The 55,456-nt window shown below is 60.6% G+C and carries 58 protein-coding genes, 1 tRNA gene and 1 riboswitch (1 of these 60 cut by a window edge); of the genes, 43 read left to right on the forward strand and 16 right to left on the reverse strand.

The features are described from left to right. On the forward strand, positions 1 to 233 hold a 233-nt coding region (locus DIC66_RS23055), incomplete at its 5' end, for a phosphatase PAP2 family protein (RefSeq protein ID WP_199534660.1). A gap of 32 nt (positions 234 to 265) precedes the next feature. Beyond that, positions 266 to 1,114 carry an SIS domain-containing protein gene (locus DIC66_RS03580; RefSeq protein ID WP_117174170.1) on the forward strand — a complete coding sequence of 283 codons (849 nt, stop codon included), beginning with the start codon at positions 266 to 268 and terminating at the stop codon, positions 1,112 to 1,114. 26 nt (positions 1,115 to 1,140) lie between these two features. On the opposite strand, the gene iolE is transcribed toward DIC66_RS03580, so the two are convergent. Further along, the gene (iolE, locus tag DIC66_RS03585; protein WP_117174172.1) at positions 1,141 to 2,040 is read right to left on the reverse strand and encodes a myo-inosose-2 dehydratase; all 900 of its coding nucleotides are present in this window, start codon (positions 2,038 to 2,040) and stop codon (positions 1,141 to 1,143) included. A gap of 135 nt (positions 2,041 to 2,175) precedes the next feature. Between iolE and DIC66_RS03590 the strand changes: the two genes are divergently transcribed. Beyond that, positions 2,176 to 3,303, forward strand: a complete 1,128-nt coding sequence (locus DIC66_RS03590; protein ID WP_117174174.1) for a Gfo/Idh/MocA family protein — start codon at positions 2,176 to 2,178, stop codon at positions 3,301 to 3,303. Positions 3,304 to 3,435: 132 nt separating this feature from the next. Next, entirely contained in the window at positions 3,436 to 4,314 is an 879-nt protein-coding gene (locus DIC66_RS03595) for a MurR/RpiR family transcriptional regulator (protein WP_117174176.1), read from the forward strand. Between the two features lie 33 nt (positions 4,315 to 4,347). On the opposite strand, the gene DIC66_RS03600 is transcribed toward DIC66_RS03595, so the two are convergent. Continuing rightward, a complete protein-coding gene (locus tag DIC66_RS03600) occupies positions 4,348 to 5,235 on the reverse strand; it encodes an MASE4 domain-containing protein (RefSeq protein WP_117174178.1) in 888 nt (295 codons plus the stop codon). A 132-nt stretch (positions 5,236 to 5,367) separates the two neighbouring features. Here DIC66_RS03600 and DIC66_RS03605 point away from each other — a divergent pair, with 132 nt between their 5' ends. From DIC66_RS03605 to DIC66_RS03625, 5 genes are all read left to right on the forward strand, one after another. Beyond that, positions 5,368 to 7,272 (forward strand): CHASE3 domain-containing protein, encoded by a 1,905-nt coding sequence (locus DIC66_RS03605; protein WP_147321225.1) that lies wholly within the window; start codon positions 5,368 to 5,370, stop codon positions 7,270 to 7,272. Continuing rightward, a complete protein-coding gene (locus tag DIC66_RS03610) occupies positions 7,238 to 7,681 on the forward strand; it encodes a sensor histidine kinase (protein ID WP_117174182.1) in 444 nt (147 codons plus the stop codon). Before DIC66_RS03605 ends, DIC66_RS03610 begins: the two co-directional genes overlap by 35 nt. Continuing rightward, on the forward strand, positions 7,678 to 8,316 hold the full coding sequence (locus DIC66_RS03615; protein WP_117174184.1) for a response regulator: 639 nt from the start codon (positions 7,678 to 7,680) through the stop codon (positions 8,314 to 8,316). The genes DIC66_RS03610 and DIC66_RS03615 overlap by 4 nt, the downstream gene beginning before the upstream one ends. A gap of 144 nt (positions 8,317 to 8,460) precedes the next feature. Continuing rightward, a complete protein-coding gene (locus tag DIC66_RS03620) occupies positions 8,461 to 11,034 on the forward strand; it encodes an EAL domain-containing protein (protein WP_117174186.1) in 2,574 nt (857 codons plus the stop codon). A gap of 22 nt (positions 11,035 to 11,056) precedes the next feature. After that, positions 11,057 to 14,050: an ATP-binding protein gene (locus tag DIC66_RS03625; protein ID WP_117174188.1), complete on the forward strand. Its 2,994-nt coding sequence runs from the start codon at positions 11,057 to 11,059 to the stop codon at positions 14,048 to 14,050. Here the strand turns inward: DIC66_RS03625 and DIC66_RS03630 are convergent. From DIC66_RS03630 to DIC66_RS03640, 3 genes are all read right to left on the reverse strand, one after another. Then, a complete protein-coding gene (locus tag DIC66_RS03630; RefSeq protein ID WP_117174189.1) occupies positions 13,981 to 14,943 on the reverse strand; it encodes a chemotaxis protein in 963 nt (320 codons plus the stop codon). The genes DIC66_RS03625 and DIC66_RS03630 overlap by 70 nt on opposite strands. Before the next feature lie 120 nt (positions 14,944 to 15,063). Beyond that, positions 15,064 to 15,693: a helix-turn-helix domain-containing protein gene (locus tag DIC66_RS23560; RefSeq protein ID WP_117174191.1), complete on the reverse strand. Its 630-nt coding sequence runs from the start codon at positions 15,691 to 15,693 to the stop codon at positions 15,064 to 15,066. Positions 15,694 to 15,722: 29 nt separating this feature from the next. Beyond that, the gene (locus DIC66_RS03640; RefSeq protein ID WP_117174193.1) at positions 15,723 to 18,173 is read right to left on the reverse strand and encodes a GcvT family protein; all 2,451 of its coding nucleotides are present in this window, start codon (positions 18,171 to 18,173) and stop codon (positions 15,723 to 15,725) included. A 158-nt stretch (positions 18,174 to 18,331) separates the two neighbouring features. On the opposite strand from DIC66_RS03640, the gene DIC66_RS03645 reads away from it, so the two are divergent. Both DIC66_RS03645 and DIC66_RS03650 read left to right on the forward strand, forming a co-directional pair. Further along, positions 18,332 to 20,761 carry a GcvT family protein gene (locus DIC66_RS03645; protein ID WP_117174195.1) on the forward strand — a complete coding sequence of 810 codons (2,430 nt, stop codon included), beginning with the start codon at positions 18,332 to 18,334 and terminating at the stop codon, positions 20,759 to 20,761. A gap of 54 nt (positions 20,762 to 20,815) precedes the next feature. Next, entirely contained in the window at positions 20,816 to 22,381 is a 1,566-nt protein-coding gene (locus DIC66_RS03650) for a trimethylamine methyltransferase family protein (RefSeq protein ID WP_117174197.1), read from the forward strand. An 8-nt stretch (positions 22,382 to 22,389) separates the two neighbouring features. Here the strand turns inward: DIC66_RS03650 and DIC66_RS03655 are convergent, their stop codons facing one another. Continuing rightward, the gene (locus DIC66_RS03655; RefSeq protein WP_147321226.1) at positions 22,390 to 22,581 is read right to left on the reverse strand and encodes a hypothetical protein; all 192 of its coding nucleotides are present in this window, start codon (positions 22,579 to 22,581) and stop codon (positions 22,390 to 22,392) included. A gap of 119 nt (positions 22,582 to 22,700) precedes the next feature. Between DIC66_RS03655 and DIC66_RS03660 the strand changes: the two genes are divergently transcribed. Beyond that, positions 22,701 to 22,775, forward strand: a tRNA-Arg gene (locus DIC66_RS03660). Positions 22,776 to 22,952: 177 nt separating this feature from the next. Then, a complete protein-coding gene (locus DIC66_RS03665) occupies positions 22,953 to 24,173 on the forward strand; it encodes a tyrosine-type recombinase/integrase (protein WP_117174200.1) in 1,221 nt (406 codons plus the stop codon). 161 nt (positions 24,174 to 24,334) lie between these two features. Here the strand turns inward: DIC66_RS03665 and DIC66_RS03670 are convergent, their stop codons facing one another. Then, positions 24,335 to 24,577, reverse strand: a complete 243-nt coding sequence (locus DIC66_RS03670) for a hypothetical protein (RefSeq protein WP_147321227.1) — start codon at positions 24,575 to 24,577, stop codon at positions 24,335 to 24,337. Positions 24,578 to 25,371: 794 nt separating this feature from the next. Between DIC66_RS03670 and DIC66_RS03680 the strand changes: the two genes are divergently transcribed. The 14 genes from DIC66_RS03680 (at position 25,372) to DIC66_RS03750 (ending at position 36,572) form a co-directional block, all read left to right on the forward strand. Continuing rightward, complete coding sequence (locus tag DIC66_RS03680; protein WP_117175064.1) at positions 25,372 to 26,223, forward strand: restriction endonuclease; 852 nt, start codon at positions 25,372 to 25,374, stop codon at positions 26,221 to 26,223. A gap of 446 nt (positions 26,224 to 26,669) precedes the next feature. Then, positions 26,670 to 26,942 (forward strand): helix-turn-helix transcriptional regulator, encoded by a 273-nt coding sequence (locus DIC66_RS03685; RefSeq protein ID WP_117175066.1) that lies wholly within the window; start codon positions 26,670 to 26,672, stop codon positions 26,940 to 26,942. After that, positions 26,942 to 27,271, forward strand: a complete 330-nt coding sequence (locus DIC66_RS03690) for a helix-turn-helix domain-containing protein (protein ID WP_117174206.1) — start codon at positions 26,942 to 26,944, stop codon at positions 27,269 to 27,271. The genes DIC66_RS03685 and DIC66_RS03690 overlap by 1 nt, the downstream gene beginning before the upstream one ends. A gap of 17 nt (positions 27,272 to 27,288) precedes the next feature. After that, a complete protein-coding gene (locus tag DIC66_RS03695) occupies positions 27,289 to 28,071 on the forward strand; it encodes a hypothetical protein (protein WP_117174208.1) in 783 nt (260 codons plus the stop codon). 11 nt (positions 28,072 to 28,082) lie between these two features. Further along, positions 28,083 to 28,490, forward strand: a complete 408-nt coding sequence (locus DIC66_RS03700; protein ID WP_117174210.1) for a hypothetical protein — start codon at positions 28,083 to 28,085, stop codon at positions 28,488 to 28,490. A 155-nt stretch (positions 28,491 to 28,645) separates the two neighbouring features. Next, positions 28,646 to 29,206, forward strand: coding sequence for a hypothetical protein (locus DIC66_RS03705; RefSeq protein ID WP_147321228.1), 561 nt, complete (start codon positions 28,646 to 28,648; stop codon positions 29,204 to 29,206). A gap of 11 nt (positions 29,207 to 29,217) precedes the next feature. Continuing rightward, positions 29,218 to 29,421: an HGGxSTG domain-containing protein gene (locus tag DIC66_RS23565; RefSeq protein WP_275405210.1), complete on the forward strand. Its 204-nt coding sequence runs from the start codon at positions 29,218 to 29,220 to the stop codon at positions 29,419 to 29,421. A gap of 299 nt (positions 29,422 to 29,720) precedes the next feature. Continuing rightward, positions 29,721 to 30,695: an SHOCT domain-containing protein gene (locus DIC66_RS22840; protein ID WP_147321229.1), complete on the forward strand. Its 975-nt coding sequence runs from the start codon at positions 29,721 to 29,723 to the stop codon at positions 30,693 to 30,695. Between the two features lie 671 nt (positions 30,696 to 31,366). After that, positions 31,367 to 31,469: riboswitch (SAM-I-IV-variant riboswitch) on the forward strand. 132 nt (positions 31,470 to 31,601) lie between these two features. Continuing rightward, a complete protein-coding gene (locus tag DIC66_RS22845) occupies positions 31,602 to 31,904 on the forward strand; it encodes a hypothetical protein (RefSeq protein ID WP_147321230.1) in 303 nt (100 codons plus the stop codon). Then, positions 31,901 to 32,785 (forward strand): arginase family protein, encoded by an 885-nt coding sequence (locus DIC66_RS03725; protein WP_117174219.1) that lies wholly within the window; start codon positions 31,901 to 31,903, stop codon positions 32,783 to 32,785. Before DIC66_RS22845 ends, DIC66_RS03725 begins: the two co-directional genes overlap by 4 nt. Further along, positions 32,782 to 33,687: a DUF3293 domain-containing protein gene (locus DIC66_RS03730; protein ID WP_117174221.1), complete on the forward strand. Its 906-nt coding sequence runs from the start codon at positions 32,782 to 32,784 to the stop codon at positions 33,685 to 33,687. The genes DIC66_RS03725 and DIC66_RS03730 overlap by 4 nt, the downstream gene beginning before the upstream one ends. Next, positions 33,681 to 34,205, forward strand: a complete 525-nt coding sequence (locus tag DIC66_RS03735; RefSeq protein ID WP_233505773.1) for a putative molybdenum carrier protein — start codon at positions 33,681 to 33,683, stop codon at positions 34,203 to 34,205. The genes DIC66_RS03730 and DIC66_RS03735 overlap by 7 nt, the downstream gene beginning before the upstream one ends. A gap of 40 nt (positions 34,206 to 34,245) precedes the next feature. Next, positions 34,246 to 35,727, forward strand: a complete 1,482-nt coding sequence (locus tag DIC66_RS03740) for a DUF723 domain-containing protein (RefSeq protein ID WP_147321231.1) — start codon at positions 34,246 to 34,248, stop codon at positions 35,725 to 35,727. Between the two features lie 557 nt (positions 35,728 to 36,284). Further along, complete coding sequence (locus DIC66_RS03750) at positions 36,285 to 36,572, forward strand: SemiSWEET transporter (RefSeq protein ID WP_117174229.1); 288 nt, start codon at positions 36,285 to 36,287, stop codon at positions 36,570 to 36,572. A gap of 9 nt (positions 36,573 to 36,581) precedes the next feature. Here the strand turns inward: DIC66_RS03750 and DIC66_RS03755 are convergent, their stop codons facing one another. The 4 genes from DIC66_RS03755 to DIC66_RS03770 are packed head-to-tail and all read right to left on the reverse strand — an operon-like array spanning position 36,582 to position 39,530. After that, positions 36,582 to 37,796 carry a vWA domain-containing protein gene (locus tag DIC66_RS03755; RefSeq protein ID WP_117174231.1) on the reverse strand — a complete coding sequence of 405 codons (1,215 nt, stop codon included), beginning with the start codon at positions 37,794 to 37,796 and terminating at the stop codon, positions 36,582 to 36,584. 30 nt (positions 37,797 to 37,826) lie between these two features. Continuing rightward, entirely contained in the window at positions 37,827 to 38,423 is a 597-nt protein-coding gene (locus DIC66_RS03760) for a GNAT family N-acetyltransferase (protein WP_117174233.1), read from the reverse strand. 8 nt (positions 38,424 to 38,431) lie between these two features. After that, positions 38,432 to 38,662, reverse strand: a complete 231-nt coding sequence (locus DIC66_RS03765) for a hypothetical protein (RefSeq protein ID WP_117174235.1) — start codon at positions 38,660 to 38,662, stop codon at positions 38,432 to 38,434. A 13-nt stretch (positions 38,663 to 38,675) separates the two neighbouring features. Beyond that, positions 38,676 to 39,530 (reverse strand): AAA family ATPase, encoded by an 855-nt coding sequence (locus DIC66_RS03770; protein ID WP_117174237.1) that lies wholly within the window; start codon positions 39,528 to 39,530, stop codon positions 38,676 to 38,678. 116 nt (positions 39,531 to 39,646) lie between these two features. Between DIC66_RS03770 and DIC66_RS03775 the strand changes: the two genes are divergently transcribed. Further along, complete coding sequence (locus tag DIC66_RS03775) at positions 39,647 to 40,312, forward strand: c-type cytochrome (protein WP_117174239.1); 666 nt, start codon at positions 39,647 to 39,649, stop codon at positions 40,310 to 40,312. Between the two features lie 76 nt (positions 40,313 to 40,388). Here the strand turns inward: DIC66_RS03775 and DIC66_RS03780 are convergent, their stop codons facing one another. After that, positions 40,389 to 40,823, reverse strand: coding sequence for a DUF1841 family protein (locus tag DIC66_RS03780; RefSeq protein ID WP_117174241.1), 435 nt, complete (start codon positions 40,821 to 40,823; stop codon positions 40,389 to 40,391). A gap of 69 nt (positions 40,824 to 40,892) precedes the next feature. Here DIC66_RS03780 and DIC66_RS03785 point away from each other — a divergent pair, with 69 nt between their 5' ends. Together DIC66_RS03785 and DIC66_RS03790 are read left to right on the forward strand one after the other, a co-directional pair. After that, the gene (locus DIC66_RS03785; protein WP_117174243.1) at positions 40,893 to 41,651 is read left to right on the forward strand and encodes a sulfite exporter TauE/SafE family protein; all 759 of its coding nucleotides are present in this window, start codon (positions 40,893 to 40,895) and stop codon (positions 41,649 to 41,651) included. A gap of 85 nt (positions 41,652 to 41,736) precedes the next feature. Beyond that, complete coding sequence (locus DIC66_RS03790) at positions 41,737 to 42,357, forward strand: ParA family protein (protein ID WP_117174245.1); 621 nt, start codon at positions 41,737 to 41,739, stop codon at positions 42,355 to 42,357. A 48-nt stretch (positions 42,358 to 42,405) separates the two neighbouring features. Here DIC66_RS03790 and trmL read toward each other — a convergent pair whose 3' ends face one another. Continuing rightward, positions 42,406 to 42,867, reverse strand: a complete 462-nt coding sequence (gene trmL / locus DIC66_RS03795; protein WP_117174247.1) for a tRNA (uridine(34)/cytosine(34)/5-carboxymethylaminomethyluridine(34)-2'-O)-methyltransferase TrmL — start codon at positions 42,865 to 42,867, stop codon at positions 42,406 to 42,408. Between the two features lie 6 nt (positions 42,868 to 42,873). Further along, on the reverse strand, positions 42,874 to 43,569 hold the full coding sequence (locus DIC66_RS03800; RefSeq protein WP_117175068.1) for a ComF family protein: 696 nt from the start codon (positions 43,567 to 43,569) through the stop codon (positions 42,874 to 42,876). Between the two features lie 37 nt (positions 43,570 to 43,606). Between DIC66_RS03800 and DIC66_RS03805 the strand changes: the two genes are divergently transcribed. The 7 genes from DIC66_RS03805 (at position 43,607) to DIC66_RS03830 (ending at position 49,425) form a co-directional block, all read left to right on the forward strand. Next, positions 43,607 to 44,494, forward strand: coding sequence for a methyltransferase domain-containing protein (locus DIC66_RS03805; RefSeq protein ID WP_117174249.1), 888 nt, complete (start codon positions 43,607 to 43,609; stop codon positions 44,492 to 44,494). A gap of 179 nt (positions 44,495 to 44,673) precedes the next feature. Continuing rightward, positions 44,674 to 45,858, forward strand: a complete 1,185-nt coding sequence (coxB, locus tag DIC66_RS03810; RefSeq protein WP_117174251.1) for a cytochrome c oxidase subunit II — start codon at positions 44,674 to 44,676, stop codon at positions 45,856 to 45,858. A 56-nt stretch (positions 45,859 to 45,914) separates the two neighbouring features. Continuing rightward, entirely contained in the window at positions 45,915 to 47,549 is a 1,635-nt protein-coding gene (ctaD, locus tag DIC66_RS03815; RefSeq protein WP_117174253.1) for a cytochrome c oxidase subunit I, read from the forward strand. A 10-nt stretch (positions 47,550 to 47,559) separates the two neighbouring features. Further along, the gene (locus DIC66_RS23345; RefSeq protein ID WP_233505799.1) at positions 47,560 to 47,670 is read left to right on the forward strand and encodes a cytochrome oxidase small assembly protein; all 111 of its coding nucleotides are present in this window, start codon (positions 47,560 to 47,562) and stop codon (positions 47,668 to 47,670) included. Between the two features lie 3 nt (positions 47,671 to 47,673). Continuing rightward, complete coding sequence (locus DIC66_RS03820; RefSeq protein ID WP_117174255.1) at positions 47,674 to 48,273, forward strand: cytochrome c oxidase assembly protein; 600 nt, start codon at positions 47,674 to 47,676, stop codon at positions 48,271 to 48,273. Beyond that, complete coding sequence (locus tag DIC66_RS03825) at positions 48,273 to 48,491, forward strand: DUF2970 domain-containing protein (RefSeq protein ID WP_117174257.1); 219 nt, start codon at positions 48,273 to 48,275, stop codon at positions 48,489 to 48,491. Before DIC66_RS03820 ends, DIC66_RS03825 begins: the two co-directional genes overlap by 1 nt. 52 nt (positions 48,492 to 48,543) lie before the next feature. Beyond that, a complete protein-coding gene (locus DIC66_RS03830) occupies positions 48,544 to 49,425 on the forward strand; it encodes a cytochrome c oxidase subunit 3 (RefSeq protein ID WP_117174259.1) in 882 nt (293 codons plus the stop codon). 72 nt (positions 49,426 to 49,497) lie between these two features. Here DIC66_RS03830 and DIC66_RS03835 read toward each other — a convergent pair whose 3' ends face one another. Further along, positions 49,498 to 49,722, reverse strand: a complete 225-nt coding sequence (locus DIC66_RS03835; protein ID WP_199534661.1) for a twin transmembrane helix small protein — start codon at positions 49,720 to 49,722, stop codon at positions 49,498 to 49,500. A gap of 15 nt (positions 49,723 to 49,737) precedes the next feature. On the opposite strand from DIC66_RS03835, the gene DIC66_RS03840 reads away from it, so the two are divergent. Genes DIC66_RS03840 through DIC66_RS03860 form a run of 5 tightly spaced genes read left to right on the forward strand, consistent with a single transcriptional unit; the run spans position 49,738 to position 53,855 of the window. Next, entirely contained in the window at positions 49,738 to 50,475 is a 738-nt protein-coding gene (locus DIC66_RS03840; protein WP_233505774.1) for an SURF1 family protein, read from the forward strand. After that, entirely contained in the window at positions 50,468 to 51,160 is a 693-nt protein-coding gene (locus DIC66_RS03845; protein ID WP_117174261.1) for a hypothetical protein, read from the forward strand. Before DIC66_RS03840 ends, DIC66_RS03845 begins: the two co-directional genes overlap by 8 nt. Before the next feature lie 5 nt (positions 51,161 to 51,165). Beyond that, positions 51,166 to 52,335, forward strand: a complete 1,170-nt coding sequence (locus DIC66_RS03850) for a COX15/CtaA family protein (protein ID WP_117174263.1) — start codon at positions 51,166 to 51,168, stop codon at positions 52,333 to 52,335. Then, a complete protein-coding gene (gene cyoE, locus DIC66_RS03855) occupies positions 52,332 to 53,228 on the forward strand; it encodes a heme o synthase (protein WP_117174265.1) in 897 nt (298 codons plus the stop codon). The genes DIC66_RS03850 and cyoE overlap by 4 nt, the downstream gene beginning before the upstream one ends. 18 nt (positions 53,229 to 53,246) lie before the next feature. Next, positions 53,247 to 53,855 (forward strand): SCO family protein, encoded by a 609-nt coding sequence (locus tag DIC66_RS03860; RefSeq protein WP_117174267.1) that lies wholly within the window; start codon positions 53,247 to 53,249, stop codon positions 53,853 to 53,855. Between the two features lie 79 nt (positions 53,856 to 53,934). Here DIC66_RS03860 and rpoH read toward each other — a convergent pair whose 3' ends face one another. Then, positions 53,935 to 54,876, reverse strand: a complete 942-nt coding sequence (gene rpoH / locus DIC66_RS03865; RefSeq protein ID WP_117174269.1) for an RNA polymerase sigma factor RpoH — start codon at positions 54,874 to 54,876, stop codon at positions 53,935 to 53,937. 122 nt (positions 54,877 to 54,998) lie between these two features. On the opposite strand from rpoH, the gene DIC66_RS03870 reads away from it, so the two are divergent. Next, positions 54,999 to 55,456, forward strand: the 5' portion of a protein-coding gene (locus DIC66_RS03870; protein ID WP_117174271.1) for a YceH family protein. The gene runs 229 nt beyond the window's last position; 458 of the gene's 687 nt are visible here — the first part of the coding sequence; its start codon is at positions 54,999 to 55,001; its stop codon lies off the right edge, out of view.

Consider the following 55,456-nt stretch of genomic DNA (forward strand, 5'->3'; position numbering starts at 1 on the left):
CAGCCGCTGCCGTCCTGGAGCGTGAGTTTGGTACCAACACGGCCTTCGTGGACAACACCCACAACGACAGGGGCTGGGGCCCGCGCACCTTCAAAAACTTCAAGGCCGCAGCCGATGAGGCAGCCGCTTCACGCCTGTATGCCGGCATCCACTACCGCTTCGCCATTGAAGGCGGCAAGCCGCAGGGGCAGTGCGCGGCCCAGGCGGTGCTGGCACTCAGGTTCAAGCGCTGAGCCGACGCATCGCGCAGGACTTTTGCACCAACATGCTTGAAAGAATCAGTGCCGCACTTGTTTCGTTGTCACCGGCGGAGCAACGCGTCGCCCAGCTCGTGTTGTCAGATCCACTGACCTTTTCCAGATTGCCCGTGTCCGAGCTGGCGGCACTGGCTGATGTCAGTGCGCCCACGATCGTGCGGTTTTGCCGCAGCCTGGGTTATGACGGATTGAAGGTCTTCAAATCCAGGCTTCAAGGCAGCATGAAGGAGGGCGTTGCCCACGTGCATCGCAGCCTCCATTCGGACGACAAGGTCAATGACATCTTGGTCAAAGTCATAGACGACACCATGGCAGCGCTGTCCACCTACCGTTGCAATGCCAATCGGAAGAAAATTGAATCGGCAGTCGCTGCGCTGGTCTTTGCACACCACAACAACAAGCGCATTGAGATCTTTGGCCTGGGAAACTCCGGCATCGTGGCCCAGGATGCGCAACACAAGTTCTTTCGCCTGGGTGTACCCAGCACCGCCTACGTTGATGTGCACATGCAGGTCATGAGCGCGTCTGTGCTGCGGCCGGGTGACTGCGCAATCGTGATCTCCAATTCGGGCAGAACCAGGGACTTGATGGAGAGCTGCGCGATTGCCAACCAGAATGGCGCGACCACCATCGTCATCACCTCCAGCTTTTCGCCATTGGCATTGGCGGGCCGCATTCACCTGGAGGCCGATCACCTCGAAGGCTTTGAGCGCTATTGCCCCATGGTGTCGCGCCTGCTGCATCTGGCCATCATTGATGTGGTGGCCACCAGTGTGGCCTTGCGCATCGGCATGCAAGACCTGGCTCCAAGCCTGAAGCAAATGCAGTCAAGCCTAATGGACAAGCGGATGTATTGAGGGTCGCGGCTACGCGACCCCTACCGCTAGGCCGCGACTTCGTAGCCAGCGGCCTTCATCACCCGCAGCAATTCCTTGTGTCCGATCTGGGCCATCTTCAAAGGCGGGTTCGGCTTGGGGTCCTGCTCGGCTTCCACCACAAACCAGCCTTCATACCCGTTTGATGCCAAACGCTTGGCAATGGCTTCAAAGTCCAGCGAACCGTCGCCGGGTACGGTGAAGGCGCCCTTGAGCACCGCATCCAAAAAGCTCTCCTTGCTGCGGTCCAGTCCGTCCACCACGCTGCGGCGGATGTCCTTGGCATGCACGTGGCTGATACGCTTGGCATGCTTGTCAATCACCCGCAGTACATCGCCACCGGCGAACGCCATGTGGCCCGCGTCAAACAGCAAGGGCAGGGTGGAGCCCGAGTGCTTCATCATCAAGTCCAGGTCTTCTTCGGTCTCTATAGGTGCGGCCATGTGGTGGTGAAAGGCAATGGGCATGCCCTGCTCAGTGCACCACTCGGCAAACTCTGTCATCTTGCGCGCGTAGACCTTGATCTGGTCTTCCGAGAGTTTGCGTCGGGTGTTCAACGGTGCCATGCGGTTGCCCTGAATGGTGCCTGCCGTTTCGCCGTAGACGATGCAAGGGGCACCCAGCGCCTTGAAGGTGGCAATTTGCTGGGCAATGCGATCTTTTTCACGCGCCACTTCCGAGTCCAGCAGCAGGCCGGAATACCAGCCGCCGCACAGGCTGATGTCGTGTGCCTTCAGGATGGGGCCGAGCACGGCCGCATCCTGCGGGAACTTGCCACCGGTTTCAATGCCGGTGAAGCCAGCCATGCGGGCCTCGCTCAGACAGGTCTCCAGGCTGACATCACCACCGAGCTCCGGCAGATCATCGTTGGACCAGGCGATGGGTGCGATTCCGAGTTTTGCTTTCATTTGGCTTTCCAAGTAGGTGCATGGCTTGCAATGCATCGATTGCAAATGCGTTAAAAATAGCAATGATAATTGCAATCAGGAAGATGTTGCAATAACATATCAGGCAATTACGAATCTGCAACATTGGAGACGGTTATGAAAAGCAAACCCAAACTTGGTATCGGACTCATAGGCACTGGCTTTATGGGCAAGGCCCACGTCTTCGGCTTTACGTCGGCGCCCCGCGTGTTCGATCTGCCCTATGACATCGAACTCCGGATGGTGGCGGATGTAACGCCTGAACTGGCCGAGAAAGCGCGCGGTGCCCTGGGCTTTGCCAGCGCAACCCATGATTGGCGCGACCTGCTCAAGGACCCCGCCATCGACATCATCGACATCACTTCCCCCAATGCCCTGCACAAGGAAATGGCCCTGGCCGCCATTGCCGCAGGCAAGCACGTCTATTGCGAGAAGCCGCTGGCTACCCTGTCCAGTGACGCGATGGAGATGACCCTTGCAGCAGAAGCGGCAGGCGTGAAAACGCAGGTGGGCTTTAACTACCTGTGCAATCCCATGCTGGCCTACGCCAAAGCCATGATTGCAGCGGGTGAGCTCGGTGAGATCCGCAGCTACCGGGGTGTGCATGCGGAAGACTTCATGGTCGACAAGGCGGCGGTCTATGGCTTTAGGCATGACATTGCAGGCGGCGGTGCGCTGGCTGATATCGGCAGCCACGCGTTGGCAACTGCCGAGTACCTGCTGGGGCCTATAGACCGGGTGATGGGGCATAGCGTCACCGTGATTGGTGAGCGTCCCGACGGCAAGGGCGGTATGAAGAAGGTGGAGATTGACGACCTGAGCCGTTCCTTTGTGCGCTTTGCCAGCGGAGCCACGGGCAGCATAGAAGCCAACTGGCTTGCAACGGGCCGCAAGATGCAGCACGACTTCGAGGTCTATGGCTCGCGCGGCGCCCTGTGCTTTTCCCAGGAGCGCTTCAACGAGCTGCATTTTTATTCCGTGGATGACAAGGCTGGCCAGAGAGGGTTTCGCCGCATCGAAGCCGCACCCGACCACGCGCCCTATGGCCGCTTCTGTGTCGCACCCGGGCACCAACTGGGCTTCAATGACCTGAAGGCCATTGAAGTGGCGGGCTTCCTGGACGCGATTGCGGGCCTGAGGCCGGAGCCCTTCAACTTCCGCGCGGGCTTTGGCATTCAGCGCCTGGTAGAGCTTGTGCACCGGTCTTCACGCGAAGAAAAATGGCTGGACGTGGCTGGCCACTAGATAGCCACGCTGGGGATTGGGAAGCTTGCGCACCGGTGCAGACCGCGCAATCTTCCCCCGGAAGCCGAAAATTACCCAAAAACACAGGGGGTGCTGTTCACATATTGCAACAAACGTTGTAAATTCAAATGTATGCAACAAGCCGAAATTCCAAAAGACTACGAAGAACTCATCCGTGTAATCCATGATCGCTATGAAAAGATGAGCAAGTCTTATCAGGCGATTGCGGTCTACCTCACGCAGAACCCGAATGAGGTCGCCATCAAGCCGGTGAACTCGATTGCAGAGACCTGTGGAATCCACGCCTCCAGCTTTGTGCGTTTTGCACAGGCTCTGGGCTACAAGGGCTTCAAGGAACTGCAGCAGGTTTACCAACAACGCCTGTCTACCGCAGCACCCGGCTTCAATGCCCGGGTCAAGGCGCTGCAATCGGAACTGGCGGACCACCGTGGCTCGTCAACCTTTTTGCAGGACCTGGTGCACAGGGACATTGCATCCCTGCAGGAACTGATAGAGCTGACATCCAAGGCGGATATCGCCAAAGCCACCAAGATGATGGAGGTGGCCGACACGATCTACCTCATTGGTCAACTCCGCTCGGCACCTGTTGTGGACCTGATGCGCTACGTGCTCACTATGCTGGGCAAACGCGCGGTGCTGCTGGATGCCAGTGGTGGCCTGACGACGCACATGGCCAATCTCATCCGCCCCCGCGACATGCTGATTGCCGTGTCGTTCCGTTTCTATGCGAACGAAGTGGTGAATGTGGTCGAGAGCTGTGGCAACCGCAATGTGCCCATTCTGGCGATTTCGGATTCCACGCTGTCTCCCTTGGCGAAGAATGCGTCCGTGCTGTTTACCGTACCCGAACATGAGTACTCGTTCTCACGTTCGCTGGCAGCACCCATGTGCCTGGCGCAGGCACTGCTGGTAAACCTTGCTGCCAAGCTGCAAAAACAGGTGGAGCCACGCATACCCACCGTCACCCAGCAAAAGCAGAAAGCTTCCTGAACAGCGCCGCGTGCCTGCAGGCGCGCCAGGCCGTCACCGGTCTGCCAGGGCTGTCTCCTGCGTTGGGGCGGGGTCATGTGCCAGCCGCACCTCCTGCAGGTAGACCAGCGGCACCACAAAGGACGACAGCAACGCGCCCATGCGCCCGGCGTACCACCCCAATGAAAGCCGCGAGCCACCCAGCATGGTGATGGCGTTGTCGCACAGCAGGGCCACCAGGGCCAAAGCCAGCCACACATGCAGTTGCGCACCCAGACCCTTTAGCCGCCACACCTGAACCAGGGCCAGTAACAGCAGCAGCTGCAGGGCTGGCGCCAACCCTGAGCGCGTGATGCGGCTGTAGTCCCCACCCAGGTCCATCACCGGCAGGCTGCTCTCGAAAACCGTCACCCAGAGCGCAACGGCGACAAACACAGCACAGGCCATGGCTGCTGTGTTGTGCAGGGATTGCCCGGCGGGGATGCGGGCACCGGGCTGGCTGCGCTCGCTCATGGCATAGAACAGGATGCCGACAGCGGGTGCGCCATGCCAGAAGAACCACAGCCAGGTCAGGGTTTGCGGCCCGCCCAGCAGCTGGCCCTGCTCCAGGAAGGCGCCCGGATAGGCCAGCAGTTGCAGGATCAGTGTGCCCGCCGTGAAGTACGCCGCAGCTGACAGGTAGGACAGCGAACGCAGGCGTGTGCTTTTGAACTGCCCGCCCAACAGATAGCCGCCCACCATATAGGACAGGATGACCGACGTCTGGTAGGACGGAAAGAAGGCCTTGAAGCCCGGCAGCTTGAGGTCTGCGAAGGGAGCCAGCACAAGGGTCAGCAGCACCGAGCCTGCCATCAGAAGGTAGGCACAGCGGCGTTGCGCTGCGGTGCTGTGGCGCAGGACTGGCGGGGTGTCATGTGTGTTGAATTGAAGTGACGTGGTCATTTCGGGATTCCCTCTGGGTGCAAGTTCAACACCTGCATCCTAACGCACGGAGTGATCGCATGGACGCCGGTGGGGGCAGGCACAGTTACCATAGAGGCCAACACGAGGAGCGGAATGTCGGTCAAGCAGCGCATGAATCCAGTCCGTTGGTGGGTCTTCCTGGCTGCGACCTTTGCGGCTTTGCCTTTCCTGATTTTTGCGGCCAGTTCCTTCGGCGAGATGGCCCGCACCAGGCGTGTTGACATTGAGCGTGAAATGGTGGAGCGGGCCTACGCGTCTGCGGCACTGGTGGAGCAGCGCCTGTCGGTTAGCGCCGCTACGCTCAAGGTGCTGGCCGAGTCCGAGGCCGCGCAGGCGGGCGACATTCCCAGGCTCTACGCACTGGCCAAGCGGGTGGCTTCCGGTCTGCCCGAAGTCAGCGCCATCAGCCTGGTGAGCGCACAGGGTAAGGTTTTGTTTTTTACCCTGCTGCCCTATGGGAGCCCTGCTTTTGCTGTCAATGATAGCGACGCGCTGGAGCGCGTATTTGCCACCGGCAAACCGGTGGCCTCCGAGCCCTTCCCGTCACCAGCGAATGGCCACAGCGTTACCTCCGTGGCGGTGCCCGTGTACCAGCACGGCAAGATGGTCTATGCGCTGCGCATGATCATTCCCAGCGCCACACTCAGCGCTCTGCTGGCAACCCAGCACCTGCCGGTCGATTGGACCGTCGGCATCCTGTCGCGCACCGGCTTGTTGCAGGGGCGCTCGCGATCGGGTGAAGCCTATGTGGGAAAACCTGCCTCGGATGCGGTCATGGCGGCCTTCAGGAACGGGCGCAAGGGCATCTTCGACAGCATTAACAAGGAGGGCGAGGCAACCAAAGCGGTCATCGTTCCCCTGGTGGACTGGGATTGGCATGTGGTGCTGGGTGTCCCGGCCGCACAGTTCAAGGCGGAGGTGGTCTCGGTGGCAACCCTGGGCCTGAGCCTGGTGTTTGCGGCCTTGGCGTTTGGTGCCCTGCTGGTGCTGGCCCTGGTGTATGGCGGCAAGTCCCTGGTCAGGGAGCCGGGACGGGCCAAGGGTGGGGAGCCCCTGCCGGCAAGCAGCAACTGGCCGGCGGTGCTGGCGATTCTGGTGGCCACCGCCTTTGCAGGCCTGGGTGCCTATTCCTCCAAGGCAAGCGGCGAGCGGCTGGACAGCCAGCAGGCCAGGGAGCGCACGCTGGAAGAAGACCGGCACCTGGTCTCGGCACTGCAGCTGGCGTTTGCCCAGGTGGACACCGGCACCAAGGGTTTTGCCAGCACCGGCGACGAGGCGCAGTTGCAACCCTATCTTCAAGCGGCAGAGCGCATTCCGGGCATCAGCGCGGAGCTGCAGTCCCGCATCACCAGCCACACCCGGCTGCAGTTCAGCTGGCGTGATCTGGACGAACTGCGCACCGCGCGGGCCCTGGCCGCATCGGCCGTTGTGGAGCTGCGCCGCACCCAGGGCGGGCGGGTGACGGCCAGGCCGGATCTGTTTGAGAGCGGCAATGCACTGGGCAGCAAGCTGGACTTTCAGCTCAAGATGCTGGACCTGCAATTGGTCCGCGAAATCCAGCGTGTGGAGCGTGGCATGCAGTCGGAGCGGCAAGAGGTGACGCGCCTGCAGACACTGGCTGCCTTTGCCATTGCGGTATTGCTGGTTGCGGCTCTGGGCTTCTGGTTTTATGAACGCAGCAAGCGCCTGAAGCTGCTCGCGGAGCTGGCCCACAGCAATGCGACACTGGAGTCCCGCGTGCAGGACCGCACGCAGGCCCTGGTACAGGCCAACCAGAAAATCCGTGAGTTCAGCTACGAAGCCCAGCACCTGGTGGACGTGGAGCGCAAGCGGCTCTCGCGCGAGGTGCATGACCAGATTGGCCAGATCTTTACCGGTATCAAGATGATCGCCCACAGCCTCAAATCCGACGTGCTCGACAAGGGCCAATACGCGGCCATGCTGGATGCCATTGACGGGGGCGTGAAGACTTCGCGCAGAATTGCAGCTGAACTCCGCCCCCCCCCTGCTCGATGACTTTGGATTCCGCGCCGCCATGGAGCACTACCTCAAGGGCGCGCTGGCCAGCACCGACATGGGCTTTGATGTCCAGTTCCCGGATGACCCCGGGCTGAGTGTCCAGCAACTCAACCAACTCTTTCGCATCGTGCAGGAGGCCTGTACCAACACCATGCGCCACGCCCAAGCCCAGCAGATCGAAATCACCGGAACCCTGGTGGCAGGCGGACTCGAAGTCCGGGTGGAGGATGACGGACGTGGCTTTGCGCGCGCCGACATCCGCCCGGGCGCCCTGGGCCTGGCCGGCATGGAGGAGAGGGCCGCACTGATGGGTGCGCAGCTGCAGGTGGGCGCGCGTACGGGCGGTGGCACACAGATCGTGATCCGCATCGCCCACGGGCCCCAGGCACAGGAGCACATGGCATGAGGTTTTTGCTGGTTGAAGACCATCCCATCTTCCGTTTCGGGCTGCGCCAGCTCATCCTGCAGCGCTGGCCGCAGGCGGTGTTTGCGGATGCCGAGTCGGTGGAAAAGGCCTTGCAGGAAATCCGGCAGTGCGAATGGGACATCGCCATCGTGGACCTGAACCTGCCCGATGCACAGGGCCTGGAGGGCCTGAGCCGCATCCGCAGGGCCAGTGCAGGCTTGCGCATCCTGGTGCTGAGCCTGCATGAGGAGGCGGTCTATGCGCGCCAGGCTCTGCAGCTCGGCGCCCAGGGTTACCTGACCAAGGAAAACGCGCCCGATGAGCTGGTGCTGGCAATCGACAAGGTGCTGGCCGGCGGGCGCTACCTCTCGCAGAACATTGCCCAGTCCCTGGCCCTGGGCGAGGGCCGGGACGGTGGCGAGGACGCCATGGAATCCCTGGGAAGCCAGGAATACCGCGTCATGCTGCAGCTCATTGCCGGCGTGCGGGTGTCGGAGATTGCGCTGCAGATGAACCTCTCGCCCAAGACGGTCAGCACCTACCGCACCCGGCTGTTCGAGAAACTCGGCGTGGGCAGCAATGTGGAGCTGGCCCTGTACTGCCGCCAACGCGGCATCACCGGCGAACTCCCCTGAGGCTGACACGGGCGCAGGCCCGGCGGTAGGACACGTCCTACCGCAAATCAGCGGCCGCTGACCGGCCTGTCAGCCTATTGCGACTTGGCCCTCCAGGCCCCCCTGGGCAGACTCTCCCTATCCAATAAAAACAGGGAGCCCCTCATGAAAATCGTGATTGTGGAAGACTCGGAGCTGATCAGTTCACAGATCATCCGCGCGCTGGGCATAGACCCGCGCATCCAGATCATGCGCGTGGTGGCCAGCGAGCGTGAGGCCATTGACCTGATTCTGGCGCTCAAGCCCGATGCCGTGCTGCTCGACCTGAGCCTGTCGCCGGGCACCGGCCTGGCTGTGTTGGCCAAGGTGCGCCAGGCCGGCATTGGCAGCCGCGTCTTCGTGCTCACCAACAGCGTGGAAGACGAGGTACGCCAGCGCTGCGAGGCCCTGGGCATTTCGGGCTTTTACGACAAGTCCTCGGAGTCAGAGGACTGCTTTCGCAAGGTGCTGCAACTGCTGCCGCCGCTGCCCGATGACGAAGACCTGCGCCTGCAGGCGCTCTACCAGACCATGCTGCTGGATGCGCCGGAGCAGGAGGAGTTTGATGCCATCACGCGGCTGGCCTGCAACGCCGCAGGCACACCCATGGCCCTGATCTCGCTGGTGGACAAGGACCGGCAGTGGTTTCTGTCGCACCGGGGCCTGCAACTGCGCGAAACCTCGCGCTCGATTGCGGTGTGCGCCTACACCATCAACGGACGCCAGTTGATGGAGGTACCCGACCTGGGCCTGGATGCGCGCTTTGCCGACAATCCCCTGGTGGTGGGAGACCCCAGGCTGCGTTTTTATGCGGGCATGCCGCTGGTGTTGGAGTCTGGTCAGGCCGTGGGCACCTTGTGCGTGCTCGACACCCAGGCCCGCCAGCTGAGCGTGCAGCAAAAGTTTGCCCTGGAAGCCCTGGCCCATTGCGTGGTGGTGCAGATGGAATTGCGCAGCAAGGTCAGCCTGCTCGAGCGCGAGGTCAAGGGCCGCCACGCCGCCGAGCAGCGCTACCACGTGCTGGCCATGCAGGACAGCCTGACCCAGTTGCCCAACCGGCTGGCCCTGCTGGACCGGCTGGGCCAGCAAATCCGCACCTCGGCGCGCGAGGCCTCCCGCTTTGCCTTTCTGTTCATCGACCTGGACCGATTCAAGCTCATCAACGACAGCCTGGGCCACGAAGCCGGCGACACCGTGCTGCAGACAGTGGCCCACCGCTTGACCCAGACGCTGCGCGAATCGGACACGGTGGCGCGCCTGGCCGGCGACGAGTTTGCCGCGATCCTGTGCAACCTGCCCGACGATGCACAGGCCCCGGCACTGGCAATGGCGCAGAAGATCAACGCCAGCCTGCGCCTGCCAATCCACCTGGAAGGCACCGACCTGCACCTGCAGGCCAGCATCGGCATTGCGATCTACCCGGACCATGGCGACAACCTGCGTGACCTGATGCGCCATGCAGACCTGGCCATGTACCAGGCCAAGCGTGAGGGCGGCGGTTGCAGCGTGGCCTATGCTCCGACCCTGGAGGTCAATTCCTCACGCCTGTTGATGCTCGAAGACGAGCTCGAGCAGGCCCTCGAGCAGGGCGAAATCATTGCCCACTACCAGCCCCAGCTGGACCTGCAGAAAGGCGCGCTGTACGGCATGGAGGCGCTGGCGCGCTGGCAGCACCCGCGCCTGGGGCTGCTGGGGCCCGACCACTTCATTCCCCTGGCCGAGCGGCGCGCGATGATCCGCAGAATCGGTGCCCGCATGCTGGAGCTGTCGCTGGCGCAGATTGCACAGTGGGACGTACAGGGCCATGCCGTACCCAAAGTGGCGGTGAATGCCTGCGCGCTGGAACTCAACCCCGGCTACCTGGAGATGGTGCTACGGACGCTCAAAAAATACGGGCTTGCGCCGCAGCGCCTGGAGATTGAAATCACCGAGTCCGTGCTCTGCCCGGATGGTGAAATGGCTGTCGGCGTGCTCAGGGCCCTGCGCAATGCGGGGGTGCAGATTGCCGTGGATGACTTTGGCAGCGGCTATTCGTCCCTGGGCCAACTGCGCAAGCTGCCCCTGAGCACACTGAAGATCGACCGCAGCTTTGTCAGCGAAATCGTCAACAACCGTGCCGATTGCACCATCGTGGATGCCGTTGTGAAAATGGCGCACAGCCTGGGGCTGCATACCGTGGCCGAGGGGGCCGAGACCGCGCAGCAGCTCGGTGTGCTCAAGCAGCTCGGTTGTGATGCGGTGCAGGGCTACGTCCATGCCAGGCCCATGGCGGCGCTGGCCTGCAGTGCCTGGCTGGACGAAAGAACAGCGGCCACCCGCTCCGACGTCCTGCTGCCGCGCATCGCCGTGGTCGACGATGAACTGGAGATGGTGCAAACGGTGGCGGCCATGCTGCGCGACACGCCCTATGCGGTTGACGAATTCACCACCGCCCGGGGCTTTCTGGCCAGCCCGCACGTGGGCAACTACCACTGCACCATACTGGACCTGTCGCTGCCGGACCTGGACTTCTTTGACCTGATTGCCCAGGCCGCGCCAGGCCTCAACCAGAGTCCGCTGGTACTGGTGAGCGGCCACCCGCAAGCCGTGGTGGATGTGGCCGCAACGGTGGCACGCAGCCAGGGATTCATTGTGAGCGACACCATCCACAAGCCGTTCACGCGCAGCCAGCTGCGCGCTGCGGTGGGCATTCCCGCCTGAAACGCAAGGCAAGGGCTATTCCATGCACCCACGCGGGTTGTTGACGGGTTTTTCAAGGTGCCTGCGTGCACTCCTCGGTCTGGAGAACCGGGTGCGACTGGCCGCCTGCCTGTTGGCCTTCGCCCTGGTCCTGGGTATTGCCCTGCAGACCTGGGCAAGCGTGGCTTCGATACGCCGCGATGCGCTGGAGAACGCAAGGTCCCTGAACGAAAAAGTGGTGACCGGCGATGAGGCCCGGATCCGCCAGACCCTGGCGGCCATCGACACCGCGTTGGGCGTGATCGTGCAGGATGTCCAGAGCAACCCGCGCTACAGCCATACCGATCTGGTGCGGCGCATGGGCAGCCTGCGCCTGGACCCAGCGCAACGGCCGGTGATCACGGTGGCGGACTCCCGTGGCAGGGTCTATGCAGTAGCGGCCATTGGCATCAGCGACCCGGAGCCCCTGGGCAGCCTGAATGTCGGCGATCGCGATTACTTCCTGCGCCAGCGCGACAGCCAGTCCGATGCCCTGCAGATTGGCGTGCCGCTGATGACCCGCAGGTTCAAGGTCGTGGCCATGCCCATCACACGCAAGATCCTGGCTGCCGACGGCAGCTTCGGTGGCGTTGTCACCCTGTCGATCCGGCCGGATACCCTGTCCACCGTGGGCAGTGCCCGGGCGCCGGAGCACAACAGCGTGCGCGCTGTCCTGACACGGGAAGGGCGCGTGCTGATCCGGCAGATGGGCGACCAGCTCAGTTATGGGGACGACGTATCGAAGTCACAGCTCTTCAAGAATGTGGACACCAATGCGGTGGGCAGTTTCATTGGGCCCAGCGCTGTGGATGGCGTGGTGCGCCTGCGCAGCTACCGCCTGCTGGAGCCTTATGGCATTGTGGTGCTGTCTGCTACCGGCCAGGAGGCAGTGCTGGCCGGCACGTCCGGCCATGTGCAGGGCGTTCTGTTGGCGGGGGGGACTGCCATCACGCTGTGCCTGCTGGTGCTGGCGGTGATGCAGAACACCATGCGACGCCGGCGCAACCATTTGCTGGGCATGGCCCGTATGGCTTCGCGCGAGGTCTTTCTGCTCGGGCAGATTCCTGTCATGTTCCTGTTTGCCAGGGTTGAAGAGGCGGGCTGTGTGGTCTTCAAGTGCAATGAGCACCTGCTGCGGACGCTGGAACGCAGCAGCGCCGAGGTGCTGGGCCAGCCACTGCAACGGCTACTCCCCGGTCTGGATCCAGCGGCGTGGCCAGGCGATGCCGCGGCACCCAGGCAGTTGCAGACCCCCTCGGGCAAGACGGTGTACGTCATGGTCACCGTCAGCCAGGCCAACAGTTTTGTGCAGGCCGGTGACGTGGTCACGGCGAGTGAGGGGGGTGAGGCCTTTTGCATCAGCCTGACCGATGTCAGCCAGTCCGTGGAACTCAAACGCTCGCTCTTCACCAAGGACCTGAACTTTCAGCGACTGCTCGATGTGCTGCCCGAACACATCCGTATTTTTGACAGCCAGGAGGTCCTTGTCTGGTCCAACTTCAATGCGATCGAATACTTTGGTATGGGTCAGGACACGTCGGGCATCACACTGGCCTCACTCAGGCACCGCATCCATGCCGGGGACCTGGCGCCCCTGCTCGCGGGCCGCAACAGGCTGATGAAAACCGGCCGGGCCCAGGAGGCGATGGAAGCCCGTCTGCAGCGCTTTGACGGCGTCTACCGGTGGTTCTCGATCCGCCTGGCCTCCATGCTTGACGAGGCCGGCAGCGTGCAGAAGACCATTGCCATCTGTACCGATATCGATGACCGCAAACGCATGGCCGAGCACGCCGCCCTTTCCCAAAGGCTGGAGACCACCGGCCAACTGGCCGGTGGCATGGCCCATGACTTCAACAACCTGCTCTCCATCATCATCGGCAACCTGGACCTGGCCCGCCTGAGCGTGCGCGACCCCGAGCAGGGCCGGCAACTCTCCGTGGCGCTAGGTGCCGCAGAGCGCGGTGCCAACCTGGTCAAGTCCCTTTTGACGCTGGCCAGCCAGCAGGTGCTGCAGCCAGTGGTGGCGGACATCAATGCCATGCTGGGCGCCATGTTGCCGCTGCTGCTGCATGCAGTTGGCCCCAGGGTCCGCGTCAGCCAGGTTTTGCATGCGGATGCCTCACTGGTCCTGGTGGATGTGGCCCGCATGGAGTCCTGCCTGCTGAACCTGGCCGTCAATGCCCGTGATGCCATGCCGGAGGGCGGCTCGCTGGACATCGCCGTGGACATGCAAGACCAGTGGCATGCGGGCCAGCGGGTGGACTATGTCTGCATTGCCATCGCCGACACCGGCCAGGGCATGCCGGACGCGGTGCAGCGCCGCGCCCTGGAGCCGTTCTTCACCACCAAGGAGCGCGGCCGCGGCACCGGCCTGGGGCTGGCCATGGTGGCAGGGTTTGTGCACCAGAGCGGGGGCCAACTGGACATTGCGTCCGAGGTGAATGTGGGCACCACCATCACCATACGCCTGCCGGTGTGCCAACAAAATGCCCTGCTGCCTGCGCACGCGGCAGGCCAGCCGCAGCCGCAGCCGCAGCCGCAGCCCTGCGCGGGAACCATTCTGGTGGTGGATGACGAGGTGGACATCGCCAACCTGGTGGCCGGCTGGTGCCGCAATGTCGGCTACCGCGTACACCTGGCCCATGGTGTGGAAGCCGCCATCCAAGTCCTTCGCACGCACCGCATCGATCTGGTGGTGAGCGATGTGGTCATGCCCGGCCGGCTCAATGGTTTCGACCTTGTCGAGTTTGTCACCGAAGAGTTCGAAGGCACCCGCGTCCTGCTGATGTCAGGCTATTCGCGCGAGGCCATTGTGCAGGAGGGCGCGCAGTCATTCCCGATGCTGTTCAAGCCGGTCCGACAGACCGAATTTGTGAATGCCGTGGCCGCTCTGATGTCCGCACAGGCGCCCGGTGCGGACCCACTCCTTCAGCGTGCGTTGGCCACCACCTCCAGAATCTTGCTGCCCAGCTCTTCGGCCACAAACTTGCCGACATAGGCATCGGCCCCTGCACTCCGTGCGTGGTTCTCGGTGGCAGTGCCTGAGAGGGAGGAGTGGATCATCACCGGGATGCCACCGTAGCGCGGGTCATCCTTGATGTAACGGGTGAGGGTGAAGCCATCCATCTCCGGCATTTCCAGATCGGTCAGCACCAGGGCTACCTTGTCGCGGATGGGCACACCCTGGGCCTGCGCCTGGGCCTGCATGTCGGACAACTTGTCCCAGGCTTCCTTGCCGCTCTTGGTCATGATGACCGGCAGGTTCATGGCCTTGAGGGCCTGTTCGATCATCATGCGCGCCACGGCAGAATCATCGGCCGCCAGAATCACCGAGCCCTTGGGAATGGAGCCTTTGGGCATGACGGTGTCGTCACGGAAGGTGTGGTGCTGGTCGGGGAAGACGTCGCGCAGGATCTGCTCCACATCCAGTACCTGGGCCAGGCGGCTGTTTTCCTTGTCGCCGTCCAGGCGCGCCAGGCTGGTGACCAGGCCACCGCCCGTGCCCTCGGCTGACAGGGCCTGCTTCCAGTCCAGGCGCACGATCTCGTCCACCTCTTCCACGGCAAAGGCCTGCGTGGTGCGGGCAAACTCGGTGACCAGCAATATGCCCATGCCCTTGACCGGTTCGCAGCCCACGATCTTGGGCAGGTTGACCACCGGAATCAGCTGGCCGCGCACATTGGCAATGCCCATCACATGCGGCCCGGCGTTCACCATGGAGGTGATCTCGGGCATGACCATGATTTCGCGCACCTTGAAGACGTTGATGCCAAACAGCTCGTGTTTGAGCGCGCCATTGGGCTTGCCCAGGCGGAACAGCAGGAGCTCGAACATATTGTTGCTGGAAGCGTTGCTGCGCTTGTCTTTTTCAGACGCAAAAGATGTGGCCATTGCTGGTCCCCCTGGTCGTTATGGTTCAGAAAATGTGCTGCGAATACGTCGAAGCGTTATAGCCATTGTGGACCAAATAACAGGCCTTGGGCCACTCGCCTCGCATCCGTCTGTTGCAGGTCAATAGTGCGGCGGCGTGATCACCCACAGCACCCGCGTGGCGGTTGTGCCCGGGTTGGCACAACGGTGCACCTCTGTGCTTTTGAAGGCAAAGCTGTCGCCCTCCTGCAGGGTGAAATGGCGTCCGGACACCCACAGCTCCAGCGTGCCTGAGAGCACCAGTCCGGCCTCGGCGCCGTCGTGGCTGTAGTCCTCGCTGTCGGCGCCGGGGGCGATGGTGCTTTGCAGCAGCTCCAGCGGGCCACTCAGGTTGGGCGAGAGCAGTTCTTCGGTGATGCCCAGGCCGGTAAACGACATGCTGCGCCGGTTGCCCGCGCGCACCACGATGTCACGCTCGCTGGCGTCGCCCACCGTTTTTTGCTGGAAGAACCAGTTCATGTGCACACCCAGGGCGTCGCTGATTTTCTTCAGCACGCCAATGGGCAGGCGCGAGTGGTTGCGCTCCAACTGGCTGAGGTAGCCCACCGAGATACCCGCCTGCTCGGCCACGGCCTTCAGGGTCAGGCCCTTGATCAGGCGCAGCTCGCGCAGCTGCGCGCCAATGTCGGCCTCCGGGTCAAAGTGCGGTTCGTTGGAGCCGGGCGCGGACGGGGCATCGGGTGGTGGCAGTTGCAGTGCTTGTATGGCCATGGAGCTTGCGTTGTGTTGCGGCCTCCAGTTTAGCTTTTGATGCGCAGGCTCTTGGGGTCATAAAAAGGTACCAGCGATGGCGTGGCTGCCATGCGCACACCGGCCACCTCCACCTCGTAGCGGCCCTGCAGCAGCTGTGCCGCATCGCCCGCGCCCGGCGCAGTGCCAAACTCCACATAGCCCATGCCCAGCGACTGCCCCAGGCCGTGGCCAAACATGCCCGAGCTGATGCGCCCGACGATGACACCATCGCGGTAGAGGGGCTCGTTGTGGTACAGCAAAGCGCTGGCATCCTGCAGCGCAAACTGCAGCAGCTTGCGGGTGAGGCCCTGCTGCTTTTGTTGTTGCAAGGCTTCCTGGCCGATGAAGCCGCCTGGCTTGTCCATGGCCACGGCAAAGCCCAGGCCGGCCTGCAGCGGCGTGTCTTCGTCGCTGATGTCATGGCCCCAGTGGCGGTAGCCTTTTTCCATGCGCAGGCTGTTCAGGGCGTGGTAGCCGCAGAGCTTGAGGCCAAAGGCCTGGCCCGCCTCCATCAGCACGTCAAAAACGCCGGGTGCGCATTCGGTGGGGATGTACAGCTCCCAACCCAGCTCGCCCACATAGGTGATGCGGCTGGCGCGCACGCGGGCATAGCCCAGGTCGATGGTCTGGCTGGTGCCAAACGGGAAGGCTTCGTGGGACATGTCGGTGCTGGTCAGGCTTTGCAGCAGCGCGCGGCTCTTGGGGCCCATCACACTGAGCACGGCCATGCTGGAGCTGACATCCAGGGCAAAAGCGCGGGCATCGGCTGGAATGTGGCGCTGCAGCCAGGCCAGGTCGCGCGTCTGCGTGGCCGCAGCAGTGACCACCATGAAGCGGTCAGGGGCCTCGCGTGTGATGGTCAGGTCGGCCTCGATGCCGCCGCGCTCATTGAGCCACTGCGTGTAGACCATCTTGCCCACCGGCACGGCCACGTTGTTGGCGCTGATACGGCCCAGCACGGCCTCTGCATCCGGCCCCTGCACCACAAACTTGGCGAATGACGACTGGTCAAACATGCCCACGCCGTTGCGCACGGCCAGGTGTTCGGCAGCCGAGTGTTCAAACCAGTTTTGCCGACCGTAGCTGTATGCGTATTCGGGCTTCACGCCGGGGGGCGCAAACCAGTTGGCGCGCTCCCAACCGGCGGTTTCGCCAAAGCAGGCGCCGTGGGCCTTCAGGCGGTCGTGCAGGATGGACTGGCGCACGCCGCGCGCGGTGGCGGGCTGGCGGAAGGGCCAGTGCATGTCATAGAGCAGGCCCAGTGTTTCCACCGTGCGGTCGCGCAGGTAGTGGCGGTTGCGCTGGAAGGGCATGCAGCGGCGGATGTCCACGTCCCACAGGTCCATGGGTGGGTGGCCGTCCAGCATCCAGTCGGCCAGCACCTTGCCCGCGCCACCGGCCGACTGGATGCCGATGGAGTTGAAGCCCGCGGCCACAAACAGGTTGCGCACCTCGGGGGTTTCGCCCAGCAGGTAGCGGTCATCCGGGGTGAAGCTTTCGGGCCCGTTAAAGAACAGGTTGATGCCGGTGGTGGCCAGGGCCGGGTAGCGCTCCATGGCGCTGCTGAGCAGGGGTTCGATGTGCTCCAGGTCATCGGGCAGGGCGTCGAAGCTGAAGCTCTCGGGAATGCCCTGCATGCCCCAGGGCTTGGCCACGGGCTCGAACCAGCCCACCAGCAGCTTGCCCGCGTCTTCCTTGAAGTAGGCGCAGCCGTCCGGGTCGCGCAGCACGGGCAGGTCGCTGTGCAATCCGGCCATGGGCTCGGTGACGATATAAAAATGCTCGGCCGCATGCAGGGGCACGGTGGTGCCGCTTTGCGCACCCAGCTCGTGGGCCCACATGCCTGCGCAGTTGACCACCATGTCGGCGCGTATCTCGCCCTGTGCGGTGCGCACGCCCACGGCCTGGCCGTTTTCAATCAGGATTTTTTCGACCGGCGTGTTCTCGAATATTTTGGCGCCACGGCTGCGTGCGCCCTTGGCCAGTGCCTGCGTGGTGTCTATGGGGTTGCAGCGACCGTCCTTGGGCAGGAACACGCCGCCCACCACGTCACTGGTGTTCACACCGGGCCAGCGGTTGGCCACTTCCGTGGGCGACAGAGTCTGCACTTCCAGCCCAAAGCACTTGGCCATGGAGGCGCCGCGCAGCAGCTCTTCCATGCGCGCGGCATGGGTGGCAATGGCCATGGAGCCGGTTTGCCGGAAGCCCGTGGCCTGGCCCGTCTCCTGCTCCAGCGTGGAATACAGGTTGGTGGTGTATTGGGCCAGGCGGGTGAGGTTGTAGGTGGCGCGCAACTGGCCCACCAGGCCGGCCGCATGCCAGGTGGTGCCGCAGGTGAGCTGCTTGCGCTCCAGCAGGACCACATCGGTGCAACCCCGCAGCGTGAGGTGGTAGGCCAGGCTGCAGCCCACAATGCCGCCGCCCACGATGACAACACGGGCACGATCGGGCAGATCCATAAGGCCTCCAGAAGTAAAAATGTTTGACGTTTTTATTCTATCGTGAAATTTGTAGCAATAATTTCACGAAGGCCGCTACAATTTCTGCAGATTCGCAATCGTGCTGCGCTTTTCCCGCTTTGCCTAGTGGGGTTGTCGCGGGGCCCGGAGACATACCTATGACAGAACATGTGAGAGTCGTCGTGATCGGTGGCGGGGTGGTGGGCTGCAGTGCGCTCTACCACCTGGCTGCTTTGGGAATCAAGGATGCGCTGCTGCTGGAGCGCGATGAGCTCACCAGCGGCTCCACCTGGCATGCGGCGGGCAACCTGCCCACCTTCTCCACCAGCTGGAGCATCCTCAAGCTGCAGAAGTACTCGGCCGCGCTCTACCGCAGGCTGGCCGCCAGCGCCGATGACCCCATCAACTACCACCTGACCGGCTCGGTGCGCCTGGCCCACACGCAAAGCCGTATGGACGAGTTCCGCCACGTCAAAAGTATGGCCAAGGCCAATGGGCTGGAATACGAAATCCTCTCGCCCAGCGAACTGCGCGAGCGCCACCCGCTGATCGAAACCCACGACCTGCTGGGCGCGCTGTGGGATCCGCTGGACGGCGACATTGACCCATCCCAACTCACCCAGGCCCTGGCGCGCGAGGCCCGGCTGGCCGGTGCCACCATCCGCCGCCACACCCGTGTGACGTCGCTCACCCAAAAGCCCGACAGCAGCTGGGTGGTGGCCACCGACAAGGGCGAGATCCACTGCGAAATCGTGGTCAACGCCGCAGGCTACCGCGCCGGCGAAATCATGAAGATGGTGGGCCGCCACCTGCCCCTGGCGGTGATGTCGCACCAGTACCTGGTGACCGAAGACTGCGACGAGCTCATCGCCCGTGGCAGTGCGCGCCTGCCCCTGCTGCGCGACCCCGACACCTCGTATTACCTGCGCCAGGAGCGCAATGGTTTTATCCTCGGGCCCTACGAGTGGAAGGCCACACCCATGTGGCAGGACGGCATGCCCGACGACTTTGCCAACCAGCTCTGGAACGACGACTTCGACCGGCTGGAGAGCTACATCGAAGACGCCATGGCCCGCGTACCCGCCCTGGGCCGTGCCGGCATCAAGCGCGGGGTGAACGGCCCCATTCCGTATTCGCCCGATGGCAACCCCTACATCGGCCCCGAGCCAGGCCTGCGCAACTTCTTCCACTGCAACAACTTCAGCTTTGGCATCACCCAAGCCGGGGGCGCAGGCAAGGCGCTGGCCGAGTGGGTGGTGCACGGCGCCCCCGAGTGGGACCTGTGGAGCCTGGACCGCCGCCGCTTTGGCGACTATGCGTCCAGCGCCTACACCGTGGCCAAGGCGGTGGAGGTGTACCAGAACGAATACGCGTCGAGCTTCCCCTACGAGGAGCGCGAGGCCGGACGGCCCCTGCGGACCTCGCCCACCTACGCAACACTCAAGGCCAAGGGCGCGCGCTTTGGTGCGCGTGGTGGCTGGGAGCGGGCGGTGTACTTTGACCTCAAGGGCGAGTTGCCCCAGGAAGAAAAATTGTCGTTCCGCCGCGAAAGCATCTGGCACGGCGTGGTGGCCCAAGAGGTGCAGGCCGTGCGCGAGCGCGTGGCCGTGCTGGACCTGCCGGGCTTTACCAAATACGAGCTCAAGGGCCCGGGCGCAGCCGCGCATCTGGACTACCTGACCTGCTCCAAGCTGCCCTCCCTGGGCCGGGTGTCACTGGCCTATGCGCTCACACCGGCAGGCAAGCTGTGGAGCGAGTTCACCATCACCCGCTTGGCCGAGGACCATTTCTACATCATCAGCGCAGCCATTGCTGCCACGCATGACATGGACTTGCTCAGCGGCACGCTGCCCACGGGCAGCCCGATTACCGTGCGCGACATATCGGCCGATCTGGGCACGCTCATCATTGCCGGGCCACGTGCGCGCGAGGTGATGGCGCAGATCACCACCACCGACCTGAGCAATGCCGGCTTCCCCTGGCTCACTGCACGCGAGATTGCCACCGTGGCTGGCAACTGCTATGCCATGCGGGTGAACTATGTGGGCGAGCTGGGTTGGGAGCTGCATGCGCCGGTGGCCATGATGCAGACGCTGTACGACGCCGTATGGCAGGCGGGCGAGGCCCACGGTATCCGCGACTTTGGCCTCTATGCCATGGACAGCCTGCGCGTGGACAAGTGCTACCGCGGCTGGAAGAGCGATCTGGAGAGCGGCTACACCCCGCTGGAAGCATCGCTGGACCGCTTTGTGGATGTCAAAAAAGCCAGCTTTGTCGGGCGTGACGCCCTGCTGGCCGAGCACGCGCGCGGCCCCAAGTTCCGCTTTGTGCCCATGCTGTTTGAGCAGGACGGCGAGGCCGAAGCGCCTTACTGCGCCCAGGTATTCCACGGCGACACCAATGTGGGCCTGACCACCTCGGGCGTGTGGAGCCACACCCTCCACAAGAGCGTGGCCCTGGCCTATGTGCGCACCGATCTGGCCGTGCCGGGCACGGTGCTCGAAGTCGAGGTGCTGGGCACACTGCGCCGCGCCACCGTGCAGGCCGAGCCGCTGTACGACCCCAAGAATGAACGGCTGCGCGCCTAGGCGCTGCCAGAGTGTCCCGGTATCCGCAGAGAAACCTACATAAAGAGGCAAGACATGAGCGCAATCCCTGAAACCATTCCCCGCCGCGGCGGTGCCCGCGAGGCCCGCCGGGCCGCACGTTCTGCCGAGCTTCCGGATCACCTCAAGCCGGTGCGCCCGGGCATGAACGGCGGCCGTTACAAGCCGCTGAGCGAGGCCGATGTGCTCAAGATCCACCACGCCGCACTGGACGCGCTGGAGACCATTGGCTTTGCCGATGCGCCGCAAAGCGGCATTGACGCCATGGTGAAGATGGGCGCCAAGCTCACCGACAGTGGGCGCCTGCTGTTTCCGCGCGCCCTCGTTGAAGACACCGTGGCCAACGCGGCCCGCCACTTCGTGCTGCACGGCCAGGACCCCAAGTACGACATGGAGCCCTGGGGCGACAAGGTCTACTTTGGCACCGCAGGAGCGGCGGTGCACATGGTGGACGCCAAGACCGGCGCCTACCGCGAGTCCACCACGCAAGACCTCTACAACATTGCCCGCGTGGTCGACACGCTGGAGCACCTGCACTTCTACCAGCGCTCAGTGGTCTGCCGCGACCTGCCGCTGCCCGAGGAGATGGACTTCAACACCACCTATGCCTGTGTTTCGGGCACGACCAAGCACGTGGGTGCGAGCTGGGTGGCCCCCGAGCATCTGGAGCAAAGCCTGAAGATGCTGCACATGATTGCCGGTGGCGAGGACAAGTGGCGCGAGCGCCCGTTTGTGAGCCAGTCCAACTGCTTTGTGGTGCCGCCCATGAAGTTTGCCTTTGATGCCTGCAAGTGCCTCGAAGTAGCCGTGCGCGGCGGCATGCCGGTGTTGCTGCTCTCAGCCGGTCAGGCGGGTGCCACGGCACCGGCCTCGCTGGCCGCAGCCCTGGTGCAAGAGACAGCCGAATGTCTGGCAGGTCTGGTGTATGTCAACGCTATCAAGCCCAAGGCCCCGGCCATGTTTGGCACCTGGTGCTTTGTGTCCGATCTGCGCACCGGCGCCATGTCGGGCGGCAGCCCGGAGCAGGCCCTGCTGTCGGCCGCCAGCGCGCAGATATCGCGCTATTACGACCTGACCGGCGGCACCGCCTCGGGCATGACCGACTCCAAGGTGCCCGATGCCCAGTGCGGCATGGAGCGCGCCTACAACCACGCACTGGTGGGCAATGCGGGTGCCAACCTGATCTATGAATCAGCCGGCATGATGGCCAGCCTGATGGGCTTTTCGCTGGAGAGCCTGCTCATCGACAACGACCTGATTGGCGCCGTGCAACGCACCATTCGCGGCATCGAGGTCACCGACGAATCCATCTCGCTGGACACCATGCGCCAGGTCTGCCTGGAAGGCCCGGGCCACTACCTGGGTTCGGACCAGACCTTGCAGCTCATGCAGCGCGACTACATCTACCCCACCTTGGGTGACCGCTCCAGCCCCAACCAGTGGGAAGAGCGGGGCCGACCCTCTCTGGTGGACCGCGCATCGACCAAGCTGGAGGGCATTTTGTCCACCCACTACCCGACGCACATTCCGCAGCACATTGACGAGGCCATCCGCGCCCAGTTCCCGGTGCGCCTGCCACGCGAGGCCATGCGCGCGGGCTGAGCAAACAATCAGCGCGGCAATTGCGTGGCTTTGGCCCGCGTGCGCCTGGCCTGCTTGGGTGCCTTCTTGGGCTTGTGGGGGTGCTCAAACAGTTGGGGATAGTCGCCCATCAACAAGCCCAGTGATGCAATCGACAGTTCGATTTGGACTTGGTAGAGCACGCCGGTGATGGAGACTACTGAATCAATCGACTTTTTCATGTCCTGCCCCTTTTGGGTGAACCATCCACGCATGGGTGGGTGGTTCAGAGCACGATAGCAGTTGGCAATCAATTGGGTCAGGGGTATGCAGACAGGGCTGATGGCTACAATGCAGGCCTCCCGACATAGTTCAATGGATAGAACGGGGTCCTCCTAAGACTCAGATACAGGTTCGATTCCTGTTGTTGGGACCATGTGATGATTTCACAAGGTCTCAGAACACCTCAAAACCCGCACGTTTCCCCAGCGTGGCGGGTTTTTTATTGTCTCGGGTGGTCTCACGGGGTAACATGACATACCGACAATTTGACGGTATCTGTGACGGTATCTCCAAAAGTCACATACCGACATACCGTCAAAGGGCGCAAATCATGGCACTGACAGACACCTTCGTGAAGAACACCAAGCACACGGGCAGGCCCTCAGGCGACAAGCATGCAGACGGTGGTGGCATGTATCTGTTGATAAATGCCGGTGGGAAATATTGGCGCATGGACTACCGCTTCGCTGAAAAGCGCAAGACGCTGGCGCTGGGCACCTATCCCGAGGTCTCGCTGCTCAAGGCACGGCAGCGCCGTGAAAAGGCCCGTGAACTGCTGGCAGACGGTATCGACCCCAGCACAGCCAAACAGGAAGAAAAGGCCGTGAAGCTGGCAGCGGCCGCAAACACCTTTGAAGTGGTGGCGCGTGACTGGCTGACCAAGACCAAGGCCAACCGTGCCCAGGTCACGCAGGACAAGGTGACGGCGTGGCTGGAGAACGATGCGTTCCCCTACATCGGCAAGATGCCTATTGCAGACATCGGCCCGCGTGACGTGTTAGAAAAGGTCATTCGCAAGGTGGAAGCCCGCGCAGCTATCGACACAGCGCACCGGCTTAAGCAGCTATGCGGGCAGGTATTCCGGTTTGCCGTGGTTTCAGGGCTGGCTGACCGTGACGTTACCGCTGACTTGCGCGAGGCACTAGCAACCAAGACCACCACGCACTATGCGGCAATCACCGACCCCAAGCATCTGGGCCAGTTGATGCGTTCCATCTTCGATTACACCGGACACCCATACACGGTAGCTGCGCTCAAGATGACGCCTTTGGTGTTCCTGCGTCCCGGTGAGCTGCGCACCGCTGAATGGTCAGAGATTGACCTTGACGCGGCAGAGTGGCGCATACAGGGCAGCAAAATGAAAATGAAGGTTGACCACATCGTCCCGCTGTCGACGCAGGCCGTGGATATCCTGCGCGGCATCCATCCCGTGACGGGCCACGGGCGGTATGTTTTCCCCAGTCTGCGCACTGGTGAGCGCCCTATGAGCGAGAACACCATCAACGCGGCACTGCGGGGCATGGGTTACGCAAAAGAAGTCCACAGCGCCCACGGCTTCCGGGCTACGGCCAGAACCATCATGGATGAGGTCATGGGCGAGCGTGTAGATCTGATAGAGCACCAGCTGTCCCATGCGGTCAGAGACCCCAACGGACGCGCCTACAACCGCACGGCGCACCTCCCGGCACGCCGTGCGATGATGCAACGTTGGGCGGACTACTTGGATAAATTGCGGGTGGGCGCTGAGGTAATTCATATCAAGGCGGCATAACAAATTCCGCGTACTCCGGTGCGCGGTCGGCCTGGGAGCATTGATTGGGAGGCCTCTTTCTCGGGATAACGAGTCGTCACTGTCAATCGATGCCAATGGCATTGTGTTTTCGGCCATCGTGGATCAGGGGCACACTACGTGTCCCGGTTGGCGGAGTCGCTTCAGTGCCGTGGGCATCTCTTCCAGCCTTCCACAAAGCCCAGCTGGCCCTGAACCGGTTTGATTCGGCCGACGCACACCAAGCTTTTAACCCGGACCTCCACCATGTATTTGGCATGTGCGCCGTCCACGCCATTCCAGTCTTGCAGCACCTGATTGAGCGGATCAGTGGGGCGCCTGCCCACAGCTAGCGGGATGATTTGGTATGGCTTGAACTGATCGGGATCCCCTTCGAAATGAGCCATCAGGTCGTGCTTAAGCTTGTTGGTGACGGATGGCGCGGATACTGCAACCCACTTGAAGGCCAATGTCGCTATTATTGGCCCATGTCAGTCTGACCGCAGCTAGGGAAAAAATGCCAGATCAAACAGCGAAATTCTTAATCCGCACTTTGCGCACAATGGCGGCATTCGCCCTCTTGGGCGTGCTGGTGTCGGGGTCGGTGCAAGGAGTGGTTTCGTTCCTATTCGATTACTACGATTTTGATCTTCGGCCAATTGGCGGTGTTCTTGGCGCAGTAACCCCATCCGTCTTCAAAGTTGGTCGCTCGTAATTGCGATGGTTGTTGATGGAAATTGGATCGACATTAGCTCGTTGCTGGTGGCTCTTCTGTATGCATGATGGAAGGTCCCACATAGGAACGGGAAATTTGTTTCAAAAGACACTGCGCAGAATATTGCAAACGGGTGCTCGCTACTGCCCCTCTTCTTGCTTGGCCTGTCAATCGTTTCCAGCTCATTGCTGACAGAGTTGATGCACGCAAACAAGCTAATTTTGTCTGTGGCTGGAATATGCGCTTTGCTCGCTACGCTTGAAGACGACTTCTAGCGCGCTGCCCTACCAAAGCCGCCTCAAGGATCAATTAGGCGACAGCGAGGCGTTGAGTGCAAACCCAAGTCTTGCTCAATGGTCTAGCACCTATAGGACCTCAATACGCTGCTCCGAACGATGCTGTTTTGAATCAGAAATATCACCCGGATGGGGGATGGATGCGTCGGTCGGGTGCTGTTACGGTCACTGTACACAACTAGGAGAGAAAGTGGCCAGAAGAGGAAAGACCAGTCCGCTGGAAGACGTGTTCGAGTTGGTGGCGATGCTGCCGTGGTGGGGTGGCGTGGCGGCCGCCATTGCCTTGTACGTTGGCCTCCATGCCTATGCAAGCCAAGTGGTGGCACCTGTCACCACCACACCTCAACTGGTTGGCTCCGTCTCCGGGACAATCTTCCGGACTATTGCCGGCTTCTTCCAGTACATCCTGCCGGTCATCTGCCTGGGAGCAGCCGCAGCGTCGGCCTGGAAGGCTTCTCAGCGCAAATCCCTTGTCCAGGGCGTTACAGCCAGTACCTCTGCCTCATCACTGGACGGCATGACCTGGCTGGAATTTGAGGGCCTGGTGGGCGAGGCCTTCAGGCAGAAGGGCTACAAGGTCTTGGAACTGGGCGGTGCTGGCCCAGATGGCGGAGTGGATCTGGTCCTGACCAAGGGCAGCGAAAAGTTGTTCGTCCAGTGCAAGCAATGGAAGGCCTTCAAGGTTGGCGTGGACGTAGTGCGTCAGCTCTATGGCGTCATGGCCGCTAAGGGCGCTGCAGGCGGCTTTGTCGTCACGTCCGGCAAGTTCACGACTGATGCCCTGGAGTTCGCCCGGGGCCGCAATGTCACGTTGTTGGATGGCGATCGGCTCTTCGCCATGTTGCAGGCGGCGAAGGCTGGACGCAAGGCCGGCATCAGTTCAGCTACCGCCCAAGTTGCTGCTGCGCCCTTGGCCGCACCTGGATGCCCGGTGTGCGGATCAGCCATGGTCAAGCGGGAGGCGAAGCGCGGCACGAACGCCGGCAATGCCTTCTGGGGATGCTCCAAATATCCCAAGTGTCGGGGTACGGTGCAAATTTAGGAAGATGACTTTTGTGAGCGAAGCCCCCGGGTTCTTGTGTGCCAACTGCCTCGCATTGTGAACCCAATGGAAACCCACTCGGTTATCCGCAAGGTCATGGTGACGAGGCCAAGCACCTCAATCCAGTCGATTGTGCATATTCCAAATATTTATGCGTCTTGGTATTACATGTGGTCTGGTGATGCAATAAAAACTGGTACATTTACGGCAGCAATAAAGCCGGAGAGACACACCCGGCAAAACAATCAGCGGCCATTTTGATGGTCCCGCTCGCTCTAAATTTACAACCCGCCCTAGGTAACTACGGCGGGTTTTGTCGTTCTGGAGTACTCAATATGTAAAAACCTCCCCATCCCTCTTTGACTAGTTGGCTCGCACTTGTGCGGGCCATTTTTGCTTTTGCCCGCCCGGCTCGCCTGGTGGGCTTTTTTTTGGGAAAAATTTATATGAACATCAAGAAGGCATCCGCCAATCCCAGGCAGCCGGTGCGCGTATCACCGCATGGAAATTTCAATTTTGACGAGCTGCCGGACACTGGCTTCATGCGACAGCCAAAAGTTCTGGAGGTCGTTCCGTTCTCTTCAGCTACTTTGTGGCGCCATTGCAAAAATGGCCAATTCCCAAAGCCGGTGAAGTTGTCGGAACGTGTGACCGCATGGAACGTAGGCCTGATCCGCCAATGGCTGTTGGCCCAAGCTGACAAGGGCGAGGCAGTGTAATGGCACGCAAAAATAGCAACGGGTTGGATGGTACAAACATCCAACCCGCCGAGACTCACTCAAAAACCAAGAACATAAAGTTTAGCAGCAAGTCAACCGCCACGGAAGCCCAGCACGCTCGCATCCTTGAAGCCTTGCGCACTGGGGCAAAGACGAGCTATGACCTCCGTTGCCTTGGCTGCTACCAAGCACCGGCACGGATCAAGGAGTTGCGTGACAAGTTTGGCTTCAACATAGAAACCGAGCTGGTTACGCTGTACGACCATGATGGCTACATGCATCCGCGTGCTGCCCGCTACACGTTGATAGACGGGCCAGGTGATGCATGAGTAAGCACGCAAAACCAATGCGCGACCCACGCGGCCACAGCCTGCGCATCTACGACGACGTGTACGACAGTCACGCATTTGCAGCCCTATCTCCCCACGACGTACTGGCATACCTGGCACTGCTGCGCGAATTGAAGGGCTTCAACAATGGCGACCTCTCGTTGCCGCTCACCCGTGCGAAGAAGTGCGGTATCAACCACCACGTCACATTGGCACGAAGTCTGCGCGCCCTCTGCGCTGTTGGGTTGGTGTCCATCACACAAAAGGGTGGCTGCACTCGTGGCGGGCAGCGGAAGCCGACCTTGTACCGAGTCACTGACCGCGAGTGCTTCGAGATCCCCGCCAAGCTGCTGGACGCCACTAAAGAGACCAACGAGTGGCAGCGCATCACCAGTGTCCAGCAGGCGGTGGATCTGATTGCAGCGGCCGAGCTTGCTGTGAAAAAGGAGCCTGAAGAAAAAAATAGCCCAGGACACGACGTGACAGCCACCGTGTCACGGGGTGTCCTAGTCGGCTCAAAAACCAGGACATGGTGTGACACCTGGAATGGTGGACCAGGACACGGCGTGACTATGGCAATAAAGGGCTCAAACCCAATGGCCATGCGGGTTGCGACAGGGTTTTTGCAGGAAGAGGAAAAAGCAATCCATAGGACACCGCATGTACCACCTTTATATGTTGCCATCCCTACACCTGCTTATCGCTGCACAGGCCACCACAACAGACACCGCTGGCTAACCCAAGGACAGCTTGGCTTCCTGGTCAGTCTGACCTCCACACACCAATCCATTACCCATTAAGAGGCCGAAACATGAAACCACTTTCGCATGCCGAGTTCAAAGCCGAGATGAACACCGATGACAAAGGCACGCTCATCACCATCACCCAGACAGAAGGCTACTTCGAGCCCATGGAGGTATCTCTGCACCCTTGGCAGCTCCGGGCCATCCTGAATCACTTTAGTGTGCTTGGCGCTGACAAGGAGGCCGAAAAGAAGATCGCCGAGCTTGAGCGCCGGATGGGAATGGTGCGAGACCGCATCAACACCCTTCACGACTACCTGTGCAACAATTCCGACCACAGGCATGCCGACCTTACATGGGAGGTGACCTACGCAACGGCGACACTGGACCTTGCGGATGAGTACTGTCACGACTTGGATAGCGCGCTGATTGAAGCTGTTGAAGCGTCAGGTCAGAAAGTAACGGTGGCACCATGAAGAGCCCTTGCTCTCTCTGCGGTGGTACTTCTGACGTCACACCCTGTGGTGTTGGTCACTTGTGCCAGGAGTGTGCAGAATCAAATCGGGTGGGGCGTGACTCGACCACCAAGCGGGCCAAGCTTCTGCAAAAGGCGCTCTCCGGGAAGGCCAACATGGCGCGCATCACTGCAAATGGCGGAACGGTTTCCGACATTGAAGCCTATGCCGTAGAGTCGGCGGCACTGCTGTCCATGGATGAAACCCAGGGAGGCATCCTGGTGGGCGCAGGAGGCGAAGCAATGTCCCAGGATGACCCGGGGTTGCTCGACACCATGAAAACGCCTGGAGTGGCCGCTATGGATGCTTCCCGGGACCGCCTACGGTTGGTGTCCCAGGTAGGCGTCGACTGTGCGGCGTCAGCCTTGGACGCGTCCGACTCCATTCAAGCTGCCAACAGTTTGGAGCGCATGTTGAGTCATCAACTGGCTGTCTGCCACACCACCGCGATGAACTACGTGGCGAAGGCCAATCTGCAGCAAGACCCACAAAACTCAGTTCGCATGATGAACCTTGGGATTAGAGCCATGGAGACCTTCCAGCGCGGGCTGATGACGGTAAAGCGCATGCGTGGCTCAGGCGAGCAGCGGATCACCATTCAGCACGTCAACGTCACAGGCGGGGGGCAGGCGGTCATTGGCCAGGTTCAGCCCCGTGGTGGTGCTGGAGAGAAATGATGGAAAACCCCATGAAGCCCATTTGTGGCGCACATGCCAGAACAACCGGTAACCCCTGCCAAAAGCAGCCTCTCGACAACGGCCGTTGCAGGCTGCACGGCGGGTTGAGTACCGGAAGGCCTCCAACCCATGGCTTCTATACCAAGGAGGCCATAGCCAATCGGGCCAGGTTGCGCGACTTGATCAAGGGCATCAACGCAATGATTTGCAAATGAGTTCAAGAAATTCCATCCGGCCAAAACCAACATCCAACAGCAATGTCTGGACCACTATAAATTGAACAAATCGGAATACTCAATGAAAAATGGATTGACGCCCGCCGCCCGCCAGATCCGTTTCAATCAACAGGCAAAATCACCCGTTTGGGGGATATCGATTGCCGCAGGTAACGCTCATACTAGAAGAAAAACAAGTAAGCATATTGGACACAAGAAGCGACGAACATTTAAATTTTATGTTTGTCACATTTGTGCTCCTCCTGATGATCTAGTCACTTTAAATAAAGCTTAAACCCATGAAGATTGCCTGCGAAAAAAATATTGTAAAGTGGTTGCTCATTCTTGGGAGTCTAATAGTCTTCAGTGTTCAAGCAAGAGAATTATTCGATGATGGGAAAAAGCCAACTTTAACTCAGGGGCAATCCATTTTATCCGATGACACCATTGGAGGATATCCAATTTATGTTGGTGGCGAAATCTGGCGGTTTGAGGATGCAACGCTGTCTGGCTCAACAGGAAGCGCTGACAGTATTCCATTAGGGCTGTTCCGAATGAGACTTTCCGGGAATGGTTCATTGACCGCATATCAAGGTGTTCAGGCCAACCTGCGATCGAACAGCTCTAGTCATTGGAGCGGCTCTCCTTGTAGTGGCGGGCATCTTTACATGCGGAACAAAGCTCGTGGAAAAAATGATAATTGCCTGACGATAGACGCTGTTTCAACCCAGATTGGATCGCAGTATAGAACACTTATAAATGTACACGTAACCGAAACAGGATCTAGCGGAAAATACTACTCTGCAATTGTGTCTTTTGATGCAGAGAGTTTTGGGTTTCCTGGGTCGACAGTTATTGAATGGAATAAGAATGGTCTGCAAGACGATAAAAAGAGAGCTACTGCTTTTTCTAAAATTACTGCATGGGCTGAAAAATATCAAGATGCAGCGGAAACTTTGATGGATTACAACTACTCAAAAGATGCATTCGCAAACGTGCCAACCATCAGCGCTTTGATGGCAAACTTTGGACCTCAAAGCGACATAAAGCCGCAATCTATTTCTAATGCGGAAGATACTTATGTGTATTGCAAGAGCACCAAAAAAGTGATTGTTGAAGGCTCAGAAAAATGCCCGCCTTCCGATGAGAAGAAAGACACTGGAGGGAAGTCTGTGGAGCAACGCATGCAAGACCTAAAGAGGTTGTTTGACAGCGGCCTAATTGACAAAGAGCTATATCAAAAAAAGCAGGAAGATATCCTTAAGTTGCTGTGATCTTCGCCGGGGGACTTTCGGCATCTTGTCCTTGAACTGAAGGACATGGTTGTCACTTGGATCTGTGGAGGTTCAGTACCGTTGCTGGACATCTGTCAACCTGTTCCCCGCAGAGATGCCATCCATATCCTGATGCTCTGGCTTCAAGGTTTGACTATGGCGCCCAACCTTTTTGCCTGAGGCCGGAAGCTGTTGAGCCAGTCCGTTGCACCTTCCGCAACGCACATTGAGGCCTTACTGGTGGCTTTAGCTTGAGTTCTTGCTGACGCGTTGGCAAGTTGCCAAGGTCGTGGCGAGGAAAGCGGGGGTAGTACGTAGAAAGAAGGGGCGCAACATGGACGAGAAAAAGTATGGGTGGGGCGGTACAAAATTGACTCTTGAGCAGCTAAGGGACGTTGATCCTATGGCCGCGAGTGATATCGAAAATAGGCCAGAACGACCGATTCAAACCAAGTCTGAGAAAAATTTTTCCGACGGATTGTTGGTATGGATGGGAGTTTGCATTGGAGGTCTAGCAGTATTTTTTTGTTGAAGTTTTTTCGTTGATGGAGTGACTGTAGAACCTACAGGGCTGGTAGCAGTCTAAACAAGACACTAAGCGCGGCATCAGTGCACAGCTAGTCCGTTGCCTAACCGTTCGATTCCTGTATTCATTGAAATGGGTTACAGTCGTTTCACATCCTGAGCTGGACTGACGTCCGCACCAACCTGCCCCCGGGGCAAGGTGGTCTGCCAAAAGCAATGTGGCCCAACGGGGCAACCAAGCCGAACAACGTCAACCCTCTCATGAGGGTTTTTTCATTTCTGGGCCTGGTTGGGCCTGCGTTGTGCGCGAATCGACCGGGGGGATTTGTTCCAGCTTGTGGCCCCCGACACATTGTCAAAGCCACTAAAGAGGAGATTGAAATGAACCAAGTTCGCCGGTCCGCCGCCGAGTCAGCTGTGCAGAATTGCAGCACACCCACCCATCCGGTAAGTGCAACCTCACGAGCGACTCTTTTTGACAATGGCGACTTCGCATACTTCGCCGATGTCACCCCGGTGTGTGAACCTGTTGGCGGCTACTGCTTGAAAATCTCCAGTCGCTTGAACTCTGCCAAAGACGCTGATGCTGAGCAGGTTCACTTCAAGGCATGCCTGGATAGCCACGGCTTGAAGGCTCTTGCGCACCTCATCACAGTTGGAACGGAGCAGGGCCATGGCAAATGATCGGCCCCTTCTTCTATGACCCACTGATGAGCCTGGATGATGTTGACTCATTCTCGAAGTCGGCATCCAAGCCACGCAGGTTCATGGAGCTGATGGATCACCACTACCGGACATCTCCTCGCGCGCTGGTCGTGCCGGTCACTCAGGCGGATCTCTACCGTGTCCATGACAAACACTTCGTTGACGGTGTGTTTGGTGGATCTGTCCAGAACGGCTTCCACAACTTCGACCAGCGTGTGCCGCAGGCCTGCTTGTGGACCTGTGGTGCGATGGTATCGGCCGCCCTGCATGCACCCTACCGGCAGATGCCTGTGTGCGTCCCTGCATCCGGCTTTCACCACGCCGGCTACGACTTCGCAGAAGGCTACTGCACCTTCAATGGATTGACACTGGCGGCCGATGCATTCGTCCAGGCCAACCCGGGCGCCAAGGTGGCCATCCTGGACCTGGACTTCCACTTTGGCAACGGCACGGATCACATCTTGACCAGCCTGCCAGAGCTGCAGCGCAATGTCCTGCACCTGACCAGCGGCTTGTACTTCCACCCAGAGGATGACCCTGACGAGTTCTTCCTGTGGTTGGAAGAGTGCGTCGAGGAGATCAACGCCTTCAAGCCGGATCTGCTTCTGTACCAGGCTGGCGCAGACATGCACAAGGATGACCCGCTTGGCGGCATCCTGGACAACGCGCAGATGGAACAGCGCGACCTGACCGTCTTTCGCAAGCTGCTGTACCCCACGGTATGGAACCTGGCCGGCGGATACCAGCCGGGTGACGACATGCACAGCAACCCAGTGCTGCAACTCCACCGCATGACGGTCGGAGCCTCAAACAAATCTGGCGCTGCCAGGATGAAGATCAAGGAAAGGGACAGGCCATGAGCACGGACAAGTTTGGTCCTGACAGCAATTCGAACGAAATATCAAGTCCGCCGCCACCTTGGTTGGAGAGGCGTCTGACGGCCTTGGACGAAGCGTTGCGCGCCTCTGGCCATACTTTGACGGTGACGGAGCCGTCGGATGCTACCGAATTAACAGTGACGTTTCCCCAGGGCCGTCGACCACGGCCAAAAGCGGCAGACTGGCGCGCTGCGTACAGCCGGGCCCACTACGACTTTGAAGCGAATGAGCAGACCTATGTACTGCGGGTGGGAGAGAAAGGTCAGGCCGTGGCGGATCTTCTACAGTGTCTTAATGCGTCCGGTGCGGCCTTCATTTCTGCCCACAACCCAGCAAGCCTGCAGCTCGGTCCAGTCCACAACAGGATGGCGGACAGAGCACTTAAGCGCGACTTGAAGGGCTCTGGTGCCTTGGTGTTCCCTGGCAACGGCGGAGACCCTGCGGGAGCCTGGCCAACAGAACCAAGTCTGATGGTGGTTGGCATGGATAGGAGCCAGGCCGAGAGGTTGGCCAAACGTTATGGGCAATACGCCATGTTGTGGATCGACGCCAACGGCTTGGTCACCTTGGTTGAGCTCACGGACCTGGACAAGGCGATCCGCTACCCATTGAAAGTGCCACCATTCTCCTGGGTTGAGCTGGGATTTAACTGGGGTGATGAGTTTGCTACCCTGCGCCTCACGCCGTCCGAATGGCTACGCATCCTTCAAGGCAATGACTTCAGCAAGACGAGCCGGTCGGGCTATGACGGCCGGAGGTTTATCCTGACCTGGGATTTCTCCAAGGGAACGGGCCTATATGTCAACTATGGACGCGATGGTGGCACCGCCTACGATGGCAAGCTTGTCGGTGTATCGATCACACTGGAGGCATTGGCTTGCTGACATCTGCTTTGAACTCACCCGCCAGGCTGGGGCATGTTGAGATCATGATGTCCGGTGGCCAGACGGGCGTCGACCGTGCGGCACTGGATTTCGCTATTGAGAGCAAACTACCTCACGCTGGATGGTGCCCCAGGGGTCGCATTGCCATTGACGGAGTTTTGCCAGCCAGATACCAACTGCGAGAGACAGAGTCGGATGGCTACCGCCAACGTACAAGGCTCAATGTTCAAGATAGCCAGGCGACCTTGCTGTTGAATGTGGGTGCACTGGACGGCGGCACATTGCAGACCCTGAAATTCACGCAAACAATGGTGCGCCCGTGCCTGGTTGTTCAGATGGACATTGCCGACATCGCCAATGCGGCCATTGATATCCAGCGCTGGCTTGAACCCCATCAGATCAAGACTTTGAATATTGCCGGCCCCAGGGAGGAGAAGCGGCCAGGAATCTACGCAATGACGTTTTTGCTTCTTCGGCATTTGCGTGAGCTCCCTCCGAATAGGAATTTATGGACCTAGTCACGGTAATATCTCGCTGGCGCTGGGCCAACAGTTCTTTTTGTACTACAGTAAAGCGAGCGTTCGGCATCGATGGGTTGCAGCCGTTACCATTCCACGAATGGGAGCAAAGATAACCAGAGACGAGTTCGTGGCAAGGTGTATTGCCAAGCACGGCAACACCTACGAATATTCGACAGTTGAGTACACCGATAGCAAAACGCCGGTGCAAATCAGTTGCCCCACACATGGCCCTTTTATGCAGGCCCCCGGCAACCACTTGGCTGGGAAGGGTTGCCGAAAATGCGCCTCGGAAGCCGCTGGCGATCGATATCGCAAATCCAGTGATAGTTTCGTGGAACAGGCCCACAAAGTACACGGCGACCTTTACGATTACTCTGACGTGAATTACAGGACTGCCCGTCTTAAAGTGTCCATTCAGTGCAACGTGCACGGACCGTTTGACCAAGTTCCGTATGTGCACCTGAAGGGTGCTGGTTGCCCATCGTGCGGTAATGCCTCGAAGGGGCAATCCAATCGCACAACGCAGTCGCAGTTCATCGAACAGGCTCGGGAGAAGTATGGACTGAAGTTTGATTACCAGGCCGCCCAGTACGTTGATGCATGGACGCCTGTGGTAATTGGCTGTCCAGTCCACGGGGTGTTTGCTCAGGCCCCGGTGATGCACCTCCGTAAGTCTTCCTATGGCTGCCCTCAATGTGCCAATGAGGATGCGACGAATCGGGGGCGAGGCCCAAGAGCTGCCAGACCACAGGATCGAATTGGCACTGCCGCATTTATTGAGCGTGGCGCCATCGTGCACGCAGGCAAGTACGACTATTCGCTGGTCGACTACCTGACCTCAAAGGACAAGGTTGCAATCATTTGCCCCATTCACGGTGAGTTCATGCAAGACGCGAATGGTCACCTATCTGGCAGCGGGTGCCCCAAATGCGGCAATGAAACGATTGCTTCCAAACAAAGGCAGTCGGTAGATGCGTTCATCGCAAAATCAAAGGCAGTGCATGGGGACAAATACGACTACTCAAAGGTGACATATAAGACAGCCAGGCTTCCAGTAACGATCATTTGCCCAGTACACGGTGAGTATGAGCAGGTCCCTGGCCGTCACGTGAAGAGCGGCTGCCGAAAATGTGCCGACGATGATCTGCCCGGCGCCTATTCGTTCAAGGTGCTTTCCCGCGACCGGGCTCTAGCCGAGCGGCCTGCGGTCCTGTACTACCTGCACTTTGAGTCAGAAAGCGGTGAGAGCTTCTACAAGATCGGCATCACCCTGAAATCCATCAAGCAGCGGTTTGCGGGGTATGGGGCCGCCGGCTATAAGTTCAAGGTGCTGGGTGAAAAGAAGCTCACTCTGATAGAGGCTTTCAAGGCTGAGCAGACCCTGGTGGGGGCTCACGTAAAGGCCCATCATTACAGTCCGCTCCGGGGGAACAGGGAACGCACCACCAAATTCGGGGGCAGAAAAGAATGCTTCAGTGTGGCACTTCCTGCGAATCTGATGGAACTGTTTAGACAATGACGACTGTTCCCCGCACCATAAAAGCCGTCACTGGTGAAGACCTAGGCGCCATGTCGGACCCAAAGTTGGCCACGTGGCAGTCAGGGTGGGATGCGTACACGGCGAATGGTATTCTGGCCAGCAGGGAATGGGACCGTCGTCAGGCGGTCCGGCTGATGCAAGAACAGTTTGACCTAGACCAGAGGCTCATGAATGCCAATGTAGCCGCTATGCAAAGTGCGGCAATACTGTCGGTCCTAGGAGCATTACTGTGTGTAGTGCTGGGCGCTTATCTCACCAAGATGTTTGGGTAGCTCTAATCGCCGTGTCGCAAAACAATCACATCGGGACACATCGATAAATGACGGTACTTTTGACGGTATTTTCATAATAGGAGTTCAAAGAACCTAGCATCCATGCGGCCTACAGCCAGGTTTGTGATTCCTGTTGTTGGACCATGTGCACTGGCCAAGCCCTCAATCTGCGGGGCATAACAGTCAGTGGCGCTCGGGCAACGCAAAGTTCCCAAAAATCGCGTTACTAGGGTAAACCCTTAAAACCTCCGTTAGACTTGGGCCATGCTCGATTCCTCATCCGTTGGTTTTGTCGCCGCCGTCTCCACCACCTTGTCCTTTGTGCCACAGGTGGTGCAGAGCTACCGCTCGCGGGATGTGTCCGGAATTTCCTTGGGCATGTATTCATTCTTCACCTTCGGGGTGGCCCTCTGGCTGGTGTACGGGCTGATGACGCGTGACTGGCCGGTCATCGTTGCCAACGCGCTGACCCTGGTGCTGGCGCTGAGCATCCTGGCCCTGAAGATGGCCTCCCTCAAGAAGGAAGCTTCGAAAAAGCCGCTGGCAGGCTAAGCCAGCTACCTATTTGGTCAGGTGCCGCATGGCCTCTTCCAGGCCTTTGAGGGTGAGTGGGAACATGTGCTGGTGGACGAGTTGCTGTACCAGCGCAATGCTCTGGCGGTATTGCCAGACGCCCTGCGGCTCGGGGTTGATCCAGGCGAACTTTGGGAAGGCGCTGGTCAGGCGGCCAATCCACTCGGCACCAGCCTCGGGGTTGTTGTATTCCACACTGCCACCGGGCTGCAGGATCTCGTAAGGGCTCATGGTGGCGTCGCCCACAAAGATCAGCTTGTAGTCCTTGTTGTATTTGCGCAGGATGTCCCAGGTGTCGAACTTCTCGGCAAAGCGGCGCCGGTTGTTCTTCCACATGAAGTCGTAGGGGCAGTTGTGGAAGTAATAAAACTCCAGGTGCTTGAACTCGGTCTTGGTGGCGCTGAACAGCTCTTCCACGCGGGCAATGTGCTCGTCCATGGTGCCGCCCACGTCCATGAGCAGCAGCACCTTCACATTGTTGTGGCGCTCGGGCCGCATCTTGATGTCTAGGTAACCGGCGTTCTCGGCGGTCTTGCTGATGGTCTCGTCCAGGTCCAGCTCTTCCACATGGCCCTCGCGGGCGAACTTGCGCAGGCGGCGCAGCGCCACCTTGATGTTGCGCGTGCCCAGCTCCTGCGTGTCGTCATAGTCCTTGTAGGCGCGCTGGTCCCAGACTTTGACGGCGCTCTTGTTGCGGTTCTTGTCCTGGCCTATGCGTATGCCCTGCGGGTTCTGGCCATAGGCGCCAAAGGGCGATGTGCCGCCCGTGCCTATCCATTTGCTGCCGCCCTCGTGGCGCTCGTTCTGTTCTTCCAGGCGCTTCTTCAAGGTCTCCATCAACTCGTCCCAGCCCATCTTCTCGATCTTGGCCAGTTCTTCGGGGCTGAGGTTGAGCTCCAGGTTCTTGCGCAACCACTCCAGCGGCAGCTCCTGGGTGAAGTCGGTAACCAGCTCCACCCCCTTGAAGTAGGCGGCAAAGGCGCGGTCGAACTTGTCGTAGTGCTTTTCGTCCTTTACCAGCGCGGTGCGGCTGAGGTAGTAGAAGTCATCCACCTGGTAGCCCGTGCCTTCTTCGTCAGTGCCCGGCGTGGCATGGCGCGGGCCCACCACGCCTTTTTGCAAGGCTTCCAGCAGCACCAGGTACTCCTTGACGGAGACCGGCAGCTTGGCTGCGCGCAGGGTGTAGAAGAAGTCGAGCAGCATGGCGTTGTGCTGGGTGGGCCTTTGCAGGTCCTAGCCGCGCGGCTTATTCAGCGAATGCAGCAGCTGCGCCTTCACCTCGGGCCACTCGCCCGCGCGCAGGCTGTACATCACGGTGTCGCGAATGGTGCCGTCGCGGCGCAGGGCATGGCCGCGCAGCACGCCGTCCTTTTTTGCACCCAGACGCTCGATGGCGGCCTGTGAGGCGAAGTTGAAATTGTCGGTGCGCCAGCCCACGACATGGCAGCCCAGAGTTTCAAAGGCGTGGGTCATCAGCAGCAGCTTGCAGGTGGTGTTGACGTGGCTGCGCTGCACGCTTTTGGCATACCAGGTCCAGCCGATTTCCACCCGCTTGAGGGCGGGCACGATGTCGTGGTAGCTGCTGCTGCCAATCACCCGGCCGGTGGCGGCTTCCACCGCCACCCAGGCAAAGCGGTTGCCGGCCTCGCGCATGGCCAGCGCGTCTTCGATGTACTTGCGGGTCTGCTCGGGCTCGGGCACCGAGGTGACGCGGATGTTCCAGAGTTCGCCATCGGCGGCGGCGGCGCGCAAGCCCGCCTCGTGTTCCAGAGACATGGGGCGCAGCTCGACGCCGCGGTCTGCCAGGGTGACGGGTTCTACAAATACCATGGGGTGTTCTATTCCTTTGGGTTGTTGTTGCCTGTGGCGCGGGAGCGCCAGCGGCGTGCCAGTTGCAGCCCCGCGCCGCCGCCCAGGCCGACCAGCACAATGCCGCCGATGCTGGCGTTGCCGTAGCCCGGGGCAAAGATGTCCAGGCCCAGCAGGCGGCCGATCCAGAAGCCCAACAGGGCGCCACCGACAAAGCCGATGGCATCGGAGAGGCCTTCGATCCACAGATTGCTTTTCATGGGGTGCGGGCCTTTAGCGGTTGTTGCGCTGCATGAACATCAGCTTTTCAAACAGGGTGACGTCCTGCTCATTCTTCAGCAGGGCACCGATGAGCGGTGGCATGCTGGTCTTGTCGTCCTTGGCATGCAGGGCTTCCAGGGGGATGTCTTCGGCCAGCAGGAGCTTGAGCCAGTCCAGCAGCTCGCTGGTGGAGGGTTTCTTCTTCAGACCTGGCAGTCCGCGGATTTCGAAGAAGGTCTTCATGGCGGCGTTCAGCAGCTCGGCCTTCAGGCCGGGGAAGTGCACATCCACAATGCTTTGCATGGTGAGGGCGTCAGGGAACTTGATGTAGTGGAAGAAGCAGCGGCGCAGAAAGGCGTCGGGCAGCTCCTTCTCGTTGTTGGAGGTGATGAACACCAGGGGCCGGTGTTTGGCGCGTATCAGTTCGCGCGTCTCGTAGCAGTAGAACTCCATGCGGTCGATTTCGCGCAGCAAGTCGTTGGGGAATTCGATGTCGGCCTTGTCGATCTCGTCAATCAGCAACGCCACCTGCCGGTCTGCGGTGAAGGCCTGCCACAGCACGCCTTTGACAATGTAGTTGTGGATGTTCTTGACGCGCTCGCCGCCATCAATGTCCGAGAGCTGCGAGTCCCGCAGGCGGCTGACCGCATCGTACTCATACAGACCCTGCTGCGCCTTGGTGGTGGATTTGATGTGCCATTGCAGCAGCGGCATGTCCAGCGCCTGTGCCACCTCTTCGGCCAGCATGGTCTTGCCGGTGCCCGGCTCGCCCTTGACCAGCAAGGGGCGCTGCAGGGTGATGGCCGCGTTCACGGACAGTTTCAGGTCTTGCGTTGCGACGTAATTTGGGGAACCTTGGAACTTCATAACGATGTACGTGGCATTAGGGTTGATCAGGATCAATGACTGCGCAGGTAGCAGGGGTAGACCGATATAATGCGCCAGTCAATTTATACCAATCACTCTTGGATTGTCCGCGCAAAATGAACAAACTGTTTTCTACCGTAGCTGCCGCGCTTGTCGCGTGTGTGACTCTTGTGTCTGCGCACGCGCAGGAAGTTGCGGGCGATGCCAAAGCGGGCGCCAAGAAGAATGCCATGTGCATTGGTTGCCACGGCATCGTGGGCTACCAGGCCAGCTTCCCCGAGATCCACAAGGTCCCCAAGATTTCCGGTCAGAGTGCCAAGTACATCGCCAGTTCCTTGAATGCCTACAAAAAAGGCGAACGCAAGCACCCCACTATGCGCGGCATTGCAGCCTCACTGACTGACCAGGATATCGCCGACCTGTCGGCCTATTACGCTGCCAGCGGTGTGGTGGAAGGCACATCCGCCCTGGCTGCAGCGCCGGCGGCTGCCGGACATGCCGCCGAGCTGGTGGCCAAAGGCAATTGCACTTCCTGCCACGGCGCCAGCTTCAGTGCGCCCATTGACCCAAGCTACCCGCGCATTGCCGGCCAGCATGATGACTACCTGTTTGTGGCACTCAAGTCCTACAAGAATGACAGCAGCGCCCAGGTGGGACGCGCCAACGCCATCATGGCCGGCGTGGCCAAGCAGTTCTCGAATGCCGAGCTGAAGGAACTGGCCGCTTACGTGGGCAGCTTGCCCAGCGACCTGAAGACCGTGCCTGAGAGCCGCTTCCGCTAAGCCAGAGCCTTGCATCGGTGCTGCCCGGCGCGCCGGTCAGCCAACACAAAAAGCGCCACCGATGTGGCGCTTTTTTTTAGTCCTTGGTGGCGTGGCGCTGGATGCAGGCGATATAGCTGTCGCCATCCGGCGGGCGCCCGCCCTGCTGGCTGTCCCACAGCATCTTGCCCAGGCACTCCATGGCCTCATGGTGCGCCTGGTGCAGGGAGTTGCGTTTGTGGGTGAGCAGTTCCACGGCCTGGCGGATGCCGCGGGGCTGGTCAATGCTGCACTGCTCGCTGATGGACAGGTGCATGGACAGATGCAGGAAGGGGTTGGTGCGGCCCGGCTCGCTTGTCTGCATGCTGGCCAGCGCGGCCTCCACATCGGCGAAGTCGGCGTGGTACTCCGGGTGCTCGTCCATCCAGCGTGCAGCCAGCGTTTCTATGGCTTCCAGGGGTTGACCATCGCGGGCCTTGGCAAAAGCGCCGCAGAAAAAGCGGCGCACGTCTTCTTGGGAGGGGCTGAACATGGCATCAAGCGTAGCACGCCGCATGGCCCTGTGCGGTGTTGGCAGGCTGGCGTTGGTTACATTTGAGCCATGAGTTTTCCGCTGATTACCGACCCTTATTTTTACGCTGTCACCATTCCCGCCGTGCTTTTGTTGGGCGTCAGCAAAAGCGGCTTTGGTGCCGGTTTTGGTTCTCTGGCTGTGCCCATGATGGCATTGGCGGTGACGGTGCCGCAGGCTGCCGCGATCTTGATGCCTGTGCTGCTCCTCATGGATGTGCTGGGTATGGCGGCCTTTCGCAAAGACTTTGACATGGCGCTGCTGAAGTTCATATTGCCCTTTGGTGTGCTGGGCATCGTGGTGGGTGCGCTGTTGTTCAAGGTGCTGGATGCGCACACGGTGGCGGCCATGGTGGGCGTGTTTACGCTGCTGTTTCTGGCGCAGCGCCTGCTGTTCCCGCCCAAGCCCAACAGCCCCTTGCCACCCAAGTGGCTGGGCGCCTTGCTGACGGTCACGTCCGGCTTCACCAGCTTTGTGGCCCATGCGGGTGGGCCCCCCATCAATGCCTATGTGATTCCACTCAAGCTCTCGCCCATCAAGTTCACGGCCACCATGGCCTTTTTCTTTTTTGTGGTGAACCTGTGCAAGTGGATCCCCTATGCCTGGCTGGGTCTGCTGGATACGCGCAATATGGCCACATCGCTGGTGCTGTTGCCGATTGCGCCCATCGGTGTGTGGGTTGGCGTGCGCATGGCGCGACGCATCAGCCAGGTGCTGTTTTACCGCTTCCTGTACCTGGGCATGTTGCTGACCGGCCTGAAGCTGGTCTGGGATGGCTTTGTAGCCTAGGCGCACGCTGTGCAAAGCAGTAGTCTGCGGGTTAATATGGCCCGCGGTATCCGCACCATGGTGGGCATTTTCCAGGAGGTCCTTTATGCCGGTAGTCGTTATTGCCAATCCCAAAGGCGGCGTGGGCAAATCCACGCTGTCCACCCAGGTTGCAGGCTACTTTGCTTCACAGGGGCATGCCGTCATGTTGGGCGACGCGGACCGGCAGCAGTCCAGCAAGCTGTGGTTGGGATTGCGCCCGCCGTCAGCCCCCGCCATCAGCAGCTGGCAATTGGATGCGGACCAGATTGCCAAGCCGCCAAAGGGCACCACCCACGTGGTGCTGGACACCCCGGCCGGGCTGCACGGGCGGCGCTTCAAGGACATCATGAAGCTGGCGGACATGGTGTTGGTGCCCTTGCAGCCCAGCATTTTTGACATCTTTGCCACACGTGCCTTTCTGGATGAACTGGCGCAAAACGCCAACGCCTCCAAGGCGCGTATCGGTCTGGTGGGCATGCGGGTGGATGCACGCACCATCGCAGCCGACCAGCTCGATACCTTTGTGCAATCCATAGGCCTGCCCATGGTGGGCTATGTGCGCGACACGCAGAACTACATCCATCTGGCGGCACAGGGCCTCACCGTGTTCGACGTGGCGCCCGCCCGGGTGGAGCGCGATCTGGAGCTGTGGCAGCCGATTTGCCGCTGGCTGGACCAGCGCTGAGTTTGGGGGCAAAGCGCAACACGCAGTGAGCGAACGTGGGGGCCTGTCTTATTTGAAGCCGTTCTGACGCCAGGCTTCAAACACCGTCACCGCCACCGCGTTTGAGAGGTTCAGGCTGCGCTGGCCTTCGCGCATGGGCAGCTTCAGGCATTGCTCGGGGCCAAAGCTGGCGCGTACCGCCTCCGACAAACCCTTGGTCTCCGAGCCGAACACCAGCCAGTCGCCCGGCAGCAACCGCACATCAAACGGGCCGCGGGTGCCGCGCGTGGTCAGGGTGAACAGGCGGGTCGCGTCGGGCCTCTCGGTTTCCAGAAAAGCCTGCCAGTCGGCATGGCGCTTGAGCGTGGCGTACTCGTGGTAATCCAGCCCGGCGCGGCGCATCTGCTTGTCTTCCATGGAAAAACCCAGCGGCTCCACCAGATGCAGGTGGCAGCCGGTATTGGCGGCCAGGCGGATGATGTTGCCGGTGTTGGGAGGGATCTCCGGCTCCACCAAAACGATATTGAACATGCCCGATTATTCCGTACGCGCCACCACCAGCGCCGTGATGTGCAAGGCGCCTGCGCGACGCAGCACCCGTGCGGCTTCAAACAGTGTGGCGCCGGTGGTCATCACATCATCAAGCAGCACGATGCGTTTGTTCTGCACCTCCGCCAAGCGCGTGGGCTCCAGCGCATAGGCGCCGCGCACGCCCAACAGCCGCTCGGCACGCGGCAGGCTGCTTTGGGCGGCCGTGTCTTTCACCCGCAGCAGCACACCGGTTTGCACTTTGTCGGGCAAAAGTGCACGCGCCAGGACCAGCGTCTGGTTGAAGCCGCGCTCTTGCAGTCGCCTGGGTGACAGCGGCAGGGGCAGCAGCCAGTCGGCGCGATCCAGGGCAGGCTCCACCCAGGGCGCGGCGCGCAGCAAGGTGGCCAGGCTGTGGGCCCAGCCTGTATGTTCCTGAAATTTGAACTGGGTGATCAGGCCCGCCCAGGGGTAGTCGTAGGGCACGACCGCCAGGGCCTGGTCCACCGGCGGCGGCTGGACCAAACAGGCGCCGCACTGGCGCATGCCAGCCAGCACCGGCAGGGCGCAGGTGTGGCAGCGCGCCACGGGCTGCGCAAAGCGCTGAACGCAGTCGTCGCACACGGCGCGCGCAGGCCAGGCATGGCACACCGCGCACTGGCTGGGCAGGCGGCCTGCAATCCCCTGGAGCAGTCTGCGAAACATGGCGCCAATATACTGGCCCCTCGTTTTCTGCATGACCATGAGTACCCAACGTCCCCCCACCATCGATCCTCAAGCCGCCCAGCGTTGGGCGTCACAGGCACCGTCCGAGTCCGCCTGGCTGCATGAGGAGGTGGCACGGCGCATGGAAGAGCGCCTGCAATGGATTGTGCGTACGCCCGCGAGCTGGGTGCACTGGCGGCCTTTGCAAGGTGGCCGGCAGGTGCACGGGCCCCTGGTTAAACGCTACCCCAAGGCACAGTGCTACGTGCAACAGGCCAGTGAAGCCCACAGGGACATGGCGCGCTTGCAGTTTCAGCAAGCCTGGTGGAAGCCCGAGCGCTGGATGGGCAGCAGCCCGCAGTTTGTTGAGCCACCCCAGCCGGTGCAGATGCTGTGGGCCAACATGGCTTTGCATATGGAGGCCGATCCACAGGGCCTGATACAGCGTTGGCATGCGGCGCTGGCGGTGGATGGCTTTTTGATGTTCTCCTGCCTGGGGCCCGACACCTTGCGTGAACTGCGCCCGGTTTATGCCGACATGGGCTGGCCTGCACCCAGCCATGAATTCACCGATATGCACGACTGGGGTGACATGCTGGTGCACGCGGGCTTTGCCGAGCCGGTCATGGACATGGAGCACATCACCCTGAGCTATTCCAGTGCCGACAAACTGCTCGAAGAACTGCGCGGTCTGGGGCGCAATCTGCATCCGCAGCGCTTTGCTGGTCTGCGTGGGCGGCAATGGCGCAAGGCCTTGTGCGACACACTGGAGCGCCGATTGCGCGGCCCGGATGGGCGACTGTCACTGACCTTTGAAGTGATCTATGGCCACGCCTTCAAACCGGTCCCCAAGCTGACGGTTCAGTCAGAAACACGTGTTCCGCTCGAAGAAATGCGACGCTCATTGCGCCAGATCAAGTCTTAATTTGCATGGTGTCTGACTTTCGCGCTTGACATGCGGTAGCGCACGTCAAGTTCAGGTAAAGCGCTGGGCTACAATCGCGCACAAATAATGTCTGGCGCAGCAATGCGACTTGGCCTCGGCGCAGACCGCTGGTTCCAGCAAAAGAGACGAAATACAGAAGCATGAAAGAGGTAAGAACGATGAAGAGCGTTTTCAATGGGCTGGCTTCCTGGATGTGGGCTGCTGCCCTCTGGTTCGGTACTGGCGTGTTTTCGTTGGCGCACGCCGTGTCCGATCTCCCGGGTGGCCCTGGTGTGAACCAGCTCAACCTGACCCAGGGTGTCACCAAAATCTCAGCAGACCAGGCATGGCTGCATTGGTTCATGCTGATCGTCTGCACGGTGGTCTTCCTGGCCGTGTTCGCCGTCATGTTCTATTCCATCTGGAAGCACCGCAAATCGCAAGGCCACAAGGCCGCCAACTTCCATGAAAGCGTGGCAGTTGAAATTGCCTGGACCCTGGCGCCTTTCATCATCGTTGTGGCCATGGGCCTGATGGCTACCAAGACTGTGGTGGCCATGAAGGACACCACCAACGCCGACCTGACCATCAAGGCCACCGGCATGCAGTGGAAGTGGGGCTATGACTACCTCAAGGGCGAAGGCGAAGGCATCGGCTTTGTCTCCACCCTGGACACCGCGCAGCGCGAGATGTCCAACAACGGCGGCCCCAAAAAGGGCGAGGTCGTGGAAGACTACCTGCTCAAGGTCGACAACCCGCTGGTGGTTCCCGTGGACAAGAAGATCCGCATCATCACCACCGCCAACGATGTGATCCACGCCTTTATGGTGCCGGCCTTTGGTATCAAGCAGGATGCCATCCCTGGCTTTGTGCGCGACACCTGGTTCCGTGCCGAAAAAGTAGGTGACTACCACGGCCAGTGTGCCGAGCTGTGCGGCAAGGAACATGCCTACATGCCCATCCATGTGAAGGTGCTCTCGGCCGCTGACTACAGCGCCTGGGTGGCGGCTGAGCAGAAGAAAATGGCCGCCAAGATGGATGATCCGGCCAAGGTCTGGGCCCTGGACGACATTCTGGCGCGCGGCGAAAAAGTCTACGCAGCCAATTGCGTGGCCTGCCACCAGGCCAACGGCAAGGGCGGCGGACCGATCAAGCCCCTGGACGGCGCAGCCGTGGTGCTGGATGCCGACAAGAGCAAACAGATCCTGGTGCTGCTCAATGGCCAGAACAATGCTGCCATGCCATCCTGGAAGGCACTGAGCGATACCGACATTGCGGCGGTCATCAGCTATACCAAGAACCATTGGTCCAACAAGACCGGCCAGCTGGTGCAGCCCGCCGACGTCCTGGCCTTGCGCAAGTAGTTGCCCACGGGTAATCAACGCAAGACCACCAGAAGTGAATTGAGAAGGAAAAGACAATGAGCGCAGTTCTCGGCCAACACGACCACGCCCATGGCCACGATGATGGGCACCATGACGACCACCACGCCCCCACGGGCTGGCGCCGTTGGGTGTTTGCCACCAACCACAAGGACATCGGTACCCTGTACATGATGTTCAGCCTGACCATGCTGATGATTGGCGGCGTATTGGCACTGCTGATCCGTGCCGAACTGTTCCAGCCTGGCCTGCAACTGGTCAACCCCGAGTTGTTCAATTCGCTGACCACCATGCACGGCCTGATCATGGTGTTTGGCGCCATCATGCCGGGCTTCGTGGGCTTTGCGAACTGGATGATTCCGCTGCAGATCGGCGCAGCCGACATGGCCTTTGCCCGCATGAATAACTTCAGCTTCTGGCTGATGATTCCTGCTGGCGCCATGCTGGCCGGTTCCTTCTTCATGCCCGGTGGCGCACCCGCTGCCGGCTGGACGCTGTACGCACCGCTGACCCTGCAGATGGGCCCCTCCATGGACGCCGGCATTTTTGCCATGCACATCCTGGGCGCCTCTTCCATCATGGGCTCGATCAACATCATCGTGACCATCCTGAACATGCGCGCTCCCGGCATGACGCTGATGAAGATGCCCATGTTCGCCTGGACCTGGCTGATCACCGCCTACCTGCTGATCGCCGTCATGCCGGTTCTGGCAGGCGCCATCACCATGACGCTGACCGACCGCCACTTTGGCACCAGCTTCTTCAACCCCGCCGGTGGCGGTGACCCGGTGATGTACCAGCACATATTCTGGTTCTTCGGCCACCCCGAGGTGTACATCATGATCTTGCCGGCCTTCGGCATCATCAGCCAGATCGTGCCGGCCTTCGCCCGCAAGCGCCTGTTCGGCTACGCCTCCATGGTGTATGCAACCTCTTCAATCGCCATCCTGTCGTTTATCGTCTGGGCACACCACATGTTCACCACCGGCATGCCGGTGACAGGCCAGCTGTTCTTCATGTACGCCACCATGCTGATCGCGGTGCCCACCGCCGTGAAGATCTTCAACTGGATTGCCACCATGTGGCGCGGCTCCATGACCTTCGAGACCCCCATGCTGTTTGCCGTGGGCTTTATCTTCGTGTTCACCATGGGCGGCTTCACCGGTCTGATCTGCGCCATGGCGCCCATCGACATCCAGCTGCAGGACACCTACTACGTGGTGGCCCACTTCCACTACGTGCTGGTGGCAGGCTCGCTGTATGCCATGTTTGCCGGCTACTACTACTGGTGCCCGAAGTGGACCGGCGTGATGTACAACGAAACGCGCGGCAAGATCCACTTCTGGTGGTCGCTGATTGCCTTCAACATCACCTTCTTCCCCATGCACTTCCTGGGACTGGCCGGCATGCCGCGCCGCTACGCCGACTACCCCATGCAGTTCGCTGACTTCAACGCAGTGGCCTCCGTGGGTGCTTTGGGCTTCGGTCTGGCGCAGGTGTTCTTCATCTTCTTCATCGTCATCCCCACCATGCGTGGCAAGGGTGAAAAAGCACCCCAGAAGCCCTGGGAAGGCGCCGAAGGCCTGGAGTGGGAAGTTCCCTCGCCCGCACCCTTCCACACTTTTGAGACACCTCCCAAGCTGGATGCAACGGCAACCCGCGTGATTGGTTAAGGCCATGGCAATGACACCTGAGCAAAAGAAATCCAACCTGCGCATGGGCCTGATCCTGGCCTCGGTGGCGGCGGTTTTCTTCATCGGCTTCATGGCCAAGATGATCATCCTGGGCCTGTAAGCCATGAACCTGGTGCGCCTGAACCGACAGATGCTGGGCAAATTGGCCGTGGTGACGGTGGCCATGTTCGGCTTTGGTTACGCGCTGGTGCCCATGTACAAGGCGATATGCGAGTTCACCGGCATCAACGTGCTGGCGCTGGGCGAGCAGGCCATACCGGGCGTGAAGTCCCAAGTGCCTGCCAACACACAAGTCGATTTGAGCCGCACCATCACCGTTGAGTTCGATGCCAACTCGCGCGGACCCTGGGAGTTCAAACCGGCTACGCGCTCGCTGCAAGTGCATCCGGGTGAACTCACCACGGTGATGTACGAGTTCCAGAATGTGCAGAACCGCCGCATGTCGGCGCAGGCCATTCCCAGCTATGCACCGCAGCAGGCGCAGGCCCACTTCAACAAGGTGGAGTGCTTCTGCTTTAACCAGTACACGCTGGAGCCTGGTGAAAAGAAGGTGTGGCCCGTGGCCTTTGTGATTGACAGCAAGCTGTCCAAGGACGTGAATACCATTACCTTGTCGTACACGTTTTTTGAAGTCGGCAGCGGCACACCCCCGGCACCGGTTGCCAGTGTGAAGTTGCCCGCTGTGGCCGGGCTGGGCTCGTAATGGCGGATGCGCCCCAGGGTGACAAGCGCACCTCCGGTTCGATAGCGCACAGCATGAAGCTGGTGGCTTGGTCGATGTTGGGCATACGCAGCCGCAAGGGCTACCAGGATGACCTGTCCAAGGTCAATCCGGTGCATGTGCTGCTGGTGGGTTTTGTGGCGGTGCTGCTGTTGGTGGTGTCGCTGATTGGTTTGGTAAATTGGGTCGTGGCCAAGTAGGGCACGGCGCGGATCACACGTTGTTAGAAGAATTTGAAGGAATGGAGCAGAAATGAGTTCAAGCGCACACGGAACCACACCGTACTATTTCGTACCCGGGCCCTCACGCCACCCGGCCATGGCTGCCCTGGGCCTGTTCTTTGTCATCCTGGGTGCTGGCCAATGGGTCAACGGTGCTGAGTGGGGCAAGTACTCCCTTTTGTTTGGTATGGCCTGGTGGCTGTTTGTGCTGTACCAGTGGTTTGGTGATGCCATTTCCGAGAGCGTCAGTGGCCAGTATTCGCGCCGCATCGACATCTCGTTCCGCTGGAGCATGAGCTGGTTCATCTTCTCTGAAGTCATGTTCTTCGGCGCCTTCTTCACCGCCCTGTGGTGGGCGCGCGCGCACTCGGTGCCCGCCCTGGGCAGCCTGGACAACGCCATTCTGTGGCCTGGCTTCAAGGCCGTATGGCCCAGCCTGGCCGCAGGCGTGACGGCCTCACCCGCTGGCACCGTGGAAGCCTTCACCACCATGGGCCCCTGGCCTTTGCCCACCATCAACACGGCCCTGCTGCTGACCTCCGGCGTGACCCTGACGATTGCCCACCATGCCTTGCTGGTGAACAACCGCAGCCGCACCATCGGCTTCATGTGGGCTACCGTGCTGCTGGGTATCGTGTTCCTGTTTGTGCAGGGCTACGAATACCACCATGCCTACTCCGAGCTCAACCTCAAGCTCACTTCCGGCGTTTACGGCTCGACCTTCTTCATGCTCACGGGCTTCCACGGCTTCCATGTGCTGGTGGGCATGCTGATGTTGCTGTTCATTACCCTGCGCCTGCAAAAAGGCCACTTCAGCGCCGACAACCATTTTGGTTTTGAGGGCGCGGCCTGGTACTGGCACTTTGTGGACGTGGTCTGGCTGGGTCTCTACATCCTGGTGTACTGGCTCTGAGCGAAAAAGGCTCCCAGAAAAAAGGCACCGCTTGCGGTGCCTTTTTGATTGGTGCCGTATAACCCTACAGGCCTATTGCCCGGCCGCGATGCCGGTCGGATGCACCCAGCCCATTTTCCAGGACACCAGCATGCACACAAACAGCAGCACCGAAAAGCCCACCCGCATGGCCAGTGCACGCGCCATGCGTTTGGACTTGTCCGGCGCTTCTGCCTGGCCCCCGCGCAGCATGAAGAACAGGGCCGCGCCCAGGCTGGCAATGATGGCCAGGAATGCAAGTGCAACAAGGTATGACATGGTCAGGATTATCCCGTGAAAGCCCGAACACGGTTGGTGCTGATCACCCTGGCCACCGTGCTGGGCATTGCCACGACCGCGTCGCTGGGCCAATGGCAACTCAACCGAGCCGCGCAGAAGGAGTCACTGCAAGCCAGCATGGACGCGCAAAGCAGCAAGCACCGGGTGGACGCGGCCCTGCTGCTGGCCACTGCCGACCCGACCACGCTGGTGCATCAGCATGCCTTGCTGCGCGGGCAGTGGCTGGCTGACCAGACGGTGTACCTGGACAACCGGCAGATGCACGCGAAGGTCGGTTTTTTTGCCGTTACACCCTTGGCGCTGGAAGGTAGTGGCCATGTGATCCTGGTGCAGCGCGGCTGGGTACAGCGCAATTTTGAAGAGCGTGACAAGGTGCCGGCCATTGAAACGCCATCAGGCAATGTCACAGTGGAGGGACGTATCGCCCCACCCCCCGGGAAGCTATTCGAGTTGGGCACGCCCTCGCAGGGCGCGATACGGCAAAATCTCGACCTGAGCCAGATGCAGGCGCAACTCCAAGCGCACATGCTGCCCGTGCTGCTGGTGCAGACCGGTGCGCCCAGCGAAGGCCTGTTGCGTGACTGGCCTGCCGTCAACCTGGGTGTTGAAAAGCATTACGGCTATGCCCTGCAATGGTTTGGCATGGCCACCTTGATGGCTTTGCTCTACCTCTGGTACCAGTTTTTAAGACCCTATTTCCACCGCACCAAGGACTCCAAGCCCCATGCATAGCGACAGCCCGCAAGACGACCAGCCCCTGGGCCTGACAGTTCACACCATGCCCACGGCCGCGCAAATCGCTGCTGACCCGGTGGCGCGTACCCGCGTGGGTCGCTGGAAGATGGCCCTGGTGCTGCTGATTTGTGCCGCACCGGTGGTGGCCTCGTATTTCACCTACTACGTGGTGCGCCCCGAGGGGCGTCGCAACTACGGCGAACTGATCACGCCGCAACGCCCTTTGCCGGATCTGGCTGGCACCACACTGGACGGCAGCCCGGTCAGCCTGCGCGTGCTCAAGGACCAGTGGCTGCTGATCAGCGTGGCTGGTGGCGCCTGTGACGCTGCCTGCACCAACCATTTGTATTTCCAGCGACAACTGCGTGAAGGGCTGGGCAAAAACAAGGACCGCCTGGACCGCGTCTGGCTGGTAGACGATGCGGCCCCGGTGGCCGACACATTGCAACCGGCCCTGCGCGACTCTACGGTCATCCGCGTGCCGCGCGAGGCACTGGCCCAGTGGCTGGCTGCGCAACCCGGCAAGCAATTGGAAGACCACCTCTACGTGGTGGACCCCATGGGCAACTGGATGATGCGCTTTGCAGCCGGCGTCGACTTGCAGACCGCACCGAAGATCAAGAAAGACCTGGAGCACCTGATGCGCGGCTCCGAAGGTTGGGACCAGGCTGGTCGCCCCTGAAGTCCATGGCTGTTCCGCTGTACAACCTGTCGCCCGTGCTGTCCATTCTGGCCTTCGGGCTGTTGCTGGCCATTGTCCCGGTGCTGTGGGTGCTCCAACGTCAGCGCACGGGCGTGCCCGGCGCACGCCTGCGGGCGTTGACGGTACTGACTTTGTTTCTGACGATGGACCTGGTGCTGTTCGGCGCCTTTACGCGCCTGAGCGACAGCGGTCTGGGTTGCCCCGACTGGCCGGGTTGTTACGGCGAGGCCAGCCCGCTGGCGGCCCATGCGCCCATCAGCGCGGCCCAGGCGGCCATGCCCAGCGGGCCGGTAACCGTCTCCAAGGCCTGGGTGGAAATGGGGCACCGCTACCTGGCCACCGGTGTGGGCGCACTCATCACCCTGCTGATGGTGGCGTCCTGGCTTGGCTTCAAGCATGACAAAGGCCCACGCAGCCTGGGCCGCTGGCTTCCCACAGTCACCTTTGTATGGGTCTGCGTGCAGGGGGCCTTTGGCGCGCTCACCGTTACCATGAAGCTGTTCCCGGCCATTGTCAGCCTTCACTTGCTGGGCGCCTATGGTTTGCTGGCTTTGCTTACCCTGCAGGCCGTGCGCGCCGGGGCAGGGCGCTTGCCTGCCAACGGAACATCAGGCAGCCGGCTGCCGCCACCCTCCACAGATGCACGGGTCCCGTCGCCTGCGGGCCGGGCCCACGGCCTGCCCACGGTGTGGATTGCGGCGGCGCTGGCCCTCTTGGTGCTGCAGGCCGCCAGCGGTGCCTGGGTCAGTACCAACTACGCCGTGCTGGCCTGCAGCGAATTCCCCATGTGCCAGGGCCAGTGGTGGCCGGCCATGGACTTTGCGCGTGGCTTTGTGCTTTGGCGTCCCCTGGGTGAAAACGCCGACGGCACGGTGCTGAGTTTCCAGGCCATGACAGCCATTCACGTGGCCCACCGCCTGCTGGCCATGTTCACTGTCTGTGTGCTGGCAGCCTTGGCCTGGCGCTTGCACGCACACACCAGTGTGCAGTTGCAGGCCCGCTGGCTGGGCGGCCTGGTACTGCTGCAACTGGCAACCGGCCTGAGCAATGTGGTGCTGGGATGGCCAATGTTTGCGGCCATCCTGCACACGGGCGGCGCGGCAGCGCTGGTGGCGGTATTGGTGTGGCTGCTGGCCGCACAACAAAAAGAATGACTGAGACCCTATCCATGATCAATATGACGGTGCTGCGCCAGTTCCATGCGCTGACCAAACCCCGCGTGATTCAGCTCATTGTGTTCTGCGCCCTGATCGGCATGGTGCTGGCGGTGCCCGGCATGCCCAGTGCCGCGGAGGTGTGGCTGGCGTTCATCGCCTGCGTGGGCATCTACCTGGTGGCGGGTGCGGCGGCCGCCTTCAACTGCATTGTCGAAAAAGGCATTGATGCCAAGATGAAGCGCACTTCCTGGCGGCCCACTGCCAGCGGCCAGTTGAGCGACACCCAGACCCTGGTGTTCTCAGCCCTGCTGTGCGTGGTGGGCTCCACCTTGCTGTACGTCTGGGTCAATCCCCTGACGATGTGGCTGACCTTTGCCACCTTTGTCGGATACGCCGTGGTCTACACCGTGATCCTCAAGCCGCTGACACCGCAAAACATTGTGATTGGAGGGGCGTCCGGTGCCATGCCACCGGTGCTAGGCTGGGCTGCCATGACGGGCGATGTGGGGCCCGAGGCCATCATCCTGTTTCTCATCATCTTCCTGTGGACACCGCCGCATTTCTGGGCCCTGGCCCTGTACCGCGTGGAGGACTACCGCAAGTCCGGTCTGCCCATGCTGCCGGTGACCCATGGCAGCGAATTCACCCGCCTGCACATCCTGCTCTACACCTTTGTGCTGTTTGCCGCCTGCCTGCTGCCGTTTGTGTATGGCATGAGCTCCTGGCTGTACCTGGCCGCGGCCGTGGTGTTGAGCGTGGGCTTTTGCTGGTATGGCTGGAAGCTGCTGCGCAACTATTCAGATGAGCTGGCACGCAAAACCTTCCGCTTTTCCCTGATCCACCTGAGTGCGCTGTTTGCGGCGCTACTATTGGATCATTACCTACTGTGAACCCGCATTGAGACAGCCATGAACAAACGACACACCTTGCAGCGCCTGGCAGCCTGTGCGCTGGCGGCAGCAGCACCGGCCTTTCTGGTGGCTTGCTCTGAAGCCAAACCCAGCTTTACCTCAGTGGACGTGACCGGGGCCGACTATGCCAAGGCCTTTGAGCTCAGCGACCACAACGGCAAAGTGCGGCACCTGACCGATTTCGCCGGCAAGGTGGTGGTCATGTTCTTTGGCTACACCCAGTGCCCGGATGTGTGCCCCACCACCATGGCCGATATGGCGGGCATCAAGAAGTCCCTGGGCGCGGATGGCGAGCGCCTGCAGGTGTTGTTCGTCACGGTGGACCCGGAGCGCGACACGCCCGAGCTGCTCAAGGCCTACATGGTGAACTTTGACCCCAGTTTTCTGGCGCTGGTGCCTACGGCCCAGCAACTGCCGGAAGTGACACGCGACTTCAAGATCTACTACAAAAAAGTGGAGGGCGAGACGCCCACCAGCTACAGCATGGACCATTCGGCTGGCAGCTACATCTTTGACGCCAAGGGCCAGTTGCGTCTGTTCACCCGCTACGGCAGCCCCAAAGAGGCGCTGACCAAGGACATTCAGACATTGCTGAAGGCTGGCTGAAAACAGCGGGTGACTGCCCCAGCAAAAAGCCCCCGTGGTGCAAACCAGCGGGGGCTTTTTGTTGACAGAGCGTGTCTGATCAGGCGTAAGCCGCCAGTGCCGTCTTCATCTTCTTCATGGCCGCCACCTCAATCTGGCGGATGCGCTCGGCGCTCACCCCGTATTCGGCGGCCAGGTCGTGCAGCGTCATGCCGCCCGAGTTGTCATCATTCACTTTGAGCCAGCGCTCTTCCACGATGCGGCGGCTGCGCGCATCCAGGCTTTCCAGGGCGGTGGCAATGCCGTCGGTGGCCAGCACATCGCGCTGGCGCGCCTCGATCATGGCCAGGGGCTCGTGGCTGGTGTCGGTCAGGTAGGCAATCGGGCCGAAGGCGTCTTCGCCATCGTCCGACGGGCTCGGGTCCAGCAGCACGTCGCCACCGGAGAGCCGGGTTTCCATCTCGATCACTTCTTCGGGCTTGACCTTGAGCTCGCGCGCCATGGTGGCGATCTGCTCGGGGTTGAGGGTATCGCGGTGCGTGCCCAGGTCGGCGGCGGCATCGTCGCTCTTGAAGCGTTGCTTCATGGAGCGCAGGTTGAAGAACAGCTTGCGCTGGGCCTTGGTGGTGGCCACCTTGACCATGCGCCAGTTCTTCAGGATGTATTCGTGAATCTCGGCCTTGATCCAGTGCATGGCATAGCTCACCAGGCGCACACCCTGGTCCGGGTCAAAGCGCTTGACCGCCTTCATCAGGCCCACGTTGCCTTCCTGGATGAGGTCGCCATGCGGCAGGCCATAGCCCAGGTACTGGCGTGATACCGATACCACCAGGCGCAGGTGCGAGAGCACCAGCTTGCCGGCGGCTTCCAGGTCGTTGTCATTCTTGAACTTGCGTGAGAACTCCTGCTCTTCTTCCAGGGTGAGCATGGGCAGGCGGTTGGCCGCGCTGATGTAGGCGTCCAGGTTGCCCAGCGGCGGCACCATGGACCAGGGATTGGTCACGGACAGGGCTGAGCGGGGTGCGGTGAGGGAAGCAGTCATTGAGGGACTCCTTGTATGCGTGAGGCAAATATTAGCACTCTTGGATGGAGAGTGCCAATCGCTTCCCCCAATGGCCCAGATCGACTGGGGCTATGGCCTTGTAGGGCCCCTAGAATCCGTGCATGACCACCGCCACACCCCACCCTGTACTCACCGCCATCGAAGCCCGCGTTCTGGGCACCCTGATGGAAAAGGCGCGTACCGTGCCCGACAGCTACCCCTTGTCGCTGAACTCCCTGCTGCTGGGCTGCAACCAAAAGACCAGCCGCGAGCCCCTGATGGAGCTGGAAGAGTCGCAGGTGGCCACGGCCACGGCCAATCTGCGTGAACTGGGTCTGGTGCACGAGACCAGCGGCGGGCGCACCACCAAGTTCACCCACAACTTCCAGCGCGGCATGAATGTGTTCGAGCAGGCGGCCGTCATTCTGGGCATGCTGATGCTGCGTGGCCCGCAGACGGCCGGCGAGCTGCGGCTGAACACCGAGCGCTGGTACAAATTTGCCGATATTTCTTCAGTGGAAGGCTTTTTGGATGAACTGCTGGAGCGCTCAGAAGAGAAGGGCGGGCCGTTGGTGGTCAA

Source organism: Rhodoferax lacus, assembly GCF_003415675.1.
Lineage (GTDB): Bacteria > Pseudomonadota > Gammaproteobacteria > Burkholderiales > Burkholderiaceae_C > Allorhodoferax > Allorhodoferax lacus.

Excerpts from the sequence above, each read along its gene's own strand:
- DIC66_RS03650 (WP_117174197.1), top strand. The coding sequence starts at position 20,816 with ATGAGCGCAATCCCTGAAACCATTCCCCGCCGCGGCGGTGCCCGCGAG.
- DIC66_RS03665 (WP_117174200.1), top strand. The coding sequence starts at position 22,953 with ATGGCACTGACAGACACCTTCGTGAAGAACACCAAGCACACGGGCAGG.
- rpoH (WP_117174269.1), bottom strand. The coding sequence starts at position 54,876 with ATGACTGCTTCCCTCACCGCACCCCGCTCAGCCCTGTCCGTGACCAAT.
- DIC66_RS03620 (WP_117174186.1), top strand. The coding sequence starts at position 8,461 with ATGAAAATCGTGATTGTGGAAGACTCGGAGCTGATCAGTTCACAGATC.
- DIC66_RS03770 (WP_117174237.1), bottom strand. The coding sequence starts at position 39,530 with ATGAAGTTCCAAGGTTCCCCAAATTACGTCGCAACGCAAGACCTGAAA.
- DIC66_RS03640 (WP_117174193.1), bottom strand. The coding sequence starts at position 18,173 with ATGGATCTGCCCGATCGTGCCCGTGTTGTCATCGTGGGCGGCGGCATT.
- DIC66_RS03860 (WP_117174267.1), top strand. The coding sequence starts at position 53,247 with ATGAACAAACGACACACCTTGCAGCGCCTGGCAGCCTGTGCGCTGGCG.
- DIC66_RS03600 (WP_117174178.1), bottom strand. The coding sequence starts at position 5,235 with ATGACCACGTCACTTCAATTCAACACACATGACACCCCGCCAGTCCTG.
- DIC66_RS03845 (WP_117174261.1), top strand. The coding sequence starts at position 50,468 with ATGCATAGCGACAGCCCGCAAGACGACCAGCCCCTGGGCCTGACAGTT.
- trmL (WP_117174247.1), bottom strand. The coding sequence starts at position 42,867 with ATGTTCAATATCGTTTTGGTGGAGCCGGAGATCCCTCCCAACACCGGC.
- DIC66_RS03785 (WP_117174243.1), top strand. The coding sequence starts at position 40,893 with ATGAGTTTTCCGCTGATTACCGACCCTTATTTTTACGCTGTCACCATT.
- DIC66_RS03765 (WP_117174235.1), bottom strand. The coding sequence starts at position 38,662 with ATGAAAAGCAATCTGTGGATCGAAGGCCTCTCCGATGCCATCGGCTTT.
- DIC66_RS03695 (WP_117174208.1), top strand. The coding sequence starts at position 27,289 with ATGCGCGACCCACGCGGCCACAGCCTGCGCATCTACGACGACGTGTAC.
- DIC66_RS03760 (WP_117174233.1), bottom strand. The coding sequence starts at position 38,423 with ATGGTATTTGTAGAACCCGTCACCCTGGCAGACCGCGGCGTCGAGCTG.
- DIC66_RS03615 (WP_117174184.1), top strand. The coding sequence starts at position 7,678 with ATGAGGTTTTTGCTGGTTGAAGACCATCCCATCTTCCGTTTCGGGCTG.
- DIC66_RS03670 (WP_147321227.1), bottom strand. The coding sequence starts at position 24,577 with ATGGCTCATTTCGAAGGGGATCCCGATCAGTTCAAGCCATACCAAATC.
- DIC66_RS03830 (WP_117174259.1), top strand. The coding sequence starts at position 48,544 with ATGAGTTCAAGCGCACACGGAACCACACCGTACTATTTCGTACCCGGG.
- coxB (WP_117174251.1), top strand. The coding sequence starts at position 44,674 with ATGAAGAGCGTTTTCAATGGGCTGGCTTCCTGGATGTGGGCTGCTGCC.
- DIC66_RS03850 (WP_117174263.1), top strand. The coding sequence starts at position 51,166 with ATGGCTGTTCCGCTGTACAACCTGTCGCCCGTGCTGTCCATTCTGGCC.
- DIC66_RS03625 (WP_117174188.1), top strand. The coding sequence starts at position 11,057 with ATGCACCCACGCGGGTTGTTGACGGGTTTTTCAAGGTGCCTGCGTGCA.
- DIC66_RS23560 (WP_117174191.1), bottom strand. The coding sequence starts at position 15,693 with ATGGCCATACAAGCACTGCAACTGCCACCACCCGATGCCCCGTCCGCG.
- ctaD (WP_117174253.1), top strand. The coding sequence starts at position 45,915 with ATGAGCGCAGTTCTCGGCCAACACGACCACGCCCATGGCCACGATGAT.
- DIC66_RS03835 (WP_199534661.1), bottom strand. The coding sequence starts at position 49,722 with ATGTCATACCTTGTTGCACTTGCATTCCTGGCCATCATTGCCAGCCTG.
- DIC66_RS03705 (WP_147321228.1), top strand. The coding sequence starts at position 28,646 with ATGGCGCGCATCACTGCAAATGGCGGAACGGTTTCCGACATTGAAGCC.
- DIC66_RS03605 (WP_147321225.1), top strand. The coding sequence starts at position 5,368 with ATGAATCCAGTCCGTTGGTGGGTCTTCCTGGCTGCGACCTTTGCGGCT.
- DIC66_RS22845 (WP_147321230.1), top strand. The coding sequence starts at position 31,602 with ATGAACCAAGTTCGCCGGTCCGCCGCCGAGTCAGCTGTGCAGAATTGC.
- DIC66_RS23565 (WP_275405210.1), top strand. The coding sequence starts at position 29,218 with ATGAAGCCCATTTGTGGCGCACATGCCAGAACAACCGGTAACCCCTGC.
- iolE (WP_117174172.1), bottom strand. The coding sequence starts at position 2,040 with ATGAAAGCAAAACTCGGAATCGCACCCATCGCCTGGTCCAACGATGAT.
- DIC66_RS03725 (WP_117174219.1), top strand. The coding sequence starts at position 31,901 with ATGATCGGCCCCTTCTTCTATGACCCACTGATGAGCCTGGATGATGTT.
- DIC66_RS03730 (WP_117174221.1), top strand. The coding sequence starts at position 32,782 with ATGAGCACGGACAAGTTTGGTCCTGACAGCAATTCGAACGAAATATCA.
- DIC66_RS03825 (WP_117174257.1), top strand. The coding sequence starts at position 48,273 with ATGGCGGATGCGCCCCAGGGTGACAAGCGCACCTCCGGTTCGATAGCG.
- DIC66_RS03820 (WP_117174255.1), top strand. The coding sequence starts at position 47,674 with ATGAACCTGGTGCGCCTGAACCGACAGATGCTGGGCAAATTGGCCGTG.
- DIC66_RS03780 (WP_117174241.1), bottom strand. The coding sequence starts at position 40,823 with ATGTTCAGCCCCTCCCAAGAAGACGTGCGCCGCTTTTTCTGCGGCGCT.
- DIC66_RS03775 (WP_117174239.1), top strand. The coding sequence starts at position 39,647 with ATGAACAAACTGTTTTCTACCGTAGCTGCCGCGCTTGTCGCGTGTGTG.
- DIC66_RS03655 (WP_147321226.1), bottom strand. The coding sequence starts at position 22,581 with ATGAAAAAGTCGATTGATTCAGTAGTCTCCATCACCGGCGTGCTCTAC.
- DIC66_RS03750 (WP_117174229.1), top strand. The coding sequence starts at position 36,285 with ATGCTCGATTCCTCATCCGTTGGTTTTGTCGCCGCCGTCTCCACCACC.
- DIC66_RS03580 (WP_117174170.1), top strand. The coding sequence starts at position 266 with ATGCTTGAAAGAATCAGTGCCGCACTTGTTTCGTTGTCACCGGCGGAG.
- DIC66_RS03790 (WP_117174245.1), top strand. The coding sequence starts at position 41,737 with ATGCCGGTAGTCGTTATTGCCAATCCCAAAGGCGGCGTGGGCAAATCC.
- DIC66_RS03645 (WP_117174195.1), top strand. The coding sequence starts at position 18,332 with ATGACAGAACATGTGAGAGTCGTCGTGATCGGTGGCGGGGTGGTGGGC.
- DIC66_RS03590 (WP_117174174.1), top strand. The coding sequence starts at position 2,176 with ATGAAAAGCAAACCCAAACTTGGTATCGGACTCATAGGCACTGGCTTT.
- DIC66_RS22840 (WP_147321229.1), top strand. The coding sequence starts at position 29,721 with ATGAAGATTGCCTGCGAAAAAAATATTGTAAAGTGGTTGCTCATTCTT.
- DIC66_RS03700 (WP_117174210.1), top strand. The coding sequence starts at position 28,083 with ATGAAACCACTTTCGCATGCCGAGTTCAAAGCCGAGATGAACACCGAT.
- cyoE (WP_117174265.1), top strand. The coding sequence starts at position 52,332 with ATGACTGAGACCCTATCCATGATCAATATGACGGTGCTGCGCCAGTTC.
- DIC66_RS03690 (WP_117174206.1), top strand. The coding sequence starts at position 26,942 with ATGGCACGCAAAAATAGCAACGGGTTGGATGGTACAAACATCCAACCC.
- DIC66_RS03685 (WP_117175066.1), top strand. The coding sequence starts at position 26,670 with ATGAACATCAAGAAGGCATCCGCCAATCCCAGGCAGCCGGTGCGCGTA.
- DIC66_RS03805 (WP_117174249.1), top strand. The coding sequence starts at position 43,607 with ATGAGTACCCAACGTCCCCCCACCATCGATCCTCAAGCCGCCCAGCGT.
- DIC66_RS23345 (WP_233505799.1), top strand. The coding sequence starts at position 47,560 with ATGACACCTGAGCAAAAGAAATCCAACCTGCGCATGGGCCTGATCCTG.
- DIC66_RS03595 (WP_117174176.1), top strand. The coding sequence starts at position 3,436 with ATGCAACAAGCCGAAATTCCAAAAGACTACGAAGAACTCATCCGTGTA.
- DIC66_RS03755 (WP_117174231.1), bottom strand. The coding sequence starts at position 37,796 with ATGCTGCTCGACTTCTTCTACACCCTGCGCGCAGCCAAGCTGCCGGTC.
- DIC66_RS03800 (WP_117175068.1), bottom strand. The coding sequence starts at position 43,569 with ATGTTTCGCAGACTGCTCCAGGGGATTGCAGGCCGCCTGCCCAGCCAG.
- DIC66_RS03630 (WP_117174189.1), bottom strand. The coding sequence starts at position 14,943 with ATGGCCACATCTTTTGCGTCTGAAAAAGACAAGCGCAGCAACGCTTCC.